The 55,976-nt window shown below is 67.2% G+C and carries 56 protein-coding genes (2 of these 56 running past the window's edge); 33 read left to right on the top strand and 23 right to left on the bottom strand.

Going from position 1 to position 55,976, the window contains the following annotated elements:
• The 4 genes from C5C07_RS18360 to C5C07_RS18345 all read right to left on the bottom strand — a co-directional run.
• Positions 1-792, bottom strand: the 5' portion of a protein-coding gene (locus C5C07_RS18360; RefSeq protein WP_115805775.1) for a M20 family metallopeptidase. Its footprint begins 546 nt before the window's first position; 792 of the gene's 1,338 nt are visible here — the first part of the coding sequence; its start codon is at positions 790-792; the stop codon falls past the left edge of the window.
• Positions 793-946: 154 nt separating this feature from the next.
• The gene (locus C5C07_RS18355) at positions 947-1,387 is read right to left on the bottom strand and encodes a type IV pilin (protein ID WP_115805774.1); all 441 of its coding nucleotides are present in this window, start codon (positions 1,385-1,387) and stop codon (positions 947-949) included.
• Between the two features lie 237 nt (positions 1,388-1,624).
• On the bottom strand, positions 1,625-2,047 hold the full coding sequence (locus C5C07_RS18350; protein WP_115805773.1) for a type IV pilin: 423 nt from the start codon (positions 2,045-2,047) through the stop codon (positions 1,625-1,627).
• Positions 2,048-2,471: 424 nt separating this feature from the next.
• Positions 2,472-2,840, bottom strand: a complete 369-nt coding sequence (locus C5C07_RS18345; protein WP_049905315.1) for a hypothetical protein — start codon at positions 2,838-2,840, stop codon at positions 2,472-2,474.
• 356 nt (positions 2,841-3,196) lie between these two features.
• On the opposite strand from C5C07_RS18345, the gene C5C07_RS18340 reads away from it, so the two are divergent.
• Complete coding sequence (locus tag C5C07_RS18340; protein ID WP_004978093.1) at positions 3,197-3,613, top strand: VOC family protein; 417 nt, start codon at positions 3,197-3,199, stop codon at positions 3,611-3,613.
• A 76-nt stretch (positions 3,614-3,689) separates the two neighbouring features.
• Here C5C07_RS18340 and C5C07_RS18335 read toward each other — a convergent pair whose 3' ends face one another.
• The gene (locus tag C5C07_RS18335; protein WP_115805772.1) at positions 3,690-5,345 is read right to left on the bottom strand and encodes a PAS domain-containing sensor histidine kinase; all 1,656 of its coding nucleotides are present in this window, start codon (positions 5,343-5,345) and stop codon (positions 3,690-3,692) included.
• A gap of 198 nt (positions 5,346-5,543) precedes the next feature.
• On the opposite strand from C5C07_RS18335, the gene C5C07_RS18330 reads away from it, so the two are divergent.
• From C5C07_RS18330 to C5C07_RS18310, 5 genes are all read left to right on the top strand, one after another.
• Positions 5,544-6,608: a hypothetical protein gene (locus C5C07_RS18330; protein ID WP_004978096.1), complete on the top strand. Its 1,065-nt coding sequence runs from the start codon at positions 5,544-5,546 to the stop codon at positions 6,606-6,608.
• Positions 6,609-6,752: 144 nt separating this feature from the next.
• The gene (locus C5C07_RS18325; protein ID WP_004978098.1) at positions 6,753-7,010 is read left to right on the top strand and encodes a hypothetical protein; all 258 of its coding nucleotides are present in this window, start codon (positions 6,753-6,755) and stop codon (positions 7,008-7,010) included.
• Positions 7,007-8,416, top strand: a complete 1,410-nt coding sequence (locus tag C5C07_RS18320) for a hypothetical protein (protein ID WP_115805771.1) — start codon at positions 7,007-7,009, stop codon at positions 8,414-8,416. Before C5C07_RS18325 ends, C5C07_RS18320 begins: the two co-directional genes overlap by 4 nt.
• Positions 8,417-8,511: 95 nt before the next feature.
• Complete coding sequence (locus tag C5C07_RS18315) at positions 8,512-11,169, top strand: heavy metal translocating P-type ATPase (protein ID WP_115805770.1); 2,658 nt, start codon at positions 8,512-8,514, stop codon at positions 11,167-11,169.
• Between the two features lie 165 nt (positions 11,170-11,334).
• The gene (locus tag C5C07_RS18310; RefSeq protein WP_004978103.1) at positions 11,335-11,790 is read left to right on the top strand and encodes a high-potential iron-sulfur protein; all 456 of its coding nucleotides are present in this window, start codon (positions 11,335-11,337) and stop codon (positions 11,788-11,790) included.
• Between the two features lie 21 nt (positions 11,791-11,811).
• On the opposite strand, the gene C5C07_RS18305 is transcribed toward C5C07_RS18310, so the two are convergent.
• On the bottom strand, positions 11,812-12,270 hold the full coding sequence (locus C5C07_RS18305) for a hypothetical protein (protein WP_004978105.1): 459 nt from the start codon (positions 12,268-12,270) through the stop codon (positions 11,812-11,814).
• 38 nt (positions 12,271-12,308) lie between these two features.
• On the bottom strand, positions 12,309-12,881 hold the full coding sequence (locus tag C5C07_RS18300; RefSeq protein ID WP_115805769.1) for a hypothetical protein: 573 nt from the start codon (positions 12,879-12,881) through the stop codon (positions 12,309-12,311).
• A 109-nt stretch (positions 12,882-12,990) separates the two neighbouring features.
• On the opposite strand from C5C07_RS18300, the gene C5C07_RS18295 reads away from it, so the two are divergent.
• From C5C07_RS18295 to C5C07_RS18230, 14 genes are all read left to right on the top strand, one after another.
• Positions 12,991-13,602, top strand: coding sequence for a hypothetical protein (locus C5C07_RS18295; RefSeq protein ID WP_004978110.1), 612 nt, complete (start codon positions 12,991-12,993; stop codon positions 13,600-13,602).
• Between the two features lies 1 nt (position 13,603).
• Positions 13,604-14,962, top strand: a complete 1,359-nt coding sequence (locus C5C07_RS18290; protein ID WP_004978111.1) for a hypothetical protein — start codon at positions 13,604-13,606, stop codon at positions 14,960-14,962.
• Positions 14,963-15,314: 352 nt separating this feature from the next.
• A complete protein-coding gene (locus C5C07_RS18285; protein ID WP_004978112.1) occupies positions 15,315-15,743 on the top strand; it encodes a CopG family ribbon-helix-helix protein in 429 nt (142 codons plus the stop codon).
• Between the two features lie 216 nt (positions 15,744-15,959).
• Positions 15,960-17,387 (top strand): FAD-dependent oxidoreductase, encoded by a 1,428-nt coding sequence (locus C5C07_RS18280; RefSeq protein WP_004978115.1) that lies wholly within the window; start codon positions 15,960-15,962, stop codon positions 17,385-17,387.
• Positions 17,388-17,564: 177 nt separating this feature from the next.
• Complete coding sequence (locus tag C5C07_RS18275; RefSeq protein ID WP_049905316.1) at positions 17,565-18,482, top strand: DMT family transporter; 918 nt, start codon at positions 17,565-17,567, stop codon at positions 18,480-18,482.
• Positions 18,483-18,555: 73 nt separating this feature from the next.
• Positions 18,556-19,149: a TetR/AcrR family transcriptional regulator gene (locus tag C5C07_RS18270; protein ID WP_004978118.1), complete on the top strand. Its 594-nt coding sequence runs from the start codon at positions 18,556-18,558 to the stop codon at positions 19,147-19,149.
• Between the two features lie 149 nt (positions 19,150-19,298).
• Positions 19,299-19,505, top strand: a complete 207-nt coding sequence (locus tag C5C07_RS18265; protein WP_004978121.1) for a cold-shock protein — start codon at positions 19,299-19,301, stop codon at positions 19,503-19,505.
• Positions 19,506-19,763: 258 nt separating this feature from the next.
• Complete coding sequence (locus tag C5C07_RS18260; RefSeq protein ID WP_004978122.1) at positions 19,764-20,441, top strand: DUF2306 domain-containing protein; 678 nt, start codon at positions 19,764-19,766, stop codon at positions 20,439-20,441.
• Between the two features lie 162 nt (positions 20,442-20,603).
• Entirely contained in the window at positions 20,604-21,782 is a 1,179-nt protein-coding gene (locus C5C07_RS18255; RefSeq protein WP_115805768.1) for a metal ABC transporter substrate-binding protein, read from the top strand.
• On the top strand, positions 21,779-22,597 hold the full coding sequence (locus C5C07_RS18250) for a metal ABC transporter ATP-binding protein (protein ID WP_004978126.1): 819 nt from the start codon (positions 21,779-21,781) through the stop codon (positions 22,595-22,597). Before C5C07_RS18255 ends, C5C07_RS18250 begins: the two co-directional genes overlap by 4 nt.
• The gene (locus C5C07_RS18245) at positions 22,594-23,580 is read left to right on the top strand and encodes a metal ABC transporter permease (protein ID WP_004978128.1); all 987 of its coding nucleotides are present in this window, start codon (positions 22,594-22,596) and stop codon (positions 23,578-23,580) included. The genes C5C07_RS18250 and C5C07_RS18245 overlap by 4 nt, the downstream gene beginning before the upstream one ends.
• A 267-nt stretch (positions 23,581-23,847) precedes the next feature.
• Entirely contained in the window at positions 23,848-24,912 is a 1,065-nt protein-coding gene (locus C5C07_RS18240) for a methyl-accepting chemotaxis protein (RefSeq protein WP_004978129.1), read from the top strand.
• On the top strand, positions 24,913-25,350 hold the full coding sequence (locus tag C5C07_RS18235) for a chemotaxis protein CheW (RefSeq protein WP_004978132.1): 438 nt from the start codon (positions 24,913-24,915) through the stop codon (positions 25,348-25,350). It begins immediately after the preceding gene.
• Between the two features lie 48 nt (positions 25,351-25,398).
• Complete coding sequence (locus C5C07_RS18230) at positions 25,399-26,709, top strand: MFS transporter (RefSeq protein ID WP_004978136.1); 1,311 nt, start codon at positions 25,399-25,401, stop codon at positions 26,707-26,709.
• Between the two features lie 3 nt (positions 26,710-26,712).
• Here the strand turns inward: C5C07_RS18230 and C5C07_RS18225 are convergent, their stop codons facing one another.
• Positions 26,713-27,318, bottom strand: coding sequence for a twin-arginine translocation signal domain-containing protein (locus tag C5C07_RS18225; protein WP_004978138.1), 606 nt, complete (start codon positions 27,316-27,318; stop codon positions 26,713-26,715).
• Between the two features lie 184 nt (positions 27,319-27,502).
• Between C5C07_RS18225 and C5C07_RS18220 the strand changes: the two genes are divergently transcribed.
• From C5C07_RS18220 to C5C07_RS18205, 4 genes are all read left to right on the top strand, one after another.
• A complete protein-coding gene (locus C5C07_RS18220; protein ID WP_004978140.1) occupies positions 27,503-28,144 on the top strand; it encodes an NADPH-dependent F420 reductase in 642 nt (213 codons plus the stop codon).
• A 176-nt stretch (positions 28,145-28,320) separates the two neighbouring features.
• Complete coding sequence (locus tag C5C07_RS18215; protein WP_004978141.1) at positions 28,321-28,635, top strand: HalOD1 output domain-containing protein; 315 nt, start codon at positions 28,321-28,323, stop codon at positions 28,633-28,635.
• Positions 28,636-28,816: 181 nt separating this feature from the next.
• Positions 28,817-30,142 carry a phosphoglucosamine mutase gene (gene glmM, locus C5C07_RS18210; RefSeq protein ID WP_049905300.1) on the top strand — a complete coding sequence of 442 codons (1,326 nt, stop codon included), beginning with the start codon at positions 28,817-28,819 and terminating at the stop codon, positions 30,140-30,142.
• A 116-nt stretch (positions 30,143-30,258) separates the two neighbouring features.
• The gene (locus tag C5C07_RS18205) at positions 30,259-30,870 is read left to right on the top strand and encodes a nitrous oxide reductase accessory protein NosL (RefSeq protein ID WP_115805767.1); all 612 of its coding nucleotides are present in this window, start codon (positions 30,259-30,261) and stop codon (positions 30,868-30,870) included.
• Between the two features lie 47 nt (positions 30,871-30,917).
• On the opposite strand, the gene C5C07_RS18200 is transcribed toward C5C07_RS18205, so the two are convergent.
• Entirely contained in the window at positions 30,918-31,340 is a 423-nt protein-coding gene (locus C5C07_RS18200; RefSeq protein ID WP_004978146.1) for a hypothetical protein, read from the bottom strand.
• Positions 31,341-31,933: 593 nt separating this feature from the next.
• A complete protein-coding gene (locus tag C5C07_RS18195; protein WP_004978148.1) occupies positions 31,934-32,212 on the bottom strand; it encodes a PadR family transcriptional regulator in 279 nt (92 codons plus the stop codon).
• Between the two features lie 349 nt (positions 32,213-32,561).
• Between C5C07_RS18195 and C5C07_RS18190 the strand changes: the two genes are divergently transcribed.
• The 5 genes from C5C07_RS18190 to C5C07_RS18170 all read left to right on the top strand — a co-directional run bounded on the left by C5C07_RS18190 (position 32,562) and on the right by C5C07_RS18170 (position 38,424).
• A complete protein-coding gene (locus tag C5C07_RS18190) occupies positions 32,562-33,095 on the top strand; it encodes a hypothetical protein (protein WP_004978149.1) in 534 nt (177 codons plus the stop codon).
• A gap of 472 nt (positions 33,096-33,567) precedes the next feature.
• Positions 33,568-34,218 carry a hypothetical protein gene (locus C5C07_RS18185; protein ID WP_050460335.1) on the top strand — a complete coding sequence of 217 codons (651 nt, stop codon included), beginning with the start codon at positions 33,568-33,570 and terminating at the stop codon, positions 34,216-34,218.
• A 464-nt stretch (positions 34,219-34,682) separates the two neighbouring features.
• Complete coding sequence (locus C5C07_RS18180) at positions 34,683-35,852, top strand: sugar phosphate nucleotidyltransferase (protein WP_115805766.1); 1,170 nt, start codon at positions 34,683-34,685, stop codon at positions 35,850-35,852.
• A complete protein-coding gene (glmS, locus tag C5C07_RS18175) occupies positions 35,852-37,669 on the top strand; it encodes a glutamine--fructose-6-phosphate transaminase (isomerizing) (RefSeq protein ID WP_004978152.1) in 1,818 nt (605 codons plus the stop codon). Before C5C07_RS18180 ends, glmS begins: the two co-directional genes overlap by 1 nt.
• Before the next feature lie 194 nt (positions 37,670-37,863).
• Positions 37,864-38,424, top strand: coding sequence for a helix-turn-helix domain-containing protein (locus tag C5C07_RS18170; protein WP_115805765.1), 561 nt, complete (start codon positions 37,864-37,866; stop codon positions 38,422-38,424).
• A 60-nt stretch (positions 38,425-38,484) separates the two neighbouring features.
• Here C5C07_RS18170 and C5C07_RS18165 read toward each other — a convergent pair whose 3' ends face one another.
• On the bottom strand, positions 38,485-38,718 hold the full coding sequence (locus tag C5C07_RS18165) for a hypothetical protein (protein WP_004978156.1): 234 nt from the start codon (positions 38,716-38,718) through the stop codon (positions 38,485-38,487).
• A gap of 161 nt (positions 38,719-38,879) precedes the next feature.
• On the opposite strand from C5C07_RS18165, the gene C5C07_RS18160 reads away from it, so the two are divergent.
• From C5C07_RS18160 to C5C07_RS18150, 3 genes are all read left to right on the top strand, one after another.
• Entirely contained in the window at positions 38,880-39,656 is a 777-nt protein-coding gene (locus tag C5C07_RS18160) for a DICT sensory domain-containing protein (RefSeq protein WP_115805764.1), read from the top strand.
• Between the two features lie 89 nt (positions 39,657-39,745).
• Positions 39,746-40,102, top strand: coding sequence for a hypothetical protein (locus C5C07_RS18155; RefSeq protein WP_004978160.1), 357 nt, complete (start codon positions 39,746-39,748; stop codon positions 40,100-40,102).
• 129 nt (positions 40,103-40,231) lie between these two features.
• The gene (locus C5C07_RS18150; protein ID WP_008094018.1) at positions 40,232-40,600 is read left to right on the top strand and encodes a helix-turn-helix domain-containing protein; all 369 of its coding nucleotides are present in this window, start codon (positions 40,232-40,234) and stop codon (positions 40,598-40,600) included.
• A gap of 11 nt (positions 40,601-40,611) precedes the next feature.
• Here C5C07_RS18150 and C5C07_RS18145 read toward each other — a convergent pair whose 3' ends face one another.
• From C5C07_RS18145 to glmU, 3 genes are all read right to left on the bottom strand, one after another.
• Positions 40,612-41,055 carry an Rrf2 family transcriptional regulator gene (locus C5C07_RS18145; RefSeq protein WP_115805763.1) on the bottom strand — a complete coding sequence of 148 codons (444 nt, stop codon included), beginning with the start codon at positions 41,053-41,055 and terminating at the stop codon, positions 40,612-40,614.
• Between the two features lie 215 nt (positions 41,056-41,270).
• Complete coding sequence (locus C5C07_RS18140; protein ID WP_004978166.1) at positions 41,271-42,668, bottom strand: response regulator; 1,398 nt, start codon at positions 42,666-42,668, stop codon at positions 41,271-41,273.
• A gap of 104 nt (positions 42,669-42,772) precedes the next feature.
• Positions 42,773-44,029 (bottom strand): bifunctional sugar-1-phosphate nucleotidylyltransferase/acetyltransferase, encoded by a 1,257-nt coding sequence (gene glmU / locus C5C07_RS18135; protein WP_004978167.1) that lies wholly within the window; start codon positions 44,027-44,029, stop codon positions 42,773-42,775.
• A gap of 417 nt (positions 44,030-44,446) precedes the next feature.
• On the opposite strand from glmU, the gene C5C07_RS18130 reads away from it, so the two are divergent.
• Entirely contained in the window at positions 44,447-45,535 is a 1,089-nt protein-coding gene (locus tag C5C07_RS18130; protein ID WP_081605271.1) for a guanosine monophosphate reductase, read from the top strand.
• A gap of 688 nt (positions 45,536-46,223) precedes the next feature.
• Here C5C07_RS18130 and C5C07_RS18125 read toward each other — a convergent pair.
• The 9 genes from C5C07_RS18125 to C5C07_RS18085 form a co-directional block, all read right to left on the bottom strand.
• On the bottom strand, positions 46,224-46,994 hold the full coding sequence (locus C5C07_RS18125; RefSeq protein ID WP_004978172.1) for an IclR family transcriptional regulator: 771 nt from the start codon (positions 46,992-46,994) through the stop codon (positions 46,224-46,226).
• Between the two features lie 69 nt (positions 46,995-47,063).
• Positions 47,064-48,437 carry an MmgE/PrpD family protein gene (locus C5C07_RS18120; RefSeq protein WP_115805762.1) on the bottom strand — a complete coding sequence of 458 codons (1,374 nt, stop codon included), beginning with the start codon at positions 48,435-48,437 and terminating at the stop codon, positions 47,064-47,066.
• A gap of 27 nt (positions 48,438-48,464) precedes the next feature.
• Positions 48,465-49,793, bottom strand: coding sequence for an MmgE/PrpD family protein (locus C5C07_RS18115; RefSeq protein WP_115805761.1), 1,329 nt, complete (start codon positions 49,791-49,793; stop codon positions 48,465-48,467).
• 1 nt (position 49,794) lies between these two features.
• The gene (locus tag C5C07_RS18110; RefSeq protein ID WP_004978179.1) at positions 49,795-50,499 is read right to left on the bottom strand and encodes an ABC transporter ATP-binding protein; all 705 of its coding nucleotides are present in this window, start codon (positions 50,497-50,499) and stop codon (positions 49,795-49,797) included.
• Positions 50,492-51,283: an ABC transporter ATP-binding protein gene (locus C5C07_RS18105; RefSeq protein ID WP_004978182.1), complete on the bottom strand. Its 792-nt coding sequence runs from the start codon at positions 51,281-51,283 to the stop codon at positions 50,492-50,494. Before C5C07_RS18105 ends, C5C07_RS18110 begins: the two co-directional genes overlap by 8 nt.
• Entirely contained in the window at positions 51,283-52,359 is a 1,077-nt protein-coding gene (locus C5C07_RS18100) for a branched-chain amino acid ABC transporter permease (RefSeq protein WP_004978184.1), read from the bottom strand. The genes C5C07_RS18105 and C5C07_RS18100 overlap by 1 nt, the downstream gene beginning before the upstream one ends.
• Positions 52,356-53,321 (bottom strand): branched-chain amino acid ABC transporter permease, encoded by a 966-nt coding sequence (locus C5C07_RS18095; protein ID WP_004978186.1) that lies wholly within the window; start codon positions 53,319-53,321, stop codon positions 52,356-52,358. The genes C5C07_RS18100 and C5C07_RS18095 overlap by 4 nt, the downstream gene beginning before the upstream one ends.
• Before the next feature lie 93 nt (positions 53,322-53,414).
• Positions 53,415-54,737: an ABC transporter substrate-binding protein gene (locus C5C07_RS18090; RefSeq protein WP_049905301.1), complete on the bottom strand. Its 1,323-nt coding sequence runs from the start codon at positions 54,735-54,737 to the stop codon at positions 53,415-53,417.
• A gap of 120 nt (positions 54,738-54,857) precedes the next feature.
• Positions 54,858-55,976: the 3' portion of an FAD-dependent oxidoreductase gene (locus C5C07_RS18085; protein WP_004978189.1), read on the bottom strand. 315 nt of this gene lie beyond the right edge of the window; only the last 1,119 of its 1,434 coding nucleotides appear in the window; its start codon lies beyond the right edge, outside the window; the stop codon is at positions 54,858-54,860.

The raw sequence follows: 55,976 nt of genomic DNA, 5'->3' as shown, positions 1-55,976 counted from the left end.
CAGCTCTCGCGCCGCGTCCGCGCCGAACCGCGGCGCGTAGTACTCCGCGGACTCCTCGACGAGCGCCCGGACCGCGGGGTCGAACTCGAACCGCCTGTCACCGAGTGCGGATTCGATGTCGCTTACTGCGCGGTAGAGGCGGTGAATCGCGTTTTCGCCCAGCACCGGCCGGGAGCCGTGGGCGGCGGTCCCCGTCGCTTCGAGCTCCAGCCAGATGCTCCCGCGGTCGGCGACGGTCACCGAGTGTCGGTCGCCCTCGCAGGTCGTCTCGCCGATGACGCAGGCGTCGGCCGAGAGCCCGCGCCGGTCGAGAAGCGTCGGCAACCCCGCCTCGCCGGCGACTTCCTCGTCGCTGACGAACGCGAACACGAGGTTCGTCGCCGGCACCGTCCCGGTTTCGACGTACGCCTTCGCCACCGCGAGCATCGCGGCGATTTCCCCCTTCATGTCGGTCGCGCCGCGCCCGTAGAGCCGGTTTCCCTCCCGCTCGCCGAGCGGGTCGCGCGTCCACTCGCCGGGCTCGAACGGGACCGTATCGAGGTGCCCCAACAGGACGAGCGTCCGGTCTGTCGCACCCGGGAGCGTCGCCACGATGTTCGGCTTCGTCGGGTTCGAGGCGACGCGCTCGGTATCGATACCGAGTTCGGAAAAGAACGATTCGACCCACGACGCGAGCTCCCGCGTGTCTCCCGGCGGGTTCTGCGTGTCGTGGCCGACGAGCGCCGCCGCGAGGTCGACGATATCCTCGCGGTGCTCGCGGAGGTAGACGACGGCGGGCGGGTCGCTGGGCATGGGGTCTCTGTCCGAGCGTACGCTCCGCGGACGGATAAGTTTGTGCTAAAAGTACAATACTATAGATGCGAGGTGGATGTCTCTCCGTGGGATGGTTCCGAAAGAAATCGTTATTCCGAATCAGAGGAGGTGGGGCTCGTTGCCAATCCGACCATCAGGCGTTGTAGGTCCACTTCTGGAGGGTCGCGGAGTTGGAGCCGGATTCCGAGGTCCAGACGACGCGGACGACATCACCGCTGGCAAAGCCGTCCTCACCAGAGTCCTGGACAACTACGGACTGACCCGCCGCGATGGTGTCAGACCCGAGGGTAGACCACTTGTTTGCGTCACCAGTAGCGGTGACGTTAACATCTCCAGCGATAGTGACTAAATCGCCGTCAATCTGTGACCCACTCTCGTGAGTGATGGTCAGTTCCGTTCCGTCATAGTCGAACGCGAAACTCGCCTGTGGGGCGGTGTCGCCGACCTGGTCGCCGAGGCCGAGAACGAACGTCCCGATGACGGCCGCGAGGATGACGGTAATCGCGACTATGAGGATGACGCCGATGACCGGCGAGACTGCGCGGGACTCTGTGAAGATTCTCTTGATTTGCATAGTTGTTTCTCCTAGGTGTGCCGGACGAGAGGCGACCGTTGAGAAAAATTCGAATCGGTCCTCGAACGCTTGCCTGCTAACCTAACAGATAGTCTGACGTTCTCCGAGGATATAAACTAGTACTGAGAAGACGTTTCACGTATCATGCGTGTTCCGTACCAGAACCGGAGCGCACCGTCGCTCTCGGGGTAACATCCGAAAAAATTGAGGTTCGTTGGCTGTGACGCTGCGGACCGTTCAGGCGTTGTAGGTGTACTTCTGCAGGGTCGCAGAGTTGGAGCCCGATTCGGAGGTCCAGACGAGGCGCACTTCGTCGCCGTTGTCAACGTCGGTGAGAGTGACGGTAACGCTGCTTCCTGCCTTCACATCCGTGCCCGCGAACGCGTCGGGGGTATCAACGGTAAGGCCATTTCCAGCGATGGTCAGCAGATCTCCGTCGATCGCATCACCGCTTTCGTGGGTGACGATGAGATCGCCGCTCGTTTCGTTGTAGTTGAAGCTGAAGCTCGCCTGCGGGGCGGTGTCGCCGACCTGGTCGCCGAGACCGAGGACGAACGTCCCGATGACGGCCGCGAGGATGACTGTAATCGCGACCATGAGGATGACGCCGATGACCGGCGAGACTGCGCGTGATTCGCTAAGGAATTTCTTGATATCCATTGTTCTACCCAGGACCGGCCTCAGACCCACCTCGTGCCCACCTGCACGGGACCTCGAGCGGCCACATGTTCCGGTTCCTGTTGGCCTTTCGTATGTTCCGGATATATTTAATTTCGCAGCGACTTACCGGTCTATTCGGGGGTTTAGGGCGCTCCTAACGTCCGAATTCGGGATTTAAGCCGTTCAATCCCACCTGCATACCACCGGCGGGTATCTTCGGTGGTAAACCGCCGCGCTGACGCTCTACCCCTCGGATTCGCTCCGCGACCCGCACGGCGCGTCCGTCCCAACCGTGTCGCACTCGAATTTCTGCGGACACGGTGGTGTGGGTTCGGCCGGGTCGTCGCTGCGGCGCGCGCGCGTTCGCACGCGCCGCTGACGGTCGTGAGAGCGCTGAAAACGCAGAAAAACGTCGCTGAACGACCTACTGCGGGGCGTTCCAGAATCGCGGCGTCGACTCGAAGTCTATCTCAGCGTCGGAAGGCGCGCGCTCGTAGAGCGCGTCGTGGACGGCCTCGTAAGCCGCGCGCGGGCCCTCCTGTGCGAGTTTCGGGTGGTCGCGGGTGTCGAAGACGACGCGCCACGTCCCGTTCGTGAGGTGAAGCCCGAGGATGTACTTTCCGCGGACGTTCACGACCAGTTGGTAGGCGTGCTGAATCGTCTCGCCGTCGCGTTCGAGGTTGTAGCCGCGGACGGCGACGGCCTGCTGAATCGCCTCTTTCGTCTCGAGTTCGGCGACGAACGACTTGGGGACGGCCCGTCCGGGGAGCGATTCGACGAACGGTTCGCTCACGGCCGCACCACCTCGCATCGCGTGCCTGTCGGTTCCATCGTACCCTATCTGGGCGGCCCAGCGGGTATATGCGACACGGTCTCTGCTGGGCGACGGGGCCCCGACCCGCGTCGCGCCTCGCGGGCGCGCACGAGAAGCACTAACCCAGCGAACCAAGGTGGAGGCATATCCAACGAACCGAGAGGGAGGCTCATCCAACGAACCGAGAGGGAGCGCACCCAGCGAACCAAGGTGGAGGCATATCCAACGAACCGGGACGGAGGCGCGGCGAACGCGGGTCGGAATCGGTCGGCCGCCGTCTGCCGACCCGCGTTTCGAACGAAGCACCTTTGACGCTCTGCGCGCGCAGACGAACCGTGAACACCAACGCGCACCACGTCGGTATCACCGTTCGCGACCTCGATTCGACGCTCGAATTCTATCGCGATGCGCTCGACCTTCCGGTCGTCTCCCGTTTCGAAGTCGCGGGCGACGAGTTCGCCACCGCCGTCTCCGTCGACGGCGCCTCGGCGCGGTTCGCCCACCTCGACGGCGGCGACGTACGCATCGAACTCGTCGAGTACGACCCGGTCGGAGCCGACACCGACGAACCGACGCTCAACCGCCCCGGCGCGACCCACCTCGGACTCTCTGTCGACGACGTCGACGCCGCGGTGGCGGAACTCCCGCGCGATACCGAGACGCTCAGCGAGCCGCAGACGACCGAAAGCGGTACGCGAATCGCGTTCGTCCGCGACCCGGAGGGGAACCTCGTCGAACTCCTCGAGGCCTGAATCGGACGCTCGACTCGACGGGCGTCACCTCTCGGCTGGTCGGACTTGTGGTGTGTGAACAATCACGGGTGCGCGGTCACTCCCCGCTCGGGAACCACGTTCGCGGTCGCTCCGCTCCGACCGGGAGTTTCAGCGTCACGGCCGTCCCCCCGAGGGGAGACGGTTCCAACTCCATGCTTCCGCCCGCCTTCTTGACGACCCAGTGGACCAGCCACAGCCCCATCCCGGTCCCGTGTTCGAGCGGCGTCTCCTCGCCGCGCTTGATGACTCGCCACTCCTCGTCGGGGATGCCGGGCCCGTCGTCGGCGACCCGGACGACGAGCTTCGAGTCGTCGTCTTCCGTTCGGTACACGTCGACGTGGACCGTCTCGCCGCCGTGTTTGAGCGCGTTCGCGATCAACTCGTCGAGCGCCGCGCCGACGCGGCTGTCGACCCGTGCGAAGACCCCCGTCTCGATGTCCGTTCGTATCGTCGCCTCGGGATACGTCGATTCGGCTCGCGACACGGCGGACTCGACGAGCGCCGAGACGCGCCGCGGGGTCGCCTCGGATTCGAGGGCGTCCGAGACGGTCTGGGCCTTCTCTGAGAGCGCCACGAGTTCGCTCGCCGCTTCGACGATGGTCTCGGCGGCGTCGGTGAGGTCCTCGTCGGCGACGCCGGCCGCGCCGGTCGCGTCCTGGCGAATCATCTCCGCGTAGCCCTCGATGACGTTCATCCGGTTTCGGAGGTTGTGCCTGAACATCCGGTTGAGGACGCCGAGACGCTGTCTGGTCAGCTCCGACTCGGTGATGTCCGACTGGATGGCGACGTAGCCGTGGATGTCGCCGTCGCTCGCGATGGGTGCGATAGTCTGTATCGCGGTGTAGAGCTCGCCGCCCTTCCGCCGGTCGATGATTCGCTCCTGCCACGTCTCGCCGGACTGGACGGCCCGCCACAGTCGCTCGTAGTACGCCTCCGGCATCTCGCCGGAACTGAGCAGCGCGGCTGACTCACCGACCGCCTCCGCGGCGTCGTAGCCGGTAATCTCTTCGAACGCCGGATTGACGTACGTGATTTCACCCTCCGGCGTAGTGAGGTAAATTGCGTGCCCCACCTGTTCGACGGCCAGTTCGAACTCGCGGAGGCGACGCTCCCGGCGCTGTTGTTCGGTCACGTCGACGAACACGCCGACGATTTCGGCGGGTTCGTCGTCGGCGTCGCGGACGACCGCTGTCGAAAGTCGGAACTCACGGAGGTCGCCGTCCGCCCGTCGTCGCTCGACCGAAACGTCCGAGAGGCCGTCTTCGTCGATAGTCCGCCGGATAATCTCCTCGCTGTTTTCGCTGTTCTCACCCGCGCTGTAGGGGAGTGGCTCGCCGAGCACCTCGTCGCGCTTCCAGCCGAACGCCTCCGTGGCGGCGTCGTTCCACCTCGTTACGCGCCCCTCGGGCGTGACCGCGATAATCGGAACCGGGGAGGCGGCGACCACGGTTCGAAGCTGGTCCAGCGACGACCGAATCGACGTCTGTTGGCGCTCGATTCGCCGGTCTTTCCGGGAGGCGAGCGCCCAGACGAACGCGGTAGAGACGGCGACGAAGGAGAACCCCTTGATAAGCTCGGCCTCCGGGGCCGGGGGCGCACCCAGCGCGGCCGACAGGAGCAACTCGCCGCCGAGGATGCCTGCGGTCCCGAAGCCGAGGTACGCCAGCGCCATCGTGCGGGCGTCGAGACCGTCGAGCGGCGAGTCGTTCATCGTCCGAACGGAGCGCGAGCGGAGATATAAACGTGGTGCGGGAAACCGGCAGTTGATAACGAAATCACCACCCCTCGAAACCCGACGCGGAAGCGCAACCGACATTGGCACCGGGCCGCTAGCTGCGGTAACTCGACCGCTTCGCGGAGACGCGCGGCGGTCTCTCACCATGAGCCGACGAGACGCTATCGAGACACCATGAAACGACGCGACGCCATCAAGACGCTCGGAATCGGTGCTATCGCCGCCACCGCGGGGTGTCTCGGCGGGTTCGAACGGCAGTCGGCGTGGCGCGACCCGCCGCTCGTCGAGGACCGTCCGGCCGCGGTCTACCTGCCCGCCATCACCGAGGGGATGAAGATGTACGGGAAGACGACGGCCGGCCCGTACGGCGTCGCGCTCACCTACTCGTACCCCCACCGATTCTGGACCGCCGCCGGTTCGGAACTCGGGAAGACCGTCGTCGAGGCCGACGACTCGATTCACCTCATGGCGTCGCTGTGGGACGCCGAGACGGGGACCGTCCTCCCGCTGGACGCCGGCGTCTCCATCGAAATTCTCCGCGACGGCGACCTCGTGAGCGAGGAGGTCGCCTACCCGATGCTCTCCCAGCAGATGGGGATGCACTACGGCTCGAACTACGTCCTCGACGGCGAGGGCGACTACGAGGCCCGCGTGCACGTCGGCGGCACCTCGCTTTCCCGAACCGGCTCGTTCGCCGGGCGGTTCGACGCGGCCGAGACGGCGACGTTCGAGTTCGCCTTCGAGACGGACGACCTCTACGACGTGGAACTGCGTCGGCTCGGCGACGAGGCCGGGTCGCGCGGCGCGGTCCCCGCGATGGAGATGATGGGCGTCCCGACCGGGAAAGCGCCCGCCGTCGACGACCTCCCCGGTCGCCACCTCGGCCGACGGACGAGCGCCGACGCCCTGTTCGACGCCCTCGTCGTCGACGACGGTTCCCGGTTCGGCGTCGACGGCTCGTACCTCTACGTCTCGGCGCGGACCCCGTACAACGAGTTCGTCCTGCCGATGATGGGCGTCAGAGCCACGCTCGAACGCGGCGGAACCGCGGTGCTCGACGGGGCGCGACTCGACCGGACGCTCGACCCCGACCTCAGTTACCACTACGGCGCGGGCGTCGAGGGCGTCGAATCCGGCGACGCGCTGACGCTCTCGGTGGACGTGCCGCCGCAGGTCGCTCGCCACGACGGCTACGAGACGGCGTTCATGGAGTTCGAATCGATGCGGTTCGACGTCTGAGGCGTCGCCCCGCCGCTGTCGTGCGTCTCGCGCCTCGCACTCGCGACCCGCCGCCGACTCCGCCCCCGTTCGGTGCCAACGGCGCGAACACCCGCGATAGAAACGTTCAGAAGCCACCCTCCCCGAACTTCGAGTGACTATCGGATGACCACGGACACCGACGCGACGCGCGACCGCCACACCTGCACAGCGTGCGGCGAGGCGTATCCGACCGAGCGACTGCTGGTCCTCCACCGGGGCGCGAGACACCCCGACGACCTCGACGCCGAGGAGGTCGAGGCGTACCGCGAGGCGTACTACGAGGAGGAAGACGAACTCAAGTCGTTCCGCATCCGCGCGCTCGGCGTCCTCGTCCTGCTGTACTTCGGCTTCCTCATGCTGTTTATCGTCTTCGCATCATGACCCGACTCCGACACCTCTCCCTCAGACGATTCGGTCTCGGTCTCCTACTGGCGAGCCTCCTGTCGCTTCTCTCCGACCCGGCGGCCGCGAGCAACGCCGCGGTCGGCCTCGCGGGCGCGTCGGAGGACAACCTCGCGGTCCCGCAGTGGCTCTATCTCGCCACCGGCGGCGCGACCGTCGGGGCCTCCGCGCTCCTCGCCAGCTTCGTCACCGACCGCCGGTTCATCGAGCGCGTCCACCTGTGGCAGACCGGGTCCGAAGCGGGCGTCTCAGACAGCGTCCTGCGCGCCCTCCGGGTCGCGGGTGGCGTCCTCGGCCTCGCGCTCCTCGCGCTCGTGGTCTATCTCGGCTACACCGGCCCGCAGGTTCCGACCGTCAGCTTCGCCGTTATCGTCGTCTTCGCGGGGCTCCGGGCCGGATACACGATGTTCTCGTACCTCGTGACAGACACGTGGCGCGCGCTGAACCCGTGGCGAACCGTCGTCTCGGCGGTTCCGAACGGGTTCGTCTCGTATCCCGAGCGACTCGGTCGCTGGCCGGCGGTGGCTGGGATTCTCGCGCTCGTCTGGGTCGAGACCGCGACCGACGTCACGACCCGTCCGTCGGTTCTCGCGACCGCGCTCGTCGCCTACTCGGTCGTCACGCTCGCCGGCGCGGTCGCCGTCGGCGCGGACGCGTGGTTCGACAAGGTCGACCCCGTCTCCGTCTTCCTGCACTTCTACGGCCGCGTCGCACCGATTCGCCTCGACGACGACGGACTCTCTTTCCGCCTCCCGGGGATGCGACTCGTCACCGACGACGACCTGACGGACCTCGGCGACGTGGCCGTCGCGGTCGTCCTCGTCTGGGAACTCACGTTCAGCGGCTTCGTCACGACCGAGCAGGGCGCGGCGGCCGTTCGGGCGCTCGCGGGCGTCGGGCTTCCGCCGCTTCTCGTCTACGGACTGCTCTACCTCGGCGGCTTCGCGGTCTTCCTCGGCCTTTACGTCCTCGCGGCGCGGGTGACCGCCCGCCGCATCGACACCTTCGAGACGCCGCTCGACCTCGCGGTCAAATTCGCGCCCTCGCTGCTCGCTATCGCCGCCGGCTATCACCTCGCGCACTACGTCGGCTTCTTCGTCTCGCTGTCGCCGATGTTGGTGGCGGCGTTGTCGTCGCCGCTGTCGTCGCCGGCGAACCCGGTCGTCCTCACGCTCCCCGCGTGGTTCGGCGGGCTGAACGTCGCGTTCGTCCTCGTCGGCCACCTGCTCGCGGTGTGGGTGGCGCACTCGCAGGCCTACCGGACGTTTCCCAGCCGACTGCAGGCCGTCCGGAGCCAGTTTCCCTTCGTCGCCGTGATGATTCTCTACACGGTTCTCAGCCTGTGGCTCATCTCGCTGCCGACCGCGAGCCCGCCGTTCCTCTAATTATTAACTCAAATCGATTGAGTTATGAAATCACAACAGTAGAACCCCGATTTCTAACAGGTGAATTATTAACCTGTCCCTGACTACTGCCGAGTATGAGCGAACACGACGGACGCGAGCCCGGCCCCGACGAGGCGGACGCGTCCACTACCTCGCCAGACGGCGACGGATGCGGGTGCGACGACGCCTGCGGGGTCGAGGGTGCGTCGGAGTCGAGCGCGGCCGGCGAGACCGGGGGCGGCGACTCCGCCGGTGGGCCCGCCGATTCGACCCGCGCGGAGTTCGGCGTCCCGGACATGGACTGCGCCTCCTGTGCGAGCAAGGTCGAATCGAGCGTCCGGAAACTCGACGGCGTCGGCGACATCGACCCGCGGGTGACGACCGGCCGACTCGTCGTCGAGTACGACCCCGACCGGACTACGCCCGACGACATCCGGGGCAACATCGAGGGCGCGGGGTACGCCGTCGAGGACGCCCCGTCGACCCGCGAGGTCTCGTTCACCGTTCCGGACATGGACTGCGCCTCCTGCGCCGGAAAGGTCGAAAACGCCCTCCGCGGCGCGCCGGGCGTGCTGTCGTACGAGACGCGCCCGACGACCGGGACCGCCGTCGTCACGCTCGCGGCCGACGCGGACCTCGATTCGGTCGTCTCGGCCATCGAAGCCGCCGGCTACGAGGTCACCGGAACCGACGCCGACGGGGCGGACACCGACGCCGACGCTGACGCCGGCGGGGACCGCGAGAGCGTCTGGCGTAGCACGCGCGCGGTGAAAACGTGGATAAGCGGCGGCTTCCTCGCGGCGGGCATCGCCGCCGAGTACCTGCTCGGGCTGGAACTCGTCGTCGCGAGCGTCCTCGGCGTCTCGTTCACGGTCGCCGAACTGCTCTACATTCTCGGGGCCGCGCTCGGCGGGCAGGCCATTCTCCGCAACGGCTACTACTCGGCGAAGAACCGCAGTCTCGACATCGACTTCCTGATGTCGGCGGCGATTCTCAGCGCCGTGACCGCCAGTCTCATCTCCGGGCCGACGAGCCTCTACTTCGAGGCCGCGACGCTCGCGTTCCTCTTCAGCGTCTCCGAACTGCTCGAACGCTACTCGATGGACCGCACGCGCGACTCCCTCCGAGAGCTGATGGACCTCTCGCCCGACGAGGCGACGGTCCTCCGAGACGGCGTGGAGACGGTCGTTCCCGTCGAAGAACTCGACATCGGCGACGTGGTCGCCGTCAAGCCCGGCGAGAAGATTCCCGTCGACGGGACGGTCGTCGCGGGCGACAGCGCGGTCAATCAGGCTCCCATCACCGGCGAGTCCGTCCCGGTCGACAAGGCCGAGGGCGACGAGGTGTTCGCGGGCACCGTCAACGAGGCGGGCTACCTCGAAGTCCGCGTCGAGTCCGCCGCGGGCGACGACACCCTCTCGCGCATCGTCTCGATGGTCGAAGACGCGCAGGCCAACAAGACCGAACGCGAGCAGTTCGTCGAGCGCTTCTCGTCGTACTACACTCCCGTCATGGTCGTCGTCGCGGTCGCGGTCGCGGCGATACCGCCCCTCGCGTTCGGCCTCGACTGGGTGACGTGGTTCGTCTACGGCATCACGATGCTCGTGCTCGCCTGTCCCTGCGCGTTCGTCATCTCGACGCCCGTCTCGGTCGTCTCGGGCATCACGTCGGCCGCGAAAAACGGCGTGCTCATCAAGGGCGGCACGCACCTCGAAGCGATGGGCTCGGTCGAGGCCATCGCCGTGGACAAGACGGGCACGCTCACGAAGGGCGAACTCACCGTCACCGACGTGGTCCCGCTCGACGGGAACTCCGAAGAGGACGTGCTGCGGTGCGCGCGCGGCCTCGAATCCCGGAGCGAACACCCCATCGGCGAGGCCATCGTCTCCCACGCCGAGGGCACGGGCGTCGCCGCCCGCGAGGTCGACGACTTCGAGAGCGTCACCGGCAAGGGCGTCCGCGCCGACCTCGACGGTGTCCCGCACTTCGCCGGCAAGCCCGGCTTCTTCGAGGAGCTCGGATTCGACCTCGAACACGTCCACGTCACCGCCCCCGGCGAGGAGCTTTCGGCGGAGGTCCGACAGCTCTGTGACCGCCACGGCTGTCTCAACCTCGTCGAGGACACGATTCCGCGACTCCAGTCGGAGGGCAAGACGGTCGTCCTCGTCGGGACCGAAGACGCCCTCGAAGGCGTCGTCGCCGTCGCCGACGAGGTCCGCCCGGACGCCCGCGAGACGGTCGCGAAGCTCCGCGAGGCCGGCCTCTCGGTCGTCATGCTCACCGGCGACAACGAGGGGACCGCCCGCGCCATCGCCGAGCAGGTCGGCGTCGACGACTTCCGCGCGGGGCTCCTCCCGGAGGACAAGGTCGCGGCCGTCGAGGGCCTCCTCGACGAGTACGGCTCGGTCGCCATGGTCGGCGACGGCATCAACGACGCCCCGGCGCTCGCCACGGCCACCGTCGGCGTCGCCATGGGCGCGGCCGGCACCGACACCGCCCTCGAAACGGCCGACATCGCCCTCATGGCCGACGACCTCTCGAAGCTCCCGTACCTCTACGAACTCTCCCACCGCGCGAACGGCGTCATCCGGCAGAACATCTGGGCGTCGCTCGCCATCAAGGCCGTCCTCGCGGTCGGCGTCCCCTTCGGCTACGTTTCGGTCGCGCTCGCGGTCCTCGCGGGCGACGCCGGGATGACCATGGGCGTGACGGGCAACGCGATGCGGCTCGCCCGGATTCGCCCGGACGAGTGAGGTTCACGGGGCTCGTCACCTCTCACTTCCAGATTTTCGCTCTCTCGCGGCCCGATTCGCGCATCCGTGTTACTTAGTGGCGTGACACCATCAACGCGTCCGCAATTCTTGCCGCATGGGAACCGGCTGGCTCGGTTTTACCGACGCCGCGCGTCATAAGTTGGCATGGGAGACGACGAGCGGACGCCACGCCGAGACGCGACCGACCGACCGACGCGGAGTCGGGATACCCGCGACACCGGCCGCACACGGAGACGGTTCATCTGGCTCACCGGGACCGCCGCGATGGCCGGATTGGCCGGCTGTTCCGGCGGCGGTGGCGGCGCGACCGAGACGACGACGGCGACCGCGACCACGACGCAGTCGTCGGGGTCGACCGGGGGCGTTCCCGAGGCGTACGCGACCGCCACGTCCCTCGACGGCACCCAGCGCAACCCCGACAGCCTCTCGTCGCAGGAGGCCGTCTCGTACCAAGACGAGCCGAAAGACGGCAAGCAGTGTTCGACCTGCCGGTACTACATCGAGGACAAAAACGGGGACGGCGTGGGCGCGTGCGCCATCGTCGCGGGCGAAGTCGCTCCCGAGGGGTACTGCGTCTCTTACGTCGAATACGAGGGGTAACGCTCCGAACCGCGGTCGCGGTCAGGAGTCGTCGCCCGTCGGCCCGACGGCGCTCTGAATCCGACAGCGGATGGACTCCTCGACGCCGTCGCGCTCGACCGGAATCACCCACTTCTCGCCGCAGCCGAGGACGGTCACCATCTCGCCGTCCTGTCGGTGTTTCACCGAGACGAACACCTCGCCGCGCTCGGGGTCGTAGTCGACGAGTTCGACGAGCACGTCCTCGCCGGCGATGAGGAGGTTCTTCGCGCCGTCCAACTCGGTGACGTAGGACTCGGTGTTCCCGGCCGGGTCGGTGACAAACAGTTCGACGACCGGCACGTCCTCCCCGTCGGGGTAGCTCGCGTCGACTTCGAGCGCCCCGTCTTCGAGCCGGATGCCGTGTATCTCGACGAGCGACGCCGCGACGCCGAAGGTGTCAGCGACCTGCTGACGGAGGTCCCCCAACGGGATTCGAACCGACTCTCGAATCGTTCCCATGCCCGCCCCTACGAACGGGGGGTGTATGAGCGTGTCCGCTAGTCGTCGCCCCAGAGGGCGTCCGCGAGCTGCGACCCCGACGGGACGGCCTCGCGGAAGGGGACCGAGTCGAACGCGAGCGGCCCGTTGAGCGAGAGAAAGCCGAGTTCGCCCTCGGGTGCGCGGTCGAGGTTGGTCAGGAAGGCCACCTTTCGGACCGCCTCGACGCCCTCGACGGTCGCGTCGGGGTCGACCGACTCGTACAGGGCGGCGTGTTCCCGGACGTGTTCGACGCAGCGTCTCGTCGGCGCGAACAGCAACAGCGCGTGGACGCCCGGCCCCTCGCGGCCGAGTTTCGTCCGGATGGCGTGCTCGTCGTCCTTGTAGAAGTAGCGCTCCATGCGGCGGTACTGGCGGAGTATCTCGTTCGCGCCGGTGGCGTGGCGGACGGCGGCGTCGGCCTTGAGTTCGATGAGGTAGTCGACCGGTTCGGGCGTCCGAACCCGGACGTACACGTCGGCGACGCCGCGGTTCCCGTAGTGGTCGTACGGCTCTTCGAGGTGAATCTCCACGTCGTCGAAGGCCGCCCGGAAGTGCTCGACCACCCGCGTCGCCAACTCGTCCTCGCGCATCTGTCGGTCGAGACGAGGCGGCCGTCGGGGAAATGTCCCGCGGTTCGCCCGGCGCGACTCGGCACATCGGAAAACACATACCGTCGGCGTTCGGTTGGGAAATCGACATATGTCCCTGCCGACCCGCAGACAGGTCCTCCAGGCTGGCGGCGCGTCCCTTGTCGCCGCGCTCGCCGGGTGTTCCGGCGAGGGGTCCAGTTCCAGTTTAGACGAGCCACGCGGTCCCTCCCCGGACGCGCTCGTCACCGACTACGACGCCCTGACAGTTCGCAACGACGCCGAGACCGGCATCTTCCGGGACGCCGCCCGGGAAGACGAGGACACGGGGTCGTCGTATCTCGACGATTTCCTCGTCACCACCGACGAGGAGCGCGAGAACGTCGCCGTCGCAGCCGAACCCGACGGCATCGACGAGGCCCGCGCGTTCATCGACGAGACGGAGTTCGACGCGCAGACGCTCGTCATCACCCAGCACCGGACGGACGCCTGCCACCGCGTGAAACTGCTGTACGTCACGCACCCTCCGGACAGCGCCGTCCACCTCGACTTCTGTCACCCGCTCCGCCCGGCCTCGGTCGAGTGTTCCGTCGACGACCGCCACGTCGTCGCCTCGCTGGTGCGACTGCCCTACTCGTCGAAGGGCGAGTCGAGTTGGGGACACGGCGGCGGAAGCAGTTGTCGCCTCCCACCGTCGCTCCGAACCGAGACGGAGGACGCCTGAGATGCCCCGGACGCGACGCGACGTGCTCGCCTCGCTCGCCGGGGTCGGCGTCGCCGGACTCGCGGGGTGTACCGCGCTCGACGCTGGCGGCTCCGAAACCGAGGACCCGTCTCTCGACGCGGCGACCCTCCGCGAGGTCAGAGAACTCGGGTCGCCGGCGTTCCCGGCCCGCGTTCCGGCCCCGATTGCCGATTCGTTCCTCGAACGGGGCCGCGCTCGCGCCCGCGAACTCCTCGATTCCTGTCCCGAGAGGATGTCCCCGGAAGAAGTCCCGAACGAGGCGGTCCGGGAAATCTACGCCGAGGCGTACGCGGACGCCGCCGAGGACCTCGAACGGACGGCGGCTGACGAGTCGCCCTTCGAGGCGCTTCGGGGACTGCGCTACGCCCGCGGGGCCGCGGCGATGGCGAAGGGGACCTACGAGGCCGCAGTCGGCGGCTTCACCGAGTCTGACGTGCGTGACGAGGCCGAGGCGGTCCGCGCCGACATCGAGTCGTTCCGGCTCGGCACGCGTTATCTCGGCGACGAACCCGACCGGGCGCTCGTGGTGTACGAGGCCGTCGAGAACCTCGTCGCGGCCGCGGTCAGGTATCTCGACAACGCCGGCGAGTACGGGCGCTACGCCGACAGCGCCCCGCGGGTCGGCGAACTCTTCGACGCGGTCGAGTCGGCGCGGGCGTCGCTCGACGGCGCGCGCCACGTCCGCGACCGCTATCTCGCGACGATTCCAGACCCGGTGGACTTCACCGGCCCGTTCGAGGCGACGGCCTCCTCGCTCGCCGAGATTATCGCGGACCGCCTGTCCGAGTATCCCGAGGAGGAAAGGCTCGAACCCGTCGTCGAGGCCGAGGGATTCGACACGGAGGAACTCGAATCCATGCCGGCCAAAGACCTGCTGGTGGAGACGTTCGTCGAAGTCGAACGCGGGCTTCAGGACGCCCGTGACGGCCTCCGAAGCGACCGCTTCGCCACCGCACTCGTGGGCGCACACACCGCCGAGACGCACCGCCGCGCGTTCGAGGACGCAGTCACGGCGGTCAAGCGAGGCCGCTACGAGTCCGTCGAGTCCGCAACCGCGGTCAGAGACGCGAAACTCGGCGCGCTCGAAGCCCTCGAAGCCGCCCGGTCGGACGGGTCGAACCCGCACCTGACGCGGCGCGCGCTGGTCGATATCGCCCACATGGTCGGCCGCGGGGACCGTTCTCTCGGCGACGACTACTATTCGGACGACGACCCTCGGGCCGCGCGAAACGCACTCGCGCAGTACGCGACCACCGAGTTCGCCGCGCGCGAGACGCCTGATGTGAGCGCGTGGGTGCTCGGGACGCTCGCGGCCGAGCGCGGCGGCGTCCGCCGCTGACGGGCCGTTTCCTTCGTTTTGGGCGCGTTCCCGCGAACTGTTTGGACGGTATCGACCGGTCCGACTGCCGCGTCTCTGCATCGACTCTCGGAAACTCTCGAGACGACCGCTTCGATAACTCGCGGGCGGCGAGTCATGGGGGCGCCCACAGGTGGTTCATGCAATCCACGCACCACCATCGCGCTCGACCGAGTCGAACGCTCGATGGACGAACTCCGGGTGAGGTGCTCCTTAGATAGCACCACCTCGCCTCGGTGAAACGCGGGAGATTGGCAACGTTTGGGTGTCCTCCGTCGCAACGCTACCCCACCCGATAATAAGGTTTAATATTTGATGGCGGTTTGATTGTTATATGGCCGTCGTTAGCGTCTCGATGCCGGAGGAACTACTCGAGCGAATCGACCAGTTTTCCGAGGACCACGGATATACTGGCCGGAGCGAAGTGCTCCGAGAGGCGAGTCGGAACCTCCTCGGTGAGTTCGAGGACAAGAAACTCGAAGACCGCGAACTGATGGGCGTCGTAACTGTCGTCTTCGATTACGAGACGACGAGCGTCGAAGAGAAGATGATGCGACTCCGCCACGAGTACGAGGACATCGTTGCGTCGAACTTCCACAGCCACGTCGGCGGGCACCACTGTATGGAACTGTTCGTTCTCGAGGGGTCGCTCGAAGACATCTCGACGTTCGTCGGAAAAATCAGAGCGACGAAAGACACGCTCACGATCGATTATTCGGTGCTTCCGGTCGACGACTTCGGTCCGCTCGCGGATATGAGCTGAATTCGCTGTCCCACGTTCGGACCCCACGCTGTCGACTCACCCGAACAGATTGGTCGTAGCGCTGGGGTAGTCTGTTATCGGAACTCTCTCTATCAGTGGACCGCTGTAGCGGACGCTGAACGAGTAGATGCTCTGTTCGACCGGCGAGAGGCGTCGCCGTCGGTGTATCGTTCAGCCGAGGAAGTTAGGTGTTGGCGGGCGTACCACTCTCACATAATGTCTGACGAACCATTCGTCGTCATCGGCGGCGACGCCGCCGGACTTTCCGCCGCGAGCAAGTTCGCCCGCGCCGACGCCGACCGCGAGGTCGTCGTCTTCGAGAAGGGCCGCTGGGTCTCCTACGCCCACTGCGGCACGCCCTACTTCGTCAAAGGCGAGGTCGACAAGCTCACCGACATGCTCTCGCTGTCGCCCGAGGCGGCCGCCGACCGCGGCATCGACCTCCGGCGCGAACACGAGGTCGTCGCCGTCGACACCGACGAGCGGGTCGTCACGGTCGACGGCCCCGACGGAGCGTTCGAACAGCCCTACGGCGACCTCCTCGTCGCCACCGGCGCGCGGGCGCTCCGCGACCCGATAGACGGCATCGACCTCGACGGCGCGTTCACGCTCCACGGGCTGGACGACGCGGCGGCGATTCGGTCGTTCCTCACCGACCCGGACGAGGCCTCGGTCGCCGACCTCGGCGGCGGCGGCTTCGTCGACGAGGCGCGAGCGGCCCGTTTCGGCGCGATGGAACCGCCCGAGTCGGTCGCCATCGTCGGCGGCGGGTTCGTCGGCGTCGAGATGGCTGAGGCCTTCACCGCCCACGACCTCGACGTCCATCTGTTCCAGCGCTCCGGGCACGTCCTCAGCACCTTCGGCGACGCCGTCGGCGAGCGAGTCGAAGAACACCTCGAAGATAACGGCGTCACGCTCCACCTCGGCGCGTCGGTGGAGCGACTCCGCGGCGACGACGCGGGCCGGGTCGAGGCCGTCGTCTGCGAGGGCGACGAACTCGCGGTCGATGCGGCGATGGTCGGCATCGGCCTCCGTCCCAACTCGGACCTCGTCGCCGACGCGGTCGACCTCGGCGAGACGGGCGCTATCGCGGTCGACGACTACGGGCGGACGAGCGCGGAGCGCGTCTACGCCGCGGGCGACTGCGCCGAAATCGACCACGTCGTCACCGGCGAGCCGACGTGGAACACGCTCGGCCTGCCCGCGAACCGCGCCGGGCGAGCCATCGGCCAGACCGTCGCCGGCGACCCCGAACCCATCGGGACCGTCGCGAACACCTCGGTCGTGAAGGCGTTCGACCTCGAGTGCGGCCGCGCCGGCGTGACCGACCTCGACGAGGCGCGCGACGCCGGCTTCGACCCCGTCTCGGAGACCATCACCGCCGGCTCGCGGTCGGGCTACTACCCCGGGTCCGCCGAGACGACCGTCACGCTCGTCGCCGACCGCGACACGGGGCGACTGCTCGGCGGCACCATCGTCGGAGCCGACCGCGCCGCCGTCAGAATCGACACCGTGGCGACCGCGCTCGCCTCCGAGTTGACCGTCGCCGAGGTGGAGCGTCTCGACCTCGGCTACGCGCCGCCCTTTAGCCCCGTCTGGGACCCGATTTTGACCGCGGCGAAGGTGCTCCGCGGCTCGCTGTAAGCCGCGAGCGGTTCGAAATTCGAACCGAACAAAACGACTATTATCGATTGTGTGGTAACGATACGCCCACGTGCTGAATATAACTCCAACAGAGCGCGGGTGTGTCGAAACGAAACCGACGCGGCCGACGAGTCCGGCGGAGTCGCATCGGCGTCCGCCGAGCGGAGCGTGGTGTCGGTGAACGGCCGGGTCGCCGCCGGACTGTTCGTCCTTCTGGGACTCCTCTGGGGGAGTTCGTTCGTCGCCATCGAAGTCGGTCTCGCGTACTTCCCGCCGCTGCACTTCGCGGCGCTTCGGTTCTTCCTCGCGGGGCTCATCGTCCTCGGCTACGCCGCCGTCTCGACCGACTACTGGCGGCCGCACAGCCGGACCGACTGGACGCTCGTCGGCGTCTCCGGCGGCCTCCTCATCGGCGCGCACCACGCGTTTCTCTACCTCGGACAGGAGCACGTCCCCGGCGCGGTGGCGGCCATCGTCATCAGTCTCGGCCCGGTCCTGACCGCGCTGTTCGCGACGGGCATCCTCGGCGACCGCATCTCGCCGCTCGGGGTCATCGGGTTCGGTTTCGGCTTTCTCGGCGTCGGCCTCGTCGCCCAACCGGACCCGAACGCGCTCCTCTCCAGCGACGTGGTCGGCGTCGCCATCGTCTTCGTTGCCTCGGCGTGTTTCGCCCTCGGTGCCGTCCTGACGCGCCCCTTCTCGTCGGACATCCCGGCGCGGACGCTCCAGGCGTGGGCGATGCTGTTCGGGGCCGCGCTCCTGTCCGTCGCGGGCGTCGCCACCGGCGAGTCGCTCGCGGCTATCGAGTGGTCCGGCGTCGCCGTCGGCTCGCTGCTCTATCTCGCCGTCGTCAGCGGCGCGGGCGCGTTCCTCATCTACTTCGAACTGCTCGGCCGGTTCGGCCCGACGCAGATAAACCTCATCGGCTACGTCGAACCGGTCTCCGCGACGCTCCTCAGTTGGGCCTTCCTCGGTCAACTCATCGACTCCGTGACCGCGCTCGGCTTCCTCTCCATCTTCGCCGGCTTCGCGCTCATCAAGCGCCGGGCGCTCGGCGAGTTGGTCGCGGGAGCGCGCGGTCGGTCTGCGGAGTGACCGTCGTCGAGTCCCGCGTTTCGCCCGCGGAGCAACGGACACAAGTAGTCGAGCGAGCGAACACTCACTCACCATGCCCGCCGACTCCGTGCCGCCCGAGCAGAAAGCACAGATTGCGAACGCGGTCCGCGCGGCGCTCGCCACGCACGGCTACGCTCGGCTGACGACGAAGAAGGTGGCCGCGGAGAGCGAAAAGAGCGAGGCGGGGCTGTACTACTACTACGACTCGAAAGACGAGATGATCGTCGCGTTCCTCGAAACGTCGGAGGACTACCTCGCGCGGAGCCTCGACGAAATCGACGCCGAGGGCCCCGAAGAACGGCTTCGGGCGGTCTGCGACATCCTCATCGTCGACGAAGACGACGCGGCCGCCGCCGGCGTCAACATCGCCGTCATGGAACTCCTCTCGCACGCGCCACACAACGAGACGCTCCGCGAACCGCTGCTCCGGATGGAGCGCCACACCCTCGACGTTATCGCCGACATCGTCCGCGACGGCGTCGAGCGGGGCGTCTTCCGCGAGGTCGACCCCGAGGGAACGGCCGCGTTCGTCCTCTCGGCGACCGACGGCTACACCGGCTTTGCCCTCGCGCTCGGGATGGAGGGCGTCGGCGACGACCTCCGGGAGTCGCTGTCGGCGTACATCGACTCGTTGTTGGTCGAGTGAGGCCCGCCCGTCTGTTTCCGTCGTCCCCGCTCGGTCCGGCACTTATCTACCGAAACGGCCGTAAGCGGGCGGACGAATGTCTTTCGAAGGGTCGTGGTACCTTGACCCTCGGAAGGGTTATCCGTCGCCCGACCTTCGATTTGTTCGTAATGGCACACGGCAAAGTTGATTTCTTCAACGACACTGGCGGCTACGGTTTCATCTCTACTGACGACGGCGACCTCGACGACGACGAAGACGTGTTCTTCCACATGGAAGACGTCGGCGGCGAAGACCTCACGGAAGGTACCGAAGTCGAGTTCGACATCGAGTCCTCGCCCAAGGGCCCCCGCGCGGCGAACGTCGTTCGGCAGTAACACCGAGACGCGACTGCTGTTTGTAGCGGCAGACGACACCTCGACTTTTCAGACGATTACACGGCGAGCCGAGGCTCTCGACGGAACCGAGCCTCTCGGCCGTGGTTCGCTCCTCCCGTTTCTAAGTAAGTACTCACTCAGTAGATTTATATCGCTCCTCGAACGACTCGATTCCATGCCGAGCCTACACAGCGTCCACGCCCCGCCGAATCACGCCGAGCGTCCACGCCTGCCAACCGCCTCAATCGAGGTCTCGCGATGACGCTCGTCGAGGACGCGACGCTCGGCGTCCACATCCTCGCCGGGTTCGCGGCGCTGTTCGCCGGCTTCGGCGCGATAGCCACGAAGAAAGGCGGCCGTCGCCACCGTCGGGCGGGCCGGGTCTACGTCGCGGGGATGACCGTCGTCGCGGTCACGTCGCTCGTGCTGTTCGCCCTCGCGCCGACCCGCGGGCGGACGTTCCTCGCGCTCGTCGCGGTGTTCAGCTACTACTTCGTCTTCTCGGGCGACCGCGTCCTCTCGCGGAAGCGCCCGACCGACAGGCCGGAACTCGTCGACTGGGTCGCGGTCGGTCTGCTCGCCACCGCCGGAGTCGGTCTCCTCGCCATGGGCGCGCTCCGGTTCCTCGCCGGCGACAGTTTCGCCACCGTGATGCTCGTCTTCGGCGCTGCCGGCGCCGGCTTCGGCGTCCGCGACCTCGCCGCCTTCCGCCGGAAGCGCGCGGAGTCTCGGGAGTGGTTCTTCGAACACATCGGCCGCATGGGCGGCGGCTACATCGCCACCGTCACCGCCTTCTCGTCTGTCAACTTCGACTTCCTCCCGACCGTCGCCGCGTGGCTCTGGCCCACCGTCGTCGGCACACCACTCATCTTCCTCGCCATCCGGAAGTACAAACGCGGGTCGCCCGGCGCGGCCGCCTCGACCGCGACTGATTAGGAACCGCGGGCGACCGCTCTTTTCCCCACCTTCCGACCGCTATCTCGACGGCCTCTCGCCGCGGAGTGTGACGGCGCTCGACGAATTCCGGGCCGACATTGAATAACAACGGTGAACGATAGAATAACAGCACTTATTATATCGAATGAGTTTTCTAATAACATGCGAACGAAAACCCGACGCAGGTTCCTCGCGACAGTCGCCGGAAGCGCCGCCGTCGGCCTCGCGGGCTGTCTCGGTGACGGCTCGTCCGATTCGACCGACTCGTCAGCCGAATCGGAGACGACGGCCGCGGCCTCGTTCTTCGTCTTCGGCGACGTGGCCCGACGCGTCGCTGGCGACGTCGCGTCCGTCGACACGCTCGTCCCCATCGGTCAGCACGGCCACGGCTGGGAGCCCGGCCCGGACGTGCAGGGCCGGGTACTCGAGTCCGACCTGTTCGTCCACGGAATGCCCGGCTTTCAGCCGTGGGCCGACGACATTCGGTCGTCGCTCGAAGCCGACGGGTCGGATGTCACCGCGGTCGACGCCTCCGCCGACGTGGAACTCCACGAAATCGGACCCGACGGCCACGTCCACGACGACGAGTCCCACGACGAGGCGGAACAGCACGACGAAGAGGCGCACGCGAACGAGACGCACGAGGAGACGCACGCAAACGAGACACACAGCGAAGAGACCGAACACCACGAAGAGACCGAACACCACGAAGAGACCGAACACCACGAAGAGACCGAACACCACGAAGAGACCGAACACCACGACGACGAGCACGCCGAGGAGTCGGAGAGCCACGACCACGGCGAGCTCGACCCGCACTTCTGGCTGGACCCGACGCGGGTCGCCACCGCGACCGAGACGCTCCGCGACGCCTTCCAGTCGGTCGATTCCGCGAACGCCGACGCCTACGCCGCGAACGCCGAGTCCTACCGCGAGACGCTCTCGGAACTCGACGCGGCGTTCGAGGACGGCCTCGCCGCCCGCGACCGCGACGTGATTCTCGTCGCCGGCCACGACGCCTACGGCTATCTCTCCGACCGCTACGACCTCGAAATCGTCGCGCTCACCGGTATCTCGCCGGACGAGGAGCCGTCGCCACGGGACATCGAGCGGGCGCAGGCGACCATCGAGGAACACGGCATCCGACACGTCCTCGCCGACCCGCTGGAGTCCGACCGCGCCGCACAGCAACTCGTCTCCGAGACGGACGCCGAGGACGTGCTCCCGCTCACGCCGCTTCCCGGCGTAATGACTGAGTGGGAGGAAAACGACTGGGGGTACGTGGATATCATGCGAGAGGTGAACCTCCCGTCGCTCCGGACGGCGCTCGGCGCGCAATGACGGCCGTCTCGCTCAGCGACGTGTCCTTTTCGTACGGCGACGTCCCGGTCGTCGACGGGGTTTCGCTCGACGTGGCCGAAGGCGAGTTCCTCGGCCTCGTCGGCCCGAACGGCTCGGGCAAGAGCACGCTCCTGACGCTGATGCTCGGGCTCCGCCGTCCGACCCGCGGCGAGGTGCGACTGTTCGACCGCCCCGCCCACGACTTCGCCGACGGCGAGCGCGTCGCCTACGTCGCACAGGACGCGACGGACGCGGCCCGGGACATGCCGGTCACCGTCCGCGAGGTCGTCCGGATGGGTCGTTACCCGCGGAACCTGTTCGGCCGCTTCTCGGCCGACGACCGCGAGGCGGTGGCCTCGGCGCTCGACCGCGTCGGTATCGCGGACCTCGCCGACCGCCGGGTCGGGGCGCTCTCCGGCGGCCAGCGCCAGCGAGTGTTCGTCGCCCGCGCGCTCGCCGCGGAGGCCGACCTGCTCGCCCTCGACGAGCCGACGGTCGCCCTCGACGCCGAGTCCCGCGAGGCGTTCTACGACCTCCTCGGCGAACTGAACCAACAGGGGATGACGGTCGTCCTCGTCGAACACGACATCGGCGTCGTCACGGCCCGCGCGTCCCGAATCGCCTGTCTCAACAAGCGGCTGTACTTCCACGGCGACACCGACGACTTCGCCGAGAGCGACGCGCTCGCCGCGGCCTACGGCGCGAACCAGCGCGTGCTCGACCACGACCACGGCCATCACCACGGCAACTCTCACGACCACCAGCGGGGTCACTCCCACGGCGACGCCCGCGCCGAACCGGAGGACGAGCAGTGAGCGGCCTCGTCGCACTCGCGGCGACCGACCTCCTCGCGGTCGATTTCTTCGCGGCCGACTCCCTCGCGCCGCTCCTCGTGGCCGACGCGTTCACGGGCGTTTTCGACTGGTTCTTGACGGCGGTCGTCGGCGGGGCGTTCTCGTGGCTCGCCGGCGTCACCGGTCTCGACTTCCTCGGCTACCCCTACATGCAGCGGGCGTACCTCTCGGTGCTCTGCATCGGCGTCGTCGGCCCGCTGGTCGGGTCGTTCCTCGTCTACCGCGACCTCTCGATGGTCGGGGACACGCTCGCCCACACCGCCTTCGCGGGGGTCGCGCTCGCGCTCTTCCTCGACGCGACGCTCGGCCTCGCGGTCCCGCCGCTCCTCGGCGCGCTCGTCGTCGCGGTCGTCGCGGCGCTCGTCGTGCAGGCGCTCATCGAGTACACCGACGCCCGGAGCGACGCCGCGCTGGCGATGGTCCTGACCGGCGGCTTCGCCCTCGGGAGCGTGCTCATCTCGCTCACCGGCGGCGGCATCTCGGTCGGTATCAACCAGTACCTGTTCGGCTCGCTGGCGACCGTCTCACGGGCCGACGTGGGCCTCCTCGTCTCGATGGGACTCGTCGTCGTCGGCTCGGTCGCGGTCGCCTACCGGCCGCTCGTGTACGTCACGTTCGACGAGACCGCCGCCCGCGCGTCGCGGCTCCACGTCCGCGCCGTCAACACGCTCCTGTCGATTCTCACCGCGTTCGTCGTCGTCAGCGCGATGCGAATCATGGGCGTCATCCTCGTCGCGGCGCTGCTCGTCATCCCCGTCGTCACCGCCTCGCGACTCGGGCGGAGCTTCAAGCAGTCGCTCCTCTACGGCGTTCTCGCGGGCGAACTCGCGGGCGTCGCCGGCGTCACGGTCGCGTACCTCTACGGGCTCGCCGCCGGCGGCTCCATCGTCCTCGTCGCGCTCGCGGGCTTCGTCGCCGTCGCCGCCGGACACCGACTGTCCTGAGCGGTTCGCGTTTCCGCCCGGCTTCCCCGCTTCGGCCGTAGTGGTTCGGCACCCCCGCGCCTGTCTCCGGCCTTGTCCGGACAAGTGATTTTTAAACCGGCCGACGATTTCTGGTTCTATCAGCCGCTGGTAGTGTGGTATCTATCCTGCAATATACCTCCCGAATCTGTTATTTTTGGCAGTTTCGAGCCGGTTAGCGGCAATGTGGGGTTATCCGATTTGATACTGTTCGCGAATACTTATCACATCACTCCCACACGTTTTCGTATGGCAATCGAGCGAAACAAACGCGAACCGGCCGCCGGTGACGGGGCCGCCTCCCGACAGCACGACGCGTATTCCGGTCGCGGTGCCGCCGGCGCGGCGACCGACGAGGTTCTCGACGACGTGGACGACGTGGACGACGCGACCGACGAAATCGGCACGGCCGTCGCCGAACTCTCCCGCGCCTCCGAGAGCGTGGCCGTCAGCGCACAGGAGATAAGCGACCTCGCGGGCGACCAGTCGACCAACATGCACGAGGTCGCCGGCGAGGTGTCGAACCTGAGCGCCAGCGTCGAGCAGATAGCCTCCAGCGCCGACCAGACGAAGGCGATGAGCGACCAGGCGCGCGACCTCGCCGCCGAGGGACGAAGCTCCGCGGACAACGCCGCGGACGCGATGGAAACCGTCGACGACGTGACCACCGACGTGTACGACGAAATCACCGACCTCCGCGCGAAAGTCGACCAGATAGACAGCGTCGTCGAAGTCATCAACGACATCGCCGACCAGACGAACCTGCTCGCGCTCAACGCCTCCATCGAGGCCGCCCGCGCCGGCGAGGCGGGGGCCGGGTTCGCCGTCGTCGCCGACGAGGTCAAGAGCCTCGCGGAGCAGTCCCGCGACAGCGTCTCCGAAATCGAGGCGGTCGTCGGCGACATCCAGGAGACGACCGAGACGACCGTCGGCAACATCGAGGAGGCGAACGAGGAGGTCAACGACGGCATCTCGGAGGTCGACGCGGCCGTCTCCGCGCTCCGGAACATCGACGCCGCGGTCGGCGAGGCCGCCGCCGGCGCGGAGGAGGTCGCCCGCGCGACCGACCAGCAGGCCGCGAGCACCGAGGAGGTGGCGAGCCTCGTCGACCAGACCGCCCGGGGCGCAGAAGAGGTCGCCGGCGAGATAGACCAGGTCGCCGCGGCCACCGAAGAGCAGACGGCGAATATTTCCGAGGTCGCGCTCCTCGTCGGCCACATCGACGACGAGGTGGACGAGCTTGAGGACGAGGTGGACGACCTCGAAGACGAACTCGACGCGACCGAAGACGGGCTCTCCGCCCGGGGCGCGTAGATGTCGCTCACGGACGCGCCCGACGCGGCGCTCGACGAGCCGACGCAGGTTCTCGAATTCGACATCGGCGCGGAGCGCTACTGCGTGGCCCTCGACGTCGTCACCGAGATTATCGACCGCAAGCCGGCCCGCTCGCTCCCGGACTCGCCGCCGCACGTCGTCGGCGCGATGGACTACCGGGGCGCGACGACGATGCTCGTCGACACGGCCTCGCTCCTCGGCGTGGGTTCGAACCCCGACGCCTCCCGCGTCGTCGTCTTCGACGCCGCCACCGAGGACGCGACCGTGTTCGGCTGGCTGGTCGACGAGGTCGACCGCGTGACGACGGTCGACCCCGAGACCGTCGACGACGCGCCGTTCGGCGACGACCTGACCCGCGGCGTCGTCAGGGGCGACGACGGCCTCGTCGTCTGGGTCGACCCGCCGGTCGACGAATAGGCCGACCGCACCGTACTTTCTTGAACGCTCCCGCGAACCACTCGGACGATGAAAACACGTCGGGACGCCGTCGATAGCTTCGATTCCTTCCGGCAGTTCGTCGGGCTCGAACGCGACGTGTTCGTCCTCTCGGTGGCGATGTTCGCGTTCAGCCTCTCGTTTCAGATGACCGGCCGGTACGTCCCGGAGTACCTCCGGGTGCTCGGGGCCGGCGCGACCGTCGTCGGCCTCTACGGGAGCGTCGGCAACCTCATCGGGGCGCTGTACCCGTATCCGGGCGGCGCGCTCTCCGACCGCCTCGGGTCGCGCCTCTCGCTCACGCTGTTCGGGACCGTCTCGTCGGCGGGCTTTCTCTTCTGGTTCGTCGCCCCGCAGGTCCCCGAAGTGACCCTCGCGGGCGTCTCGCTCGAACCGTGGCTCTGGATTTTCGTCGGGCTCTTTCTCACGCAGGCGTGGAAGTCGTTCGGCCTCGGCGCGACGTTCGCCATCGTCAAACAGAGCGTCCCGCCGGAGCGACTGGCGATGGGCTTCGCCAGCACCGAGATTTTCCGCCGCGTCGGCTTCCTCCTCGGGCCGCTCATCGCGGCCGCGCTGCTGGCGGCGACGGCGACGTTCGTCGAGGGCTTCCGGTACGTCCTCGTCGTGGCCGCGGTCTTCGGCGTCGTCGCCACCGTCGCTCAGCACGTTCTCTACGACGCGGGCGAAGACTCGCTGGGCAAGTCGTTCGAGGGGCTCGCACAGCTCCGCGACGACCTCCGGTCGCTCCCGGAGACGCTCCGCCCGCTCCTCGTCGCGGACACGCTCGTCCGGTTCGCCAACGGGATGGTGTACGTCTTTTTCGTCATCGTCGTCACGGAGTTCCTCGAAGTCGGCTTCACCGGGTTCGGCGTCTCGCTTCGGCCGGCCGCCTTCTTCGGCGTCCTCCTCGGCGTCGAGATGGTCGTCGCGCTCCTGACGAAACTCCCCGTCTCGAAGCTCGCCGAGCGGACCGGGCTCAAGCCGGTCGTCGGGCTCGGGTTCGCGGTGTACGCCGTCTTTCCGGTCCTCCTCATCTTCGCGCCGGCGGACCAGTGGGTCGTCGTCGCCCTCTTTGCCTTCTCGGGGCTCCGGTTCGCCGGTCTCCCTGCGCACAAGGCGCTCATCGTCGGCCCGGCGGAGCGAAACGCCGGCGGGCGGGTGACGGGCGCGTACTACCTCGTGCGGAACACCATCGTCATCCCGAGCGCGGCGCTCGGCGGCTGGCTCTACGCGCGGGACCCGACGCTCGCGTTCTCGGTCGCGTCGCTCGTCGGCGTGGTCGGCGTGGTTTACTTCGCACTGCGCGGAAAAGAGTTCGAGGCGTACGCCGGCGGGGCCTGACGCTCAGTTCGGGACGACGAGGTCGACCTCGAAGTAGTACATCGCCTCGAGGTCGCCCTCGAAGACGAGGTGGATGAGCGCGTTCTTGTCCGCCGGGACGTTGTTGCTCACGTCGGTGTCCTCGGCCACGAGGTCGCCCTCGGCGTCGTACACCCGACCGACGACGCTCAGTCGCCCGATGCGCGAGGAGGTGTCCACGGAGAGACCGACGCGGTAGGTTCCCGCCTCCTCGTCGGTCTCGGCGTAGTTCTGCCACGTCTTCGCGTACGGGAGGTCCGAGGAGACGACGACGCCCGGCACGGGTCCCTTCGTCAGGAGCGTGCCCACGACGTCCGGGTCGTCGTCCTCGCGCTCGAAGTCGATGCGGTCCTCGGGAGCGTCGGTCGTCGGCTCCGGCGTGGGTTCGGGTGTCGGTTCGGCGGGCTGTTCGGTCGTCGGTTCGGGAGTCGACTCGGGCGAGTCGGTCGCCGGTTTCGCGGGCTGTTCGTCGCCCGCAGGGTCGTCGTTCTGGTCGGCCGCCGGGTCGAGCGCGTTACCCTCCGCACCGAGGCAGCCGGAGAGGAGCACCACGCCCGCTCCGACGCCGCCGAGGAATGTTCGTCTGTTCATGTCGCTTCCAACGACACATATATACTAAATTATGATTGTACTGAATGGCTGAAGATTCCGGGATAGAGAAGGTCTGTGGCGGTTATAGGGGTCATTACGATTAGTGACCCACGAGTGAAAGGGGGGTCCGTCCCACGTCGCCGACCACGCAAAGATTCAACTTTGTTAACATACATCTTTGTTCATGGACATCGGAATACTCGGCGCTGGCCGACTCGGCGGGACGTTGGCCCAGCTCCTCGTGGAGTCGGACCACGAGGTTGCGATAGCCAACGAAAGCGGGGTCGAGTCGCTCGCGGACCTCTCCGAGACGCTCGGCCCGCAACTTCGCGCGGTTGAACCGACGCGGGCGATTCGGTTCGGCGACGTGGTCTTCCTCGCCGTTCCGTTCCGAGAGCGCGAGTCACTGCCCGACGCGGACCACTTCGCGGAGAAGATAGTCGTCGACGCGATGAACCCCTACACCGAGAACTTCCACGTTATCGACCTCGGCGACGACACCTCCTCGGAACTCGTCGCGGCTCAGCTCCCGGACGCGAAACTAGTCAAGTCGTTCAACACCATCCACTGGGAGACGCTCCGCGACCTCGGACATCCCGACCTCCCCGAATCGGAACGTCTCGCGGTCTTCCTCGCCGGCGACGACTCGGACGCCAAGGCGCACGTCGCCGACCTCATCCGCGACATCGGCTTCGGCCCGGTCGACGTCGGCGACCTCGTTCCGGGCGGCGAACTACTGGAACCCGGTTCAGCGCTCTACAAGCGCGAAATCACGGTCGAAGAGGCGCGTGAGACCGTCCGAACGCTTCGTGCTCGGCAGGGCTGACCGTCGTACCCGTGGAACTATCACGATTTTTGATTGTGTATGGTGAACACCAGATTGCGCTCGCGGAGTACCACGGCCGTACCCGTCCGTTTCCGTGACGTTCACGAATTACAACTGTTCACAAATAGCATGGATTTAAGGGCCATCATCTCACACAGACGCCTGTTAAGGCACCCATGATGGCACAGACGAACGACTGGAAGGACTCGCGCGTGACGTACGACGAGGCGACCGGGTCGTACCGCGTCGACCGCGATTCTTCCGAGCTACTAAGTACGAACGTTGTATTGAGTATTGCGGCAATCGAGGGCGTCCGACCGACGCAGCTCCCGCCGCTCGCACAGACTATCGACCCCGACGCCCTCGAAACGGTCTTCGGCCGTTCTGAGGACGCGCTCCTCTCGTTTTCCTACGCGGGCTACCGCGTGACGCTCGACGCGCTCGGTTCTATCGAAGTGGTCCCCATCGGCGACGCCCAGCCCCTCCAGTGAGGCGACTCACCGCCTAATCGCCGACCACTTACCGCTCATCTCCCCCGGCGAGTGGCGACACGGTCCCGCGATTCGTTACGCCGGCCTCGCGGTTCGCCACGGTCCAGTAGGTGCCGCCTGACCGCCCGCTCGTGACAGTAGGCGAAACATACCAAAACGTCCTGTCACCGTCTCCCACGGTATGTTCGGAACGAGTGGAATCAGAGGTCCGGTTGGCCGAACCGTGACCGCCGAACTCGCCCTTCGAATCGGCCGCGCGGTCGGCTGCGACGCCTGTACCGTCGTCGTCGGGCAGGACGCCCGCCTCAGCGGAGACGTCCTCGCCGACGCCGTGAGCGCAGGCGTCCGCGAGTGCGGCGCGAACGTGGTCCGACTCGGCGTCGCCTCGACCCCGACGGTCGCCCGCGCGGTCGGCTGGGCCGGCGCTGACGCCGGTATCGGTATCACGGCGTCTCACAACCCCGCGTCGGACAACGGGCTGAAGCTCTGGACGCCGAGCGGCCGCGCCTTCGACAAGGCCCAGACGCGTGACATCGTCCACCGGCTCAACCGCGACGAGGTGTCGCTCGCCCCGTGGGACGAACTCGGCGAGGAGCGCGAGTGGCCCGACGCCGCGGCCCGCCACGTGAACCACCTCGTCTCGTCGTTCGACGACCTTGACGACGTGTCCGTCGCGTTCGACCTCGGCAACGGTACGGGTCGCGTCTCCGTCGACGCGCTCTACGAACTCGGCGCGACGGTCAACACCATCGACGGCCAGCAGGACGGCCGGTTCCCCGCCCGAAAGAGCGAGCCGAACGCGGAGACGCTCACGGCGCTCCGGCGGACCGTCCCCGCGCTCGACGTGGACGTGGGGCTCGCCCACGACGGCGACGCGGACCGACTCGTCGCGGTCGACGAGACCGGCGCGTACGTCGCCGGCGACGCGCTCCTCGCGCTGTTCGCGCGGGACGCCGTCTCCCCGGGCGACGCCGTCGCCGTCCCCGTGGACACGAGCCTCCTCGTACAGGACGTGGTCGAATCCGCCGGCGGGCGCGTCACCTACACGCCGGTCGGCGACGTCCACGTCGCCGAGGCGGTCGCCGAACCCGGCTACGTCTTCGGCGGCGAGCCCTCCGGCGCGTGGATTTGGCCCGACGAGACGCTCGCGCCCGACGGCCACTACGCGGCGCTCAAACTCGCCGACCTCGTGGCCCGCGGCGAACCGCTGTCCGAACAGGTCGCCGACCTCGGCGGGGCGGCGTACGCCACCCGCCGCGCGAGCCTCTCGTTCGACGACAAACACCAGGCGATGGACCGAATCGCCCGCGACATCCACGCGACGTACGACGAGGTCGACACCATCGACGGCATCCGCGTCGACACCGACGACGGCTGGTTCCTCGTCCGCGCCAGCGGGACCGAACCGCTGGTCCGCATCACCGCCGAGGCCCGCGACGAGGCCGACGCCGACCGCCTGTTCGAGGACGTTCGCTCGCTCGTCGAGGGCGCGCGCGTCGTCGCCTGAAGCACTCCCTTTTGTGACCCGCCCGCCTCCTCCGCGGGGGTAGTTCAGTTCGCGCACGCGAGCGACCGTTCTCACGGTTTATGTACCATGGCGCCCGACCTCCGCACAGAGCGACGATGCACGACGACTCTCCGCCGCGCGACCGCTCGAACGGTTCGCTCACGCGCCGAGCCGCGACGAAAGCCGTTTCACTCGGCGCGCTCGCGGCCCTCGCGGGCTGTCTCGGCGGCGGTTCGAACGCGGAACAGCGGCCCGACCCCGTCGATCTCTCGGGCGGGAAGGAAGACGACCAAGGCGGGATGGTCATCGGCCTCCACGCCGGCCCGAACGGACAGATTTTCTACCGCGAGAACGCGCCGGAGGGCCACGACAACCCGGCGTGGTTCCACACCCTCAGTATGGGGCTGTTCCCGTACTACTTCGAACACCGAGAGCAGGGCTGGGAGGCGACGGCGGTGTACGTCACGGACTACTCGACGGTCGACTACGAGCTCTCGACCGAGGGTGGCGACACGTTCATCTCGACCCACACCGACGCCGAGACCTTCGGCGACGCCACCGAGATGACGTACGTCGTCGAAAGCGACGTGCTCGGAGGCATGGGTAAAGACCTGATTCCCTTTTCGTCGGACTCCGACGCCGACGGGTTCGTCGCCGAACACGGCGGAGAAACCGTATCGTTCGACGGCGTGACACCCGAGTGGCTCAGCGGCTACATGCGCTCGTAGCGCCGCCGCTGTCGGTCGCTTCGAAAACAACGGAGTTTCCGACGGCCTCAGAACGAGTCGTTGGGGATGCGGACGCCGTCGACGTAGACCGACACCGCGTCGGTCGACTGGAAGTTGGTGATGTCGCCCGCGAACTGGTAGCGCCGCGAGTCGTCGTCGACGGTTCCCTCGGCGGCGGGACCGACCGTCCCGGTCGTGCTGAGCGCGCCGTTCGATTGGAGCGGTGAGATCGAGCCGCTGACCGTCACTTCGAACGAAGAGACGGGACCGGTGCCCGCGACGACGAGCGTGTGCCCGTCGTCGTCGACCGGTTCGTCGGCCTGTTCCGTCGCCGAGCCGAGCCCAGAGAATCCCGCGAGTGCACCGGCGGCCGATACCGACCCGCACAGCGCGAGGTACTTGCGTCTACCGACGTCGTCGTCAGTCGTCGTCGTTTCTGGGTCCTGCCCGGTGGACCGTTCACTTACCATGTCTCAGGGGTTGCGGATTACACCCATAAATGTTGCGATAATTACATTAGTTGGAATACATGAATATCTATCGACGATACTATTGAGATCGTTACTGTTCGAATCGACGACGAGTTCCGACGATTCACTTCGACCGAAAAAACGACCGACAGCGACCACTTATTCTCGAATTAATCCGTTTCTTATGGCTGCATTAATGGCTGATTTGCGGTGTCGATTTGATTATCCTTTTTGTGATATTTTTGACGGCGACCGAATGTACTAACTTCTGATAAATATCTCAGTGGCGTGCGCAGCGACCGCTCTCTCGGTCGTCCGAGCGTCTATGAACCTCGAAACCGCGGCGGACGAGTCGGGAGTCGCGGCGGGCGTCGCGCTCGGCCTCGTCGAACGCGGTCGGCTCAGCGCCGCTGCGGTCGCTCGACTCGAATCGGCGTCAAAAAGGGGAGAGGACCGGACGAGACCGCGGGGACCGATGCGGCCACCAGCGACGAGCTGTTCTCGTCTTCGTTTCTTCCGGGGCGAGCGTCCCACTCGCGCCCTCGGGTGTTCGAACGGACGGTTCGTCGCTCCGCTGTGGGGACGGCGGCGTGCTATCCGAGGAACCCGACGTGGCGGTCTTCCCAGTCTCGGCGCTCGACGATGGACTCGCGACCTTTCTCGGACATCTCGTAGAAGTTCGTTCGGCGGTCGTGCTGTCCCTTGTTCACGTACCCCTGTTCGACGAGGGCGTCGAGGTTCGGGTAGAGCCGACCGTGGTTCACCTCCCCGACGTCCTTGCTGATCATCTCTTTAATCTCCTGCCCGGACGGGCGCTCTGCGCCGGCAATCACGTACAGCAGGTCTCGCTGGAAGCCAGTCAATTCGAACATTGTAGTCTCGAATCTAAGTATCGCCGCCATCGGGTATTGTTAGCCACCTCTATACTGGACAATTGGGTTCCTTACCGCCGCTGTCGCGAGTTTGCTCCCATTCCGGCGCGAGGACTTTTCTCGAAATCGACGAGATACGTAATCATCTCCGAGACCGAGATAACTCCCTCCCGCTGACGGTCCGTCTCCGAGTAAATATCGCGTGAAGATGAGCTTAATCCCCGTTAGAAACCGGTCCGGTGCCTCCCGGAAACGTCACGATAACAAAGGTCGGTTGTGGTGTACTACGACTCAACCGGGTCGGCTCCCCCTTTCGCATCGCGTGCGAGGACCGCCCCCGAACACGACGATGACAACCCTATCAAAAGACGAGCTCTTTCGCATCCTCAGTAACTCGCGCCGGAGGCAGATTCTCTACTTCCTCCACCGCGCGGGCGAAGCAATCTCGTTGAAGCAACTCGCGGCGATGGTCGCGGCTCGAGAGAACGGCACGGCGGTCGAGGACGTGACCGACGAAGAGCGACAGCGCGTGTATATCTCGCTGTACCAGACGCACCTCCCGAAACTCGAGAGCGCCGGGCTGGTCGATTACGACGACGAGGAGCGCTCCGTCGAACTCGTCCCGAACGTCGCCAAGCGGGGGTTCTTCTGGATGCAACCCGACGCGCGCGAGTCGTGGAGCCGGTACTACGCGCTTCTCGGCGCGCTCAGTTGGGTGCTCATCCTCGGGGTGTGGGCGGGGCTCCCGGGATTCGCGCTCGTCTCGTGGAGCGCAATCGCGGTGTTCGTCTCCGCGGCGCTCCTCGCGCTGGTGTTCGCGCAGTACCTCTCCGAGCGACGCGAGGGCACCTCGGCCGACGCCTTCGAAGCGCTCGTGGAATAACCCCCGGATAAATCGTCATCTCGCGACCGCCGTGGGCACCCGCTCCGGCGCGCTCGCGTATTCTCAGTCGGTGCTACTGCCGAATCGTCGTATCCGTGAGTTTAACTGCCAGTCGAGTTTGATGTCCCTCTCGATAACGGCTTCCTTAGACGGAAAACCGGGACACTCTGCCACTTCGCGGTAGGACTACGCTACTATCGGATACATTGAAAGTCTGAGTTAGTATAGATTGTTACAACCAGTTTACTCGCAGATTTTGCGTCCCTAACAGTCGGACAAATCAGAGTGTGGGATTCTCAGACAAGTATATATCCTCGTTTAACCTATTAGTTGATTGACCCTCTGAATCTGGGGCGCGCTTGGTGGGGCGCATCCAAAGGTTGTGGTCTGTGCTAAACGTCACGTGGTCTCCCCTCTCGACTGACCACGTCACTCGGTAGCACCCGACTACACAGTGGGGGAGGAAGGAACAATGGTTACCGATTCATTACAAGCTGACACCGATGTTGTTGACCAGACGACGAACGAACAACTCGCGGAGACGACTGGTGGGTCTCACGCGGTTTCCGAACAGCAACAACAACCCGAAATCGAAGCGCTCTCGAAGGACGTCGTCTTCGAGATTCTGAAGAACCAACGCCGGCGCGACGCGCTCCGGTACCTCAAGGAGAACGACGGCGAGGCGAAGCTCGGCGACATGGCCGAGTTCATCGCCGCGAAGGAAAACGGCATCGAGATAAAGGCGCTGTCGTCGAGTCAGCGAAAGCGGGTGTACATCGGTCTGTACCAGTGTCACCTCCCGAAGATGGACTCGGCGGGCATCGTCGACTTCGAGAAGAACCGCGGTGACATCACGCTTCTCGACACCGCGAAGCAGCTCGACCAGTACCTCGACGGCGACGTCGTCAGCACCGAGACCGACGACGAGCAGGCGGCGCCGCTCGCCGCGTCGCCGAAACGGAACCTCGCCATCGCCGCCGGCGTGGCCGCGACCGTCTCCGGCGGCCTGCTCGGCGTCCCCGGTCTCGAACAGATTCCGGCCGCCGGCTGGGCCGTGCTGAGCACCGCGACGCTCATGGCCATCACCGCGATGGAGTCGTACAAGGGCCGCCTCAACCTCTGAGCCGGTCTCGCGCGCCCGCGTCGCGAACGATACAACGAACAACTCGGATCAACGAACAACTCGGATTTTACTTCGATCTGCGTTCGAACAGCGGCGGCCTTGGTCGCCGCTCGCACGTCGACGTCCGTTCTCTCAGACTCTCTCGTTCCCACTCCGCTTCTGGCTCTCGCGCTCCCGTTCTCGACTCGCGGGTGTGATTCGCAGACCGTGCAACCGACGTGGCGGCTTCGGCCGCTCGGCGACACCATCGGATGAATGCCCACCGATTAGGAGCGGCCGAACCCGCCTGCCTCCCGATTTAGGCCGGCTTTCGCCGCTTGCAACAGTCTCACACGCGACCCTAACGCGCGACCGGTTCGGGGAACCCTCTGTATAACAATCCCCGTCGCCGTCCCTGTTCCCTCTATGACTCACTCACCGTCACGGCCACGTTCCGAACGTCCGTCGCTCGCGGGAGGGCGCGAATGAACGACCGCATCACCGAGGCGGTCGTCCTCGCGGCCGGCGAGGGGCGACGGCTCCGCCCGCTCACCACCTTCCAACCGAAGCCGATGCTCCCCGTCGCCAACCGGCCGGTCGTCGAGTACGTCCTCGACGCGCTGTTCGAATCGGGTATCGAGCGCGTCGTCGTCGTCGTCGGCCACCGCGCCGACCGCATCCAGTCGCACCTCTCTGCGACCTACTCCGACGCGGACATCGAGTTCGTCCACCAGGACTCGCGTCTCGGCAGCGGCCACGCGCTCCTCCTCGCCGAGGGGCTCGTCTCCGGCCCCTTCGTCGTCTGCAACGGCGACAACGTCGTCGACGCCGACATCGTCTCGTCGGTGCTCGAACGCTTCTCGACGACCGACTCGGTGGCGACGGTCGCGGTCGCCGAGTCCGACACGCCCGAGGAGTACGGCGTCGTCGTCGAGGACAACGGCCGCATCGCCGACATCGACGAACACGCCGTCGACAGCGAGGGCTACCTCGTCAACGCGGGCGTCTACGTCTTCGACGACGCCGTCTTCGAGGCGCTCCGGCGCATCCCGCCGCACGACGGCGAGACGCGACTCCCCGACGTGATTCACTACCTCGACGGGCACGTCACGTCCGTCCTCGTCAACGGCGGCTGGCTCGACCCCTCGCACCCGTGGGGGCTCCTCTCCGTGACGGAGACGCTCCTCGCGCGCAGACACGACTCCGCAGTCGCCGAGTCGGCGCGGATTCACGAGCGCGCGCTCGTCGGCGACCACGTCGTCGTCGGCGAGGACTGCGACGTGGGGCCGGGCGCGGTCATCAGCGCCGGCTCGTGCCTCCAAGACAACGTCTCGGTCGGCGCGAACAGCGTCATCGAGCGCTCCATCCTCTCGACCGACGCGCGGGTCGGCGCGGGCGTCGTCCTCCGCGACTCCGTCGTCGGCCCCGGCGCGACCGTCGGCGACGGCGTCGTCTCGCCCGGCGGCCGGGCGGACGTCATCCTCGAAGGCCGGCTCTACACCGACCGCCGGCTCGGCAGCATCATCGGCGACCGCGCCGAGGTCGGCGCGAACGTGACGCTCACGGCGGGTAGTCGCGTCGGCGCGGAGGCCGTCGTCGGCCCCGGCACGGTCTTACACGGCGACGTTCGCGAGCGCGTGGAGGTGACTCACTGATGTGCGGAATCACCGCCTGCATCGGCGCGGACAACTCCGTGGACTCGCTCGTCGACGGACTCCAGCGGCTGGAGTACCGCGGCTACGACTCGGCCGGCATCGCCGTGAAGAACGGCTCGGGCATCTCGCTGACGAAGCGCGTCGGCGAGGTCTCCGAGCTCGTCGCGGCCGTCGAGCAGAACCCCATCGCCGGCGACTACGGCATCGGCCACACCCGCTGGGCGACCCACGGCGGCGTCACCGACGGTAACGCTCACCCGCACACGGACGAGTCGGGCCGCATCGCCGTCGTCCACAACGGTATCATCTCGAACTTCCAGTCGCTCCGCAGCGACCTCGAGTCCCGCGGCCACGTCTTCAGCAGCGAGACCGACACCGAAGTCGTCCCGCACCTCATCGAGGAGAACCTCCGCGACGGCGCGACCCCCGAGGAGGCGTTCCGCGCCGCGGTCGGCAGCCTCTCGGGGAGCTACGCCATCGCGGCCATCATCGGCGACGAGGAGGCCATCTTCGCGACCCGCTCCGGGTCGCCGCTGGTCCTCGGCGTCGGCGACGGCGAGTACTTCCTCGCCAGCGACGTGCCCGCGTTCATCCAGCACACGGCGCGCGTCGTCTACCTCCACGACGGCGACTTCGTCGTCACCCGCGCGGACGGCTACGAAATCACCGACTCGGCCGGCCGCGCGGTCGACCGCCCCGTCGAACACGTCGAGTGGGACCCCGAGACGGCGACGAAGGGCGGCTACGAGCACTACATGTACAAGGAGATTCACGAGCAGCCCGGCGCGCTCCGGCGGACCACGCAGGGCCGCCTGAACACCCACGCCGGCGGCGTCGAACTCGAGGAGTTCCCGCCGGAGTCGTTCGCCGACGTGAAGCAGGTCCACCTCCTCGCGATGGGCACCTCGCACCACGCCGGAATGTACGCGGCGTCGCTGCTCAACTCCCGGGGCATCCCCGCCTACGCGTTCATGGCGGGCGAGTACTCGGTCATCAAGCCGCCGGTGACGCCCGACACGCTCGTCGTCGCGGTCAGCCAGTCCGGTGAGACCGCCGACACCCTCGACGCCGTGCGCCGCGCCCGCGCCGCCGGCGCGCGGACCCTCGCGGTCACGAACGTCGTCGGCTCGTCGATAACCCGCGAGTGCGACGACGAACTGCTCATCCGCGCGGGTCCCGAAATCGGCGTCGCGGCCACCAAGACGTTCTCGTCGCAGGTGACGGCGCTGACGCTCCTCACGGAGCGCATCGTCGAGGACGTGACCGGCGCGAAGTCGCCCGCCGCGCGCGACCTGATGGAGGCCCTGTCGCGGCTCCCGGGCGACGTGCAGGAGGTGCTCGACACCTCGATGGCCCGCGAGATTGCCATCGAGTACGAGGGCAGCGACGCGTACTTCTTCATCGGCCGCGGGGTCGCCCACCCCGTCGCCCTCGAAGGCGCGCTGAAGTTCAAGGAGATATCCTACGAACACGCCGAGGGGTTCGCCGCCTCGGAACTCAAACACGGGCCGCTGGCGCTCGTCACGCCGCTGTCGCCGGTGTTCGCCATCTTCACCGGCCACGACGACGAGGCGACGCTGAGCAACGTCAAGGAGGTCCAGGCTCGCGGCGCGCCCGTCATCGCCATCACGAGCGACCGCTCGGGCGAGGTGACCGAGTTCGCCGACCACGTGCTCCGGATTCCGGACACGCACCCCGACATCGCCGGCGTCCTCGCCAACGTCCAGCTCCAGCTCGTCGCGTACCACGCGGCGGACCTGCTCGAACGGCCCATCGACAAGCCGCGTAACCTCGCCAAGTGCGTCACCGTCGAGTGAGAAGCGCGGCGACGTGACGCGGCGGGTAACCCCGCCTGCCCTCCGTATTTTGCGCCCATTAATCCGCCGTCGACGCTCGATTCCGGCGTCCGACCCGTCATTTTCAGGTGTTCGCGAACGTTCGGCGATAAGTGAATATTATCTCGACTGTAGGCACCGATTACATATTACCTGCCCGCGTCAGGTAACACGCGATGACCCGACGCGACCTCGTGGACGACGTTCTTTCGGCCGCAGACGACCCTCCGGGCCCGCTGACCGACGAGAGCGACGCTCCCCCGGCGACGGACGAGACCGACATTCCTCCCGAGTCGTCGGACGACGACCTCCTCGACGCGCTCGGTGACGAGGTCTCGCGGGACGTGCTGTTGGCGTGCAACCACGCGCCGATGACCGCGGAGGAGCTCGCGGAGAACTGCGACGTCTCCGAATCGACCATCTACCGCCGCCTCGAGACGCTTTCGAGCCTCGGGCTCGTCGAGCGAACGCAGCGAATCGACGCGCCGAGCAAGACGTGTTACGAGACGGTCGTCGACGGCCTCTCGATTCACCTCGGCGACAGCCTCCGCGTCGAGGCGGGGTCGAGCAACTACGTCGTCGACGCGATGCGAACGCTTCTGGCCGCGATAGACGTCCAACAGCTCGCGTACGACCGCGAGCAGAACAGCGTGGACGTTCGGTTCCGACTGGCGCCGCACCTGCTCGATTCGCTGGTGGAACTGTACGTCAGAGACACGAATTCGCGTGAGGAGTAGTCCGCCGACCGCCGATGTCGGTTCGTTCGCCGCGTCACCTTCTCGCGGGCTCTCGCCGTCCTACCGCCGCCACGACCCGTCGACTTCGCCGAGGACGAGCGCGAGCGCGTCTCTCGCGCGTCCGACCGCGATGAGTTCGCGGGCGGCCGCGGCGGTGAGCGGTCCGATGGACTGCGAGGATTCGAGCCCGGCGACGATATCGGGCACCTCGGCGGTGAACCACGAACTGGCGTCCGTCCCGGGTTCGTCGTCGACTTCCGCGGACGGGCGGGTGTGAGGGGCGTCGGAAATCATACCGAATATACACCCCGAAACTGGTTAGTTAGGAATCCGCGGGCCCCCGGTAGCGACTCCTTACTCACCGGGGTGCCGGCCGCGTTCGGCTCCGGAATCGCTCCGATTCGCATACCACATTATTGCAAAGAATAATAACCCGGTGTAGCGTTTCCCCGATAATGTCTCTCAGCGAACTCATCTCCGGCGTCGCCGCCTCGGAGCGAACACTGACGGTGTTCAATCCGACCCCCGGCGTCGTCGAGCGACTCGCCGAGCACTTTGCGGATCGAAACGTCTCGGTGGAGTCTGCGAGTTCCGACGAGGGCCCTTCGAACTACGCGGTGCTGGGTACCGGCGACAAGTTCCACACGGCGGTCTCGGTCGACGACCTCCTCACGCGCCCCGAGGACGTCGAACCGGGGTTCGAACGCGACTCGTACGCGCCGATTCTCGACCACCTCGACGAGACGCTGTTTACCTCCTACGACCGTCGGAAGATGCTCAACGCCACCCGCGAAATCGAGGACCGCGCGTGGCGCGTCGGCGCGGGCGAACTCCACTCGGGCTTCCAGTCCGGCGGAAACCTCCGGCCGCAACTCGAAACGTACCGCCGTCTCGGCGACCGCGACGACCTCTCGGTCCACGCGTACATCTACCCGAACGGCGAGGTCCCGCAGGCCGACCAGTTCCAACTCCACCTCGCGCGCTCCGACGAGATTCGGCGCTCCTGGTTCGTCGCCTACGACGGCAACGGCGTCGGCGACTACAAGTGCGCGCTCGTCGCCGAGGAGTCCGAACCGGGGTTCGGCTTCACCGGCTTCTGGACGTACGACCCCTCGACGGTCGACTACATCGTCAACCACCTCGTCTCGTCGTACTCGATTATCGAATCCGATGGCTCGGGCGACGTCGGTCCCCGTCGTCAGATGACCGTTCGACCGAATTTTAGCCACTGACTCGGGTTCGCTTCTTTGTACTCGCCCACAGAATCAATTCGGAGAACTGGGCGCGAATACTTACCAACGCCCGCCCGGAACCGGGCGGTATGGTTGACGGAATCCTCCTCGACGCCTCGAACCTGAAAGGCAAGGTCAAAGGCGGCCGCGCCGGGGCCGAAATCGCCGGGATGAGCTACATCGGCTACGAACTCGCGGTCACGGAGCGGAGCATCCACGTCTACGGCGACCACTGTAACGCCGACATCCAAGACGAAGAGTACCGCTACCTCATCGTCCCGCTCGACTCGGTCCGAGGAATCGAACTCAAAGACCTGTCCGACCGAGGTCGGTGCCTGCAGATTCACGCGTTGGACGATGAGGTGATACTCTTCTCGGAGAACCAGTCGAGCCTCTCGAAGAATCTCAAGCGCGTATTTCTCCTTCTCTCGCGGTTGCTCGCCTGAACGGACCGGTCGGCTAGTCGGCCGGTCGACCGGCCAACTGGTCAACCGGCCCGGTGGCGAATCAGGTAACGTTTCGAAAGCAGGTAAACTAACCGAACCGCTAAAGAGGGTCGGAACCGAGGTGAGTGTATGGCCACGGATATGAACCTCGACGACGCCCCCTGTCCCATCATCGACTCGCTGAAGCAGATCGGGTCGCAGTGGCGTCTCATCGTCCTCCACGACCTCCAAGACGGTGAAAAGCGGTTCAACGAATTGAAGCGCTCGACCGGCGCGAGTTCGCGGACGCTCTCTCGCGTCCTCGACGACCTGCAGGAACACGGCTTCGTCGACCGCCGGATGGAAGAGGACGCGCCGGTCGCGACGTACTACTCGCTGACCGACAAGGGCGTCTCGCTGTGCCCGGTGTTCGACGAGATACAGGAGTGGGCCACCGAGTGGCTCGACGCCGAGCACGAAGAGTCGGCCGAAGCCGAGACGGTCCAGTCGACGGTCTGAGCGGCGCTACACTACACTTCGAGCGGGTCGCCGTCCGCCGTCTCGAAAATCGCCTCGTGGACCTCCGCGACGGTGACCGAGTCGAGTTCGTCGAGCATCGCCTGAATCGCCGGCTCGAGCAGTTCGCCGAGGACCGGCTGGATGTGTTCGCCGACGGTGCACTCGTCGTTCGGTTCGTTCGTGTGGAAACAGAACGGCTCGGCGTCCTCCACCGCCTCGTAGATGTCGCGAAGCGTGATGGCGTCCGGCTCGCGGGCCAGCGTGAAACCGCCGGTCGGGCCGCGCTTGGAATCGACGAGGTCCGCCTCCCGGAGCGAACACAGAAGCTGACGGATGACCACCGGGTTCGTGTTGACGCTCCACGCGAGACGGTCGGAAGACAGCCGCTCGCCGCTCCGCACCGCCAAGTTAGTCAGCACGTGCGTCGCGACGACGAATCGGCTGCTGTTCGACATACACGTTCTTTGGAGCTACGGGCATTTTAGATTTCACGGTGATGCGCCGATTTCGCCGGATTCTCCGCGGAATCGACGTTTTTCAACCCCCGAACCGAATCGGGGGTTCGATATTCGAATTCGGTCACGAGAACTGACCGGATGGGGTTCCGAACGGACGAAAAGTAGACCCGGAGTCGGCCGACTCGGGCGGGTCGACCCGTGCGGCGGTCGGTTCACTCTCCGTTTTCGTCAGCGCTCTCGTCTGCGTTCGCCTCCCCCGCCCCGTCCCCCTCGTCGTTCGGCGGGAGCGCGTCGACGTCGGTCGCCCGCATGAGCGCGATGACCACGTTGTCGGCGACCTCCGCGGCGAACCGCAGTTCGTCGGTCCGCCACTGCCGCGGCTCGCCGACGTGTTCGTGACAGACGACGCCGACGACCTCGCCGCCCGACCTGACTGTCGCGTCGAGCATCGACGTGATGCCCTTCGGTTCGAGGTAGCCGTTCCGTAGTTCGGCGGTCGCGGGGTCGGTCTGAACGTCGTCGACGCCGAGCGACCGATTCGCCTCCAGCGCCTCGAAGTACGACGGGTAGTTTGACGCAGTTAGCGTCCCCCCGGCCGTGTGCTCGCCCGACACCTGGTCGTACTGGTCGACACAGCGGAGCGTCTCGGCGTCGTCGAACAGCCAGACGCTCGCCCGCTCGACGCTCAGCACCGTCGCCATCGTCTCGGTGATGCGCGGGAGGGCGTCTTCGAACGACCCCGCGATGACCGTCTCGTCGGTCGCGAGGTCGATGAGCGCCCGCCGTTGGCGCTCTCTTCGTTCCCGCTCGCGGTACGCCTCGGTCACGTCGCGGAACACGACGACGACCCCTTCGACTTCCCCGTCGTCGGTCCTGATGGGCGACATGCTGTCTTCGATGTACCGCTCGTCGCCGTCGCTCGTGACGAGTTTCGTTCCCGCGCCGAGTTCGACCGGCCCGCCCGCCTCGGCGACGCGCTGCATCGGGTCGATGCGTTCGCCGGTCTCCGCGTTGACGAGGTGGAACGCGTCAGAAAGCGGCTTGCCGACGGCGGCGTCGGCGTCGTAGCCGGTTATCTCCTCGGCCGTTCGGTTCAGCTGGGTGACCGTCCCGCCGGCGTCGGTGGCGACGACGCCCTCGGCGATGGAGTCGAGGGTGACGCGGAGATGCGCCTCGCGCTCCCGGAGGCGCTGCTCCGCGCGCCTGTGTTCCGTGATTCTGACGAGCGTCTGCCGGAGGACGCCGTACTGCGCCGTCGGGTCGCCGCCCTTCTGGAGGTAGCTGTCCGCGCCGAGATTCAGCGCCTCGATGGCGACCTCCTCGCGGCTCCGTCCGGTGAAGATGACGAAGGGAATGTCGGAGCCGCGCTCGTCGCGGAGCACCGACAGGAGTTCGAGACCCGACATCTCGGGCATCTGGTAGTCGGAGACGACCGCGTCGAACGACTCCCTTTCGAGGAGCGCCAGCGCCCGCTGCGGCGAGTCGGTCGTCTCGACCTCGATACCGTCGTCCGTCGATTCGAGAAACCGCTTCGTCAGCGCCAACAGCCCCTCGTCGTCGTCGACGTAGAGCACGCGTATCGTCGGTGACTCCCCCTCGGTCCCGTCCATGTACTGTCGTGATTCTTCGCTATTGTGTCTGATAACTGTTTGGTGGATTAACTGTTTTCATAGTGTCACGAACCGGCGAGACGGGCGCTCTCGCGGCGTCTCGGTCAGTCGTCGTCGGCGGTCGGCGAGTCGCCGTCCGTCTCGACGCTCGCGCCGTCGCCGTCGCCGTCGATGCGGTCGTAGAGCACGGACTCGCCGGGTTTGACCGTCCCGCCGGTCGGGATTCTGACACCCGCGTTCAGCGAGGCGTTGATGCCGGTTTTCACCCCGTCGCCGAGGACGACGCCGTACTTCCGGCGGCCCGAGGAGACGAGTTCGCCCTTGAGCATCTGTCGGACGGGCTCGCCGTCGTGGCGGAGGTTCGCGACCTTGGTCCCCGCGCCGAAGTTCACGTCGCGGCCGAGGAGGCTGTCGCCGACGTACGAGAGGTGACCGACCGTCGCGCCCTCCATCAGGACGCTGTTTTTCACCTCGACCGCGTGGCCGACCTTGGCGTTCTCGCCGACGAGCGTGTGCCCGCGGACGTAGGCGTTCGGTCCGACGGTGGCCCCGCTGCGGACGAGCACCGGCCCCTCGATGACCACGCCGGAGCGAACCGTCGCGCCCTCCTCGACGACGACCGGCCCGTCGAGCTCGGCGCGCTCGGACACGTCGCCGTCGATTCGCGGCTCGAGTTCGCCGAGCTTCCACTCGTTGGCTTCGAGAAGCTCCCACGGTCGCCCCACGTCGAGCCAGCGGTCGAAGGCGACGCCGCGCACGTCGTAGGCCTCGCAGGTCGCCGCGAGTACGTCGGTCAGTTCGAGTTCGCCGCGGTCGCTCTCGTCCACGTCGAGCCAGCCGTGGGCCTCGGCCGGGAAGACGTACGCGCCGGCGTTAACGAGGTCAGACGGCGGGTGTTCGGGTTTTTCGACGACGCCGGTGACGAAGCCCTCGTCGTCGGTGTCGAGGACGCCGTAGGAACTCGGGTCGTCGACGCGGAACGACCCGACTGCGGGCGTCCCCTCGTACAGCGTCGAAAGCGACGGCACGTCGTACAGCGCGTCGCCGTTGAGGACGACGAACGGTTCGTCGGGGTCGAGATGGGGGGCCGCGGCGCGGACCGCGTCGGCCGTCCCGCGCTGTTCCGACTGCACGGCGAACTCGACCGGGACGCCGGCGCGCTCGTCGCCGAAGTAGTCGCGCACGTCATCGGCCTCGTAACCGACGACGAGCGTGATGTCCGTCGCGCCCGCCTCGACGGCGGCGTCGGCGGTGTGCGCGACGAGCGGCCGGTCGGCCACGGGGAGCATCGGCTTGGGTCGGCGGTCCGTGAGCGGACGCATCCGGGTGCCGCGGCCGGCGGCGAGAATGACAGTCTGCATACCTGCGTAAGGAACTCCCCGGAAGAAATTCCTTCGGTCCGGGAAGTACGAGACAGGGACCAATCGCGACGCTGTGGGTTGCCTCTGGTCCACCTACCGTGACCGACTCGAGGTGGTACGGTCGGTACGGCACGTCTCTGTCAATATCAGTCTAACAAAACGCTTGCGAACCCTGCCCCGGATTCGAGTTCGATACTTCGCTCCCGCGCGACGCCGTCGCTCGCGAACGGTTCGAACCACACGGCCCGCGAACGGCGAACGTCTTGGGGTTACGATGGGTTGGAGATTCGCACGACACGCGGCGCCGTGTGTTAGTTAACAGACGAGCGCCAGCGCGTAATAGTTTCGTTCCGCGGCGACGCGAACCGCGTTCGTGGGCGTTATTACCGTCCCACCCTTCGGCTGTGGAGGGTTACGATGGAGATTCGCACAGGACTCTCTTACGGAGACGTATTGCTGGTCCCACAGCGCTCCCCGGTCGACAGCCGGAGCGACGTGGACCTCTCGACCAACGTGACGCCGGACTTGCGCCTCGACACGCCGCTCGTCAGCGCGGCCATGGACACCGTGACCGAAGCGGACCTCGCGGCGGCGCTCTCCGGCCTCGGCGGCCTCGGCGTCGTCCACCGCTTCCTCGACGTGGACGAGCAGGCCGAACAGGCCCGCCGCGTCGCCGAGGCGGGCGGGACCGTCTCGGGCGCGGTCGGCATCAACGAGGACTACCTCGACCGGACCGAGGCGCTCCTCGACGCCGGCGCCGACGCCGTCGTCATGGACATCGCTCACGGGCACATGGAGCGGTGTCTGGACGCCGTCGAACGGATTCGCGACGAGTTCGACCCCGAAATCGTCGCGGGTAACGTCGTCACGCCGGCGGCCGTCGAAGACCTCTGGGAGGCCGGCGCGGGCTGTGTGAAAGTCGGTGTCGGGCCGGGTTCGCACTGCACGACCCGCGAGGTCGCGGGCGCGGGCTATCCGCAGCTCACGGCCGTCTCGGAGTGCGCCGAGCGGGCGCACGACCTCGGCATCCACGTCATGGCCGACGGGGGGATTCGGACCTCCGGCGACGCCGCGAAGGCGCTCATGGCCGGCGCGGACACCGTCATGATGGGGAGCTTCTTCGCCGGCACCGACGAGGCACCGGGCCGCGTCGTCGAGGTCGACGGCGAGACGTACAAGCGCTCCCGCGGGATGGCCTCGACAGAGGCCGCCGACGACCGCGACGACAAACAGAGCGACGTCGACGCGGGCGAGGGCGTCGAGGCGCTCACGCCCCACAAGGGGCCGGTCGAACCGCTCGTCGAGGAGTTCCTCGGCGGGGTTCGCTCGGGTGTGAGCTACTGCGGCGGTCACACTATCCCGGACGCCCGCGAGAAGGCGTCGTTCGTCCGCGTCGCGGCGAGCGCGAAGGAGCGAGAGGGTGCCCACGGCGTCGTCTTCGCCGAGGGTCCCGTCGAGGTCGACGACGAGGTCGAACGCGAGTTGCAGGCCCCGATGGCCGACTGACTCGCTCCGCGGCCGGCGACCGGGACACGTGCGGTCCCCGCCCAGCCGACCGCTTCGAGCGGCGGCGCTCTCGGCTGCCGCCGCTCTCGACCGCCGCCGCCGCCGCATCCCCTCTCGGCAGTCGCCGGAGCCGAACCGGACACAACAGTATTTATCCGATATATTTGCACATGTATCGGTTTAGTTATCTGTCTGTCTATCCATGACTGACCGCGTGACGAAGCGAATCGAACGGACGTTCAGCGTCTAATATACGGAGATGAATCAGTGATGCTGTTGTGGGCTCGATGCCACAATGACGCCGTCAGATAGTGATTTGAGGTGATTAGCTCAGGCTGACGAACGTATTCCCTCGGCCGGTCACAGTCGTGTCGCTACGGTTGACTGGCCACCTTTCTCGCGTTTTGATTCCCGTTTCGAAAAGAACTATCAAATTGTGGGCTGTATCTGATTTTCTTATATATTCGTCAGGAGTGAATCGCCTTGAAGCCACCGGCTCGCGAGTCAGTCGCCCCGTGTTACGAATGTCGGGGCCGACTCTCTCGGAGGTGCGTTACAAGCATAAGTATGTAATCTGATTCCGCGCCCGGTCGACTCGGTCTCCGGGCACCGGATGTCGCGCACGTCAACCGTCAAATATCGCACGAAATACAGCACAGCCGAACGGCCGTTCGTCACTGCGAGGCGATTACGAGTACGTCGCGCGGATGCCGATGACGCGGGCGGCCTGCGTCACCATCTCCGGCACTTCCGTGTGGTACCACTCGCCTTTCATCCGGGTGGTGGGACCGGAGACGCTGATAGAGCCGAGAATGGTCCCGTCGTCGGAGAGAATCGGCGCGCCGACCGCCCGCATGCCGGTGATGCGCTCTTCGTCGTTGAAGGCGTAGCCGCGCTCGCGAATCGTCGCCAACTCGGCTTCGAGGGCGTCGCGGTCGTCTATCGTCTTCGTCGTCAGCCGCGTCAGTTCGCCGTCGAGAATCTCGTTTCGGCGCTCCTCGTCGCAGAAGGCCAGGTAGGACTTGCCGACCGACGTGGTGTGGAGGTCGACCGTCGTGCCGATGTGCGAGTCGGTCTGGAGGCCCTGTTCGGACTTCACCTGATAGATGTAGACGCCGCGGCCGTTCTCCTCGACCATCACCTGTCCGCGCTCGCCGACGGCCTCGACGAGGTCGTCCATCTCGCCGATGGAAGCGTGATACAGCGCGTGTCGCGTCCGTGCGTGGTCGCCGAGGTCGAGGAACTTCAGACCCAGCGCGTACTCGTCGCCCTGCCTGACGACGTAGCCGAGCTCCGCGAGCGTCTTGAGGTGGTTGTGGGCCGTGCTCTTCGAGATGCCGAGGTCGTTCGCTATCTCCGACACCCCGCTCGCGTCGTGGTCTCTGATGTGTTCGACGATGCCGAACGACGTTTTCGTAGCGCCGATTGTCCCGGCCGTCTCGCGCCCGTCCGTGTTCATAGTTATCAATGACTGAGTGCGGTAATAATTGTTGGCGTTTCGTTCGGGGAAACCGAACGAGCGTTCGGACTAGTCCCGCATCAGCGCGGCGACGGTCTCGCGGACCGGACTCGAATCCACCGCCGAGAGCGCGTCGAGCGCCTCGTCTGCGGCGTCGTCGCCGAGACCGAACGCGAGCAGGTCGCGGTTGCGCGAGGCGAGGTCGGCCCCCGAGAGCGGGTCGCGGTAGTCGCCGCGGGGGTACTCGCGCTCGCCGACGTAGCGGCTCCCGTCGCGGGCGGTCACTTCGACGCGCGCGCCCCAGTCGTCGGGGAACGCCCGCTCGAACGCCTCGTCCGCGTGCAGGTGGACGCGCTCCGAGAGCGCCTGTACGGCCTCGTCGCCGAGCGCGTCTTCGAGGAAGTGGTCGAGTTCGACGCGTCCGTCCGCGACCCAGCGGGCGAGGACGTACGGCGTCGAGAACTTCGCCGCGGTGAGCGTCTCGGGTCGCGCGTGGCTCATATCGACGCCGTTGCGGTAGGTGTACACGTCGATTCGGTCCACGTCGGCGGGCGTGAGGTCGTCCGCACCGGCGTCCCGCAGGGCGTCGAGCGGGGCGTGGGTGTAGCGACACGACGGGTACGGCTTCTGGTAGGCCTCGGTAATCCACCAGTCGTCGCCGAGCGAGTCGAAGAGGGCGGCGAACTCGCCGTCACCGAGGAGCGTCTCGAACGGGTCGTAGACTGCCTCCATCGCTGCGGGCGACCCGCGGAGTCCGGCGGCGGTCAGCGTCGCGGCGCTCACGCCGGCCTGCGCGGAGAAGCCGGCGGTGACGTTCCGCGACGGCGCGCCCTCGGCGAAGGGGTCGTGCATGGAGACGACCGCGAGGTTCAGCGCGGTGCGGACCGTCTCGCGCACTTCGTCGGGCGACTGCCCCGCGCAGACGGCGGCGGTCAGCGCCGGTCCGAGCGTCGTCCACGTCGAGTGCGGGTCGCGGACGAGCCACGGAATCGCCTCGTTCATCCGGGCCTTCATCGCGAAGATGGCGTACTCGAAGCGCGCGCACAGCTCGTAGGAGCGGACGCAGGCGTCCACGAACGTCTCGCCGTCGACGTCGTGGGCCTCGGCGACGCCCACCGCGCCCGCGACGATGCTCGCGCCCACGTGGCCGCCCCGGTTGTGGCCCTCCTCTATCTCCTGTGTTATCGCCGCCGTCGCGTTCAACAGCGCCGCCTGCGACGGGTCGACGCGGCGGTCGGTCCCGAGGACGGACGCCGGGCCGTCGGCCAGCGCCGCGTCGCGGAAGACGCCCGCGTGCTGTGGTGCGGCCGCCCCCGCGACGGTCGCCGCGAGCACGTCCGCGACGATTCGCGCCCCGTCGGCGCGCACGCCGTCGGGTATCTCGTCGGTCAGAAAGCGGTACACCTGTCGTTCCCAGTCTCGGACTGGCTCCTGTGAAATCATGGTCTGAATGCGTGGTCGAAAGGGTGCTCAGGCCCGTGTGAGGGCGCAGAGCACGCGGGGGGCGGCGGGTTCGGTCGCCGCGGTCCAGAGGTCGTCGACGCCGCCGTCGCCGATGACGGGCGCGACGAGCCGGTCGAACTTCGCTCGGAGTTCCGATTCGGTGAAGGGGTCGCGCTCGCCGCCGCGGGCGGCGCGCACCTCGCGGGCGTACCGCTCGCCGTCGCTCGTCTCGACGGTGACGCGCGCGCCGCGCTCGTCGGGGGCGCGGGCCGCGAACTCCTCGGTGGCGACCACGTCGACGCGGCGGGCGAACCCGAGCGCGGCCTTCGTGAGCGCCTCGTCGGTGAACGCCTCCTTGCCGGTCTCACCGGTCGTCAGCGCCGAGGCGACGGCGAAGGGGAGAGAGAACTTCGCCTGCAACGCGTTCTCGGGCGCGGGGTCCGACAGCGCCGCCGCCGCGGGGTACGTCTCGACGCTGACCGACTCGATGTCGGACGCGTCGACGCCCGTCTCGTCGACGAGGAGCGCCACGGCGTCGAGGGCGGCGTGGGTGTAGCGGCAGGCCGCGTGGACCTTGAAATAGCCGCGCTCGAGTTCCCAGCGCTCGCCGAGTCCGTCGGCGAGGGCGCTCCGGTCGGGACCGTCCGCGGCCACGGGTTCGAGGTGTCGCGCCACGCCGTCGTCGAGACCGGTGAACCCCGATTCGGCCTGGTCGACCGCGAGGAGACCCGAGAGGTTGCTCATCCCGACGTAGCCGTTCCTGACTGTCGCGCCCTCCGTGGCCGCCTCGAACCGGGTGTGCTGGGCGTAGTTCGCCGCCATGCGCATCGCGTCGAGCGTCGTCTCGGCGTCGAGGCCGCAGAGCCGGGAGACGGCCGCGGCGGTGCCGACGCCGCCCCAGACGCCGTGGGGGTGCAGGCCGTCGGCGAGCGGGACGACCGTCTCGGCGGCGCGGACCGCCGCCTCGTAGCCGGCGACGAACGCCGTCAGGAACTCGTCGCCGCTGCGGTAGGCCGACTCGCCGTCCGCGAGGAGCGCGGGGAGGACGTGAATCGCGGGGTGGCCGGCCGCGAAGCGGTGGCCCTCGTCGAGTTCGAGGACGCTCCCGGCGGCCGCGTTGACGAACGCGGCGCGGTACGCCGAGGTCCGCTCGCCCGCGGTCCCCATGATGGTCGATTCGCCGCCGTTCTCGTCGGCCCACCGGCGCGCCAGCGCGGCGACCGCGGGGTCCGACGCGCCGCCCAGCACCGCGCCGATGGTGTCGGCGACGACGAGGGACGCGCGGTCGGCGACCGACGCGGGGAGGTCGCCCCGGTCGAGGTCGGACACGAACGACGCGAGCGCTTCGTCGGTCATCTCACACCCCGAGGTACGCCTCGACGACGCCCTCGTCTTCGAGGAGTTCGTCGCCGTCGGCGGTCATGCTGATGCGGCCGTTCTCCATGACGTAGCCCCGGTCGGCCAGCTTGAGCGTCTGCTGGACGTTCTGTTCGACCATGAGGACCGTCATGCCCTGCGCGTGGATGTCCTCGATGACGTCGAACACCTCCTGAACGAGGTGCGGCGCGAGCCCGATGGAGGGCTCGTCGAGGATGAGCAGGTCGGGCTCGCCCATGAGCGCGCGGGCGAGGGTCAGCATCTGCTGTTCCCCGCCGGACATGGTGCCGGCGCGCTGGTTCTTGCGCTCCGCGAGCCGGGGGAACAGCTCCAGCATCTCGTCGAGGTTCTCCCTGCGGTCCGCCTTCGCCTCCTCGGTCTGCGCGCCGAGAAGCAGGTTGTCGATGACGGTCATGTTGGTGAACAGGTCGCGGTTCTCGGGGACCTGCACGATGCCGCGCTCGACGATTTCGTGGGACGCCTTCGAGTGAATCGCCTCGCCGCGGTAGGTTATCTCGCCGCGGCTCGGCGAGAGGATGCCGCAGATGGTGCGCATCGTCGTCGTCTTGCCCGCGCCGTTCGAGCCGATGAGCGCGACGATTTCGCCCTCGTCGACGTGCATGTCGACGCCGTGGAGCACCTCGATGTCGTCGTAGCCGGCGCGGACGCCGCTCAGTTCAAGCATCGACGTCGAACCCCCCGATGTAGGCCTCGATGACGCGGTCGTCTTCGACCACCGTCTCGGGCGCGCCGAAGGCGATGCCCTTCCCTTGGTCCAGCACTTTCACGTAGTCCGAGATGTTCATGATGGCCTTCATGTCGTGTTCGATGATGAGGAGGCTCGTCCCGCGCTCGCGGAGTTGGCGGAACAGGTCGAGCATCTGGTTCGACTCCGACGGGGTGAGCCCCGCCATAATCTCGTCGAGGAGCAGGATTTCCGGCCGCGTCGAGACGGCGCGGGCGAGTTCGAGGCGCTTCTGTGCGCCCACGGTGAGTTCGCCCGCCTCCTCTTCGGCCTTGTCCGCGAGCCCGACGAATTCGAGGGTCTCCATGGCGATTTCGCGCGCCTCGCCCCGGCGGCGGGTGTGGATGTGCGCGCCGACCATCGCGTTCTCGACGACGGTCAGTTCCTCCAGCGGGCGCGTGATTTGGAACGTCCGCGCCAGCCCCGCCCGCGCGATTTTGTGCGCCGGGAGGCCGGAGATGACCTCGCCGTCGAGCCTGACGGTCCCGCTCGTCGGCGGGAACGCCCCGCTGATGCAGTTGAACAGCGTGGTCTTGCCCGCGCCGTTCGGCCCGATGAGGCCGATAATCTCGCCGCGGTTGACGGTCATGTCCACGTCGTCGAGCGCCTGCAGGCCGGAGAAGCGCTTGCCGACGCCCTCGACCGACAGAATCTGCTCGCCGTCGCGGTCGATGTCGGCGTCCGCGTCGTCGACGCTCTGCGCGTTCGTCTCGTCTGCCGACATCACTCGTTCACCTCCTCGTCACCGCGGACGCGCTCCCAGAGCGCGCGCGCCTGGCTCGGCCAACTGACGACGCCGCGCGGCGAGTAGATGACGATGGCCACGAGGAACGCGCCGTAGATGATGCGGTCGAGGCCGTTGATGTCGGAGAACGTCGTCCGCGCGATTTCGCTGACCGGCGTGACGATGAACGAGCCGACGATGGGGCCCAGAAGCGTCCCCGGCCCGCCGACGACGGCGGGGAGGAGCAGTTCGACGTTCTTGAACAGCGCGAACACGGTGTCGGGGCGGATGGTGTTGAAGTACATCGACCAGTAGGCACCGCCGAGGGCGGTGAAGAAGGCGCTGACGGCGACGCCGATGAGCTTGTACCGGAAGCTCGGCACGCCGACGCTGGCGGCGGCCCGCTCGTCCTCGCGGATGGCGAAGAAGTACAGCCCGACCCACGAGTTCTTGATGAGCCACGAGACGAGCGTCACGACGAGCAGGAAGCCGACGATGAGGTAGTAGTACGGCAGGTCGTTCTGGAACTGGAAGGCGACGAGGCCGTACTCCGCGCCGTAGTCCCGCGGGAACGCCTTGAAGTAGCCGTTGGCCCCGCGGAGCTCCGACATGTTGGTGACGACGAAGCGGAGCAGTTCCGCGAACGCGAGCGTCGCCAGCGCGAAGTAGTGGCCCTGCAGTTTGAAGCGGAACGAGAGCGCGCCGATGATGAGCCCGTACCCCCCGGCCAGCACGCCGCCGACGAGCATTCCGATCCAGGGGTTCACCGCGGCGTCGACGACGAGCGCCTGCGTGGCGTACGCGCCGATGCCGAAGAACGCCGCGTGCCCGAAGGAGAACTGCCCGGTGTAGCCGGACATGATGTTCCACGCCTGGGCCGTGTAGGCGTAGATGACCGTGAGGATGAGCACTTTCAGGCTCAGCAGTGCCGCGAGTTCCATCCCGGCGACGTCGATTTCGATAATCGTCGGGAGCGCCGCGAGCAGACCGAACAGCGCGACGCCCTTCACCAGCGGGGCGTACCGCTGGTCGTCGAACGTCCGGTAGCGGTCGCGGACGGTCTCGATGGCGCTCACGCCTCAGCACCTCCGAAGAGGCCCTCGGGCTTGACGAGGAGCGTCCCGATGAAAAGCAGGAAGATGAGCACCTGCGCGGTGGTCCCGGGGAGGTAGTAGCCGCCGAACACCTGAATCATCCCGACGATGAGGCCGCCGACGAACGCGCCGGGGAACGAGCCGAGGCCGCCGAGGATGACGATGACGAAGGCGTTGATGAGGTACGTCTCGCCCGTGAAGGGGTCGAACCGCTGGAACAGCGCGATGGAGCCGCCGGCCACGCCGGCCAGCGCCGCGCCGATACCGAAGGTGAGGTAGTTGATGCGGCGGACGTTGATGCCGACGTAGCGCGCGCCGTCGCGGTTGTCGGCCGTGCCGCGAATCTTCCGGCCGAGGTCGGTCCGGTTCAGGAACGCCCGCACGGCGAGCATCGTCCCGAGCGCGATGACGAGCGCGTAGAACTGCCCGAGCGGGATGAAGACGCCGCCGACCTGTATCGACCCGAGCGAGAGTTCGACCTGCTGGGGGTCGGGCGTGAACACGATTTCGATGGCCGACTGGATGATAAAGAGGACGCCCAGCGTGGCGATGAGCTGGTTCTGCTGGGGGGCCTCGATGATGGGTTCGACCGTGAGTACGTGGACGACCACCCCGAGGACGAACAGCACTGCGGCGGCGATGGGGATGCCGAGGAACGGGCTGATACCCGCCATCTCGGAGACCAACCACACCGAGTACATCCCGACGACGAGGAAGACGCCGTGGGCGAAGTTGATGACGTCCATCACGCCGAATATCATGGTCAGCCCGAGCGCCGTCAGCGCGTAGACGCCCCCGAGCAGGAGGCCGAACGCGAGCAACTGCAGGAGGACGGGCTCCAGGTTGGTGATGTCGGTCAGGAACTGTACGAACGGGTCGATGAATCGGCCGAGGCCACCGCCCTGCAGCGGCAGCGGCGCGACCGATGTGACTAGGTGTCCCATGCGGTTTCTACGCTCGGGAATTGTTGGCAACCCCCATAAAAGGTGGCTATCTTTCGAGACGGTTCGTTGACGTGACGGGCGCGAGGGTCGCGGTCAGACCTGCGGGTCGGCCTCCGCGTACTCCTCGGGGTAGACGACCTTGACCGAGAGGTCCTGAACCTGGTTCACCGGGCCGAGCGCGTTGACGTTCTCGCCCTGGTCGTCGAACTCGATAGCGCCCATCGCGGAGATGTGGTCCTCGTAGCTGAGGCCCTTGAGCGCCTCGTTGATGTCGTCGGGTTCGACGCTGCCGGCCTCCTCGACCGCCTGGATGATGACCTCGGCCGCGGTGTAGGCCATCCCGACCGACGCCGAGAACTCCTGGTCGTAGTTGTCGAGGAACTGCGAGCGGACCTCGGCGGTCTTGTCGACCGTCGGGTTCAGCGCGTAGTTGTTGTCCAGCACGCCGTTTGCGAACTCGCCGATGTCGCTGACGGCGTCGTCGTCGGTGAACGTCGCGGACGCGGACGCGGTCAGGTACGGCGGCCGGTAGTCCTGGTCCTGCAGCGCCTGCGCGAGCAGGACGCCGCCGGCGACGTAGGTCGTTGCGATGATGGTGTCGGGGTCGGCGCTCCGGAGCCGTGACACCTGCGTGTTGGCGTTCGACGCGCCGAACTCGATGGCGGTCTCCTCGACGATTTCGACGTTCTGCTCGGGGAGGAACTCGCGGAGGCTGTCGCGAATCGCCTGTCCGTAGCTGTTGTTGATGTAGAACAGCCCCGCCGTGTCGATGGTGCCGCCGCCGTCGCGGATGACCGACGGCACGAGGTCCGCGTAGTCGCTCGCCAGCCGGCGCGCCGGGGGCTGGGGCCGGTAGACGTAGTTGAAGTCGCGGCCCTGCAGGATGTTGTCCGCCGCCGCGATGGAGATGACGAACGGGACGCCCTGCCGTTCTGCGACCTGCGTCGCCGCCGTCGTCACCGGCGAGGAGTAACAGCCGGTGAGGACGTGCGCGCCCTCGCTGAGCAGTTCCTCGCTGACCTGTCCGCCGAGTTCCTGTGCGCCCTGGTTGTCGCCCTCGATGACGGTCACTTCCGCGCCGTCGAGCGACTCGATGCCGCCCTCCTCGTTTTTCCGCATCGCGGCGAGTTTGATGGCGTTGCTCATCCCGACGCCCGTCGCGGCGAGACTGCCCGAAAGCGGGTGGTTCGAGCCGATGATGACCTCGTCGACGGACTGCTCGGGCGTCCCCGTCGTGGTGCCCGTGTCGCCGCCGGACCCGCCCGAGTCACCGCCGGAGTCGCCGCCCGAATCGCCGCCGCCGTTTCCGGCGTCGTCGCTCGCACAGCCGGCTAATGTCAATGCCGCGACGCTCGCGCCCGTTGCTTTGAGGAAGCGCCGCCTGTTGCTCGTCGAAGACTTGAGAGTCTTACCCATGGCAATCAATCACGAGGTTGGTGCCAATTGTAATAAATGCTATCGTACTCGTGTTGTCACGTTCCGAAGATATTCCCGCGTCGAGTCGGTTGAGCCGGTCGAGTCGGCCGAGTCCGCGCGTCAGTCGAGCGACTCGCGTGCGTGGATGCCGGCGAGGCGGCCGTAGCCGAGCGCGGTCGTCAGCCCGTTACCGGAGAGGTAGCCGCCCGCGCCGTGGCCGCTGATACCGCAGGCCGTGCCGCCGCCGGCGTAGAGATTCTCGACGATGCTCCCGTCGGTCCGGAGGACGCGCCCGTCTCCGTCGACGACGAGGCCACCCTGCGTGTGGAAGAGCGCGCCGGTGACTTTGGTCCCGTAGAAGGGCGCTTCCAGCGGGTTCGCGCCGTCGACGCGGCCCACCTCGTCCGGTTCGCCCGCCGCGGCGGCCTCGTTGTAGTCGGCGACCGTCTCCGCGGCGCGCTCGCCGTCGGCACCGAGTCGCTCGGCGAGGTCGGCGACCGAGTCGTCGCTGTGGTAGGTTCCCTGCTCGATGGCCTCGTCGAAGTCCTCGAACTGCCCGCGGAGTCGTTCGAAGATGCGCTCGTCGAACAGTTGAATCGCCTGCCCGCCGGGCTGTTTGAGCACCGAGATGGCGAACTCGCTGTACCCCGCGGACTCGTCGCCGAACCGCTCGCCGTCCTGATTCACGAGGATGCCCCCGTTCATCGTGACCGCGTAGGTCGAGAGCATGCCCGTCTGGCTCGCCACCGTCGCGTGGCCCTGATAGGCGTCCATGCAGGCGAGTTCGCCGCCGAGTTCCGCGCCGAAGCGGACGCCGTCGCCGGTGTTGCCGTCAGCGCCGAAGTACAGCGCCCGTTCGATGTCCTCCTCGCAGTAGTCGGTGACCATCTCGCGGTTGCCGGCGAAGCCGTCGGTGGCGAGGATGACCTTCTCGGCCTCGATGGCCTCGTCGTGGCCGAGGCCGGCGACGACGCCCCGGACCGCGCCGTCGTCGGCGACGAGTTGCTTCACGGGCGCGTTCGTCAGGAGTTCGATGTTCGGCGTCGACTCGACGCGCTCGACCAGTTCGGCGACGAGGTTCTCGCCGTTTCGACCCTCCGGCGCGTGCATCCGGTACTCGGAGTGCTTGGGATACTTGAAGTCGTCCACGATGTGGAGCGTGACGTCCCAGTCGTCGACGAGCCAGTGGATGAGGTTCGTGCTCTCCTCGCAGAGGTACCGCACGCGCTCCTCGTCGGC

The organism is Haloferax sp. Atlit-4N, from assembly GCF_003383025.1.
Lineage (GTDB): Archaea > Halobacteriota > Halobacteria > Halobacteriales > Haloferacaceae > Haloferax > Haloferax gibbonsii.
Note: the sequence above shows the minus strand (reverse complement) of the source record. Positions and strands in the feature narration are given on the sequence as shown.

Excerpts from the sequence above, each read along its gene's own strand:
- C5C07_RS18355 (WP_115805774.1), bottom strand. The coding sequence starts at position 1,387 with ATGCAAATCAAGAGAATCTTCACAGAGTCCCGCGCAGTCTCGCCGGTC.
- C5C07_RS18350 (WP_115805773.1), bottom strand. The coding sequence starts at position 2,047 with ATGGATATCAAGAAATTCCTTAGCGAATCACGCGCAGTCTCGCCGGTC.
- C5C07_RS18335 (WP_115805772.1), bottom strand. The coding sequence starts at position 5,345 with ATGAACGACTCGCCGCTCGACGGTCTCGACGCCCGCACGATGGCGCTG.
- C5C07_RS18330 (WP_004978096.1), top strand. The coding sequence starts at position 5,544 with ATGAAACGACGCGACGCCATCAAGACGCTCGGAATCGGTGCTATCGCC.
- C5C07_RS18325 (WP_004978098.1), top strand. The coding sequence starts at position 6,753 with ATGACCACGGACACCGACGCGACGCGCGACCGCCACACCTGCACAGCG.
- C5C07_RS18320 (WP_115805771.1), top strand. The coding sequence starts at position 7,007 with ATGACCCGACTCCGACACCTCTCCCTCAGACGATTCGGTCTCGGTCTC.
- C5C07_RS18315 (WP_115805770.1), top strand. The coding sequence starts at position 8,512 with ATGAGCGAACACGACGGACGCGAGCCCGGCCCCGACGAGGCGGACGCG.
- C5C07_RS18310 (WP_004978103.1), top strand. The coding sequence starts at position 11,335 with ATGGGAGACGACGAGCGGACGCCACGCCGAGACGCGACCGACCGACCG.
- C5C07_RS18305 (WP_004978105.1), bottom strand. The coding sequence starts at position 12,270 with ATGGGAACGATTCGAGAGTCGGTTCGAATCCCGTTGGGGGACCTCCGT.
- C5C07_RS18300 (WP_115805769.1), bottom strand. The coding sequence starts at position 12,881 with ATGCGCGAGGACGAGTTGGCGACGCGGGTGGTCGAGCACTTCCGGGCG.
- C5C07_RS18295 (WP_004978110.1), top strand. The coding sequence starts at position 12,991 with ATGTCCCTGCCGACCCGCAGACAGGTCCTCCAGGCTGGCGGCGCGTCC.
- C5C07_RS18290 (WP_004978111.1), top strand. The coding sequence starts at position 13,604 with ATGCCCCGGACGCGACGCGACGTGCTCGCCTCGCTCGCCGGGGTCGGC.
- C5C07_RS18285 (WP_004978112.1), top strand. The coding sequence starts at position 15,315 with ATGGCCGTCGTTAGCGTCTCGATGCCGGAGGAACTACTCGAGCGAATC.
- C5C07_RS18280 (WP_004978115.1), top strand. The coding sequence starts at position 15,960 with ATGTCTGACGAACCATTCGTCGTCATCGGCGGCGACGCCGCCGGACTT.
- C5C07_RS18270 (WP_004978118.1), top strand. The coding sequence starts at position 18,556 with ATGCCCGCCGACTCCGTGCCGCCCGAGCAGAAAGCACAGATTGCGAAC.
- C5C07_RS18265 (WP_004978121.1), top strand. The coding sequence starts at position 19,299 with ATGGCACACGGCAAAGTTGATTTCTTCAACGACACTGGCGGCTACGGT.
- C5C07_RS18260 (WP_004978122.1), top strand. The coding sequence starts at position 19,764 with ATGACGCTCGTCGAGGACGCGACGCTCGGCGTCCACATCCTCGCCGGG.
- C5C07_RS18255 (WP_115805768.1), top strand. The coding sequence starts at position 20,604 with ATGCGAACGAAAACCCGACGCAGGTTCCTCGCGACAGTCGCCGGAAGC.
- C5C07_RS18250 (WP_004978126.1), top strand. The coding sequence starts at position 21,779 with ATGACGGCCGTCTCGCTCAGCGACGTGTCCTTTTCGTACGGCGACGTC.
- C5C07_RS18240 (WP_004978129.1), top strand. The coding sequence starts at position 23,848 with ATGGCAATCGAGCGAAACAAACGCGAACCGGCCGCCGGTGACGGGGCC.
- C5C07_RS18235 (WP_004978132.1), top strand. The coding sequence starts at position 24,913 with ATGTCGCTCACGGACGCGCCCGACGCGGCGCTCGACGAGCCGACGCAG.
- C5C07_RS18230 (WP_004978136.1), top strand. The coding sequence starts at position 25,399 with ATGAAAACACGTCGGGACGCCGTCGATAGCTTCGATTCCTTCCGGCAG.
- C5C07_RS18225 (WP_004978138.1), bottom strand. The coding sequence starts at position 27,318 with ATGAACAGACGAACATTCCTCGGCGGCGTCGGAGCGGGCGTGGTGCTC.
- C5C07_RS18220 (WP_004978140.1), top strand. The coding sequence starts at position 27,503 with ATGGACATCGGAATACTCGGCGCTGGCCGACTCGGCGGGACGTTGGCC.
- C5C07_RS18215 (WP_004978141.1), top strand. The coding sequence starts at position 28,321 with ATGATGGCACAGACGAACGACTGGAAGGACTCGCGCGTGACGTACGAC.
- glmM (WP_049905300.1), top strand. The coding sequence starts at position 28,817 with ATGTTCGGAACGAGTGGAATCAGAGGTCCGGTTGGCCGAACCGTGACC.
- C5C07_RS18205 (WP_115805767.1), top strand. The coding sequence starts at position 30,259 with ATGCACGACGACTCTCCGCCGCGCGACCGCTCGAACGGTTCGCTCACG.
- C5C07_RS18200 (WP_004978146.1), bottom strand. The coding sequence starts at position 31,340 with ATGGTAAGTGAACGGTCCACCGGGCAGGACCCAGAAACGACGACGACT.
- C5C07_RS18195 (WP_004978148.1), bottom strand. The coding sequence starts at position 32,212 with ATGTTCGAATTGACTGGCTTCCAGCGAGACCTGCTGTACGTGATTGCC.
- C5C07_RS18190 (WP_004978149.1), top strand. The coding sequence starts at position 32,562 with ATGACAACCCTATCAAAAGACGAGCTCTTTCGCATCCTCAGTAACTCG.
- C5C07_RS18185 (WP_050460335.1), top strand. The coding sequence starts at position 33,568 with ATGGTTACCGATTCATTACAAGCTGACACCGATGTTGTTGACCAGACG.
- C5C07_RS18180 (WP_115805766.1), top strand. The coding sequence starts at position 34,683 with ATGAACGACCGCATCACCGAGGCGGTCGTCCTCGCGGCCGGCGAGGGG.
- glmS (WP_004978152.1), top strand. The coding sequence starts at position 35,852 with ATGTGCGGAATCACCGCCTGCATCGGCGCGGACAACTCCGTGGACTCG.
- C5C07_RS18170 (WP_115805765.1), top strand. The coding sequence starts at position 37,864 with ATGACCCGACGCGACCTCGTGGACGACGTTCTTTCGGCCGCAGACGAC.
- C5C07_RS18165 (WP_004978156.1), bottom strand. The coding sequence starts at position 38,718 with ATGATTTCCGACGCCCCTCACACCCGCCCGTCCGCGGAAGTCGACGAC.
- C5C07_RS18160 (WP_115805764.1), top strand. The coding sequence starts at position 38,880 with ATGTCTCTCAGCGAACTCATCTCCGGCGTCGCCGCCTCGGAGCGAACA.
- C5C07_RS18155 (WP_004978160.1), top strand. The coding sequence starts at position 39,746 with ATGGTTGACGGAATCCTCCTCGACGCCTCGAACCTGAAAGGCAAGGTC.
- C5C07_RS18150 (WP_008094018.1), top strand. The coding sequence starts at position 40,232 with ATGGCCACGGATATGAACCTCGACGACGCCCCCTGTCCCATCATCGAC.
- C5C07_RS18145 (WP_115805763.1), bottom strand. The coding sequence starts at position 41,055 with ATGTCGAACAGCAGCCGATTCGTCGTCGCGACGCACGTGCTGACTAAC.
- C5C07_RS18140 (WP_004978166.1), bottom strand. The coding sequence starts at position 42,668 with ATGGACGGGACCGAGGGGGAGTCACCGACGATACGCGTGCTCTACGTC.
- glmU (WP_004978167.1), bottom strand. The coding sequence starts at position 44,029 with ATGCAGACTGTCATTCTCGCCGCCGGCCGCGGCACCCGGATGCGTCCG.
- C5C07_RS18130 (WP_081605271.1), top strand. The coding sequence starts at position 44,447 with ATGGAGATTCGCACAGGACTCTCTTACGGAGACGTATTGCTGGTCCCA.
- C5C07_RS18125 (WP_004978172.1), bottom strand. The coding sequence starts at position 46,994 with ATGAACACGGACGGGCGCGAGACGGCCGGGACAATCGGCGCTACGAAA.
- C5C07_RS18120 (WP_115805762.1), bottom strand. The coding sequence starts at position 48,437 with ATGATTTCACAGGAGCCAGTCCGAGACTGGGAACGACAGGTGTACCGC.
- C5C07_RS18115 (WP_115805761.1), bottom strand. The coding sequence starts at position 49,793 with ATGACCGACGAAGCGCTCGCGTCGTTCGTGTCCGACCTCGACCGGGGC.
- C5C07_RS18110 (WP_004978179.1), bottom strand. The coding sequence starts at position 50,499 with ATGCTTGAACTGAGCGGCGTCCGCGCCGGCTACGACGACATCGAGGTG.
- C5C07_RS18105 (WP_004978182.1), bottom strand. The coding sequence starts at position 51,283 with ATGTCGGCAGACGAGACGAACGCGCAGAGCGTCGACGACGCGGACGCC.
- C5C07_RS18095 (WP_004978186.1), bottom strand. The coding sequence starts at position 53,321 with ATGGGACACCTAGTCACATCGGTCGCGCCGCTGCCGCTGCAGGGCGGT.
- C5C07_RS18090 (WP_049905301.1), bottom strand. The coding sequence starts at position 54,737 with ATGGGTAAGACTCTCAAGTCTTCGACGAGCAACAGGCGGCGCTTCCTC.